Raw genomic sequence first — 57,367 nt, 5'->3', positions numbered from 1 at the left:
CCCGGAGACCGAGCTGAGCAAGCTGTGCGACTTCCTGGGCGAGGACTACGACCCGGCGATGGCCGAGCCGTACCACGTGGCCAAGGTGGCGATCCCGCAGCACAAGGTCTGGCACAGCAACACCCACGGTGACGTCACCACCGCTCGGGCCGGTTCGTGGAAGACCCGGCTGGAGCCCTGGGAGGTCTCGGTGTGCGAGACCGTCCTGGCCGAGCGGCTGACCGCCAACGGCTACGAGCTGACCGGTGCCCCCAAGGCGGAGCGGGCCCACGTGGAGGCGTGCGCGAAGGCGGCGTCCAAGCGGCTGTGGGCCCGCAGGCGCAAGGCGCTCCGCGACCGCGTCAACCGCCTCCGCGAGCAGGGGCCGGTCGCCGCGCAGCTCACCAGCAGGCAGCTCGGCGAACTGGCGAAGGTCTGACCATGAAGCCTGACCGCCCGATCTTCGTCCTGGGCTGCCCCCGGTCGGGGACCACCATGTTGCAGCTCATGCTGCACGCCCATCCTCGCATCGCGATTCCCCCGGAGACCCGCTTCATGGTCTCCGCCTACCAGCGGCGGCTCCAGTTCGGTGATCTCAACGACTCCGAGCGCAGGCGTGAGCTGGCCGAGTGGGTGGTCAACCGGAGCCAGACGCGCTTCCACGAGTTGAAGCTCGACCGTGAGGAGGTGGTCCGCCAGATCGTCGCCGGGCCGCCGACGCTCGGCTCGGCGCTGGGCATCGTGCTGCGCGCGTACGCGGCCAGGCACGGCAAGCCGCGCTGGGGGGACAAACGGCCCTCGTACTTCCAGTACACCGACGTGCTGCTGCGGCTCTTCCCGGACGCCCAGTTCGTGCACCTGATCCGGGACGGCCGCGACTGCGTGGCGTCGCTGAAGGAGATGCCCTGGTACACGGGCAGTGTCTACAGCGCTGTCTCCGCCTGGGCCGAGGCGATCGACTTCGCCCGGCACGGGGCACCGAAACTTCCCGAGGGCAGCTACCACGAGTTGCGCTACGAGGACCTGACGACCGATCCCGAGGCGCACCTGCGCAGGCTGTGCGAGTTCCTGGGCGAGGACTTCGACCCGGCGATGTGCGAGCCGAGCGCGGTGGCCGGCATCGCCGTCCCCGCGCACAAGACCTGGCACGCCCGCACCCACGGCGCGGTGACGTCCGAGCGGACCGGTTCCTGGCGGCAGCGGCTCGACGGCGGCGAGGTCTCGCTGTGCGAGAGCGTGCTCGGCGACCGGCTGGAGACCTACGGGTACGAGCTCAGCGGGGCGCCGAAGGTCGACACCTCGCGGATGGTCTCCTACGAGCGGACCGCCGCCAAACGGAAGCTGGCCAGGGTCAAGCGGGTCGCCTTCGACCGGCTGATCCGGTTGCGCGAGCCGAACCCGCTGGGTGCCCGGCTCACCTCGGCCCAGATCGTGCTGGCCGGGGTGCCGATGCCGCGCAACGCGCCGGTGGCCGTCAACGGGTGACCTGCTCGAACAGTTCCTCCCAGCGGTCCAGGACGCGGTCGGCACGGAACGCCTCGGCGTGCGCGCGGGCGGCGGCGCCCAGCCGCCGCCGCTCCGGGACGGAGGCCATCAGGCCGCCCAGCGCGCCGGCGAGGGCGGTCACGTCGGCCGGGGGCACCAGCAGCCCGGCCCGGCCGTGCGCGACCAGCGACCTGACCCCGCTCGACACGTCGAACGCCACCGAGGGCACCCCGTGGGACGCCGCCTCGGCGAGCGCCAGCGGCAGTCCCTCGTGCTCGCTGGACAGGCCGAGCACCGCCCCGGCCGAGTACTCGCGGCCCATCTCCGACGCGGGGACCGTGCCGCGGAACACCACCCGGCCGGCCACCCCGCACGCCGCGGCGTGCTCGCGCAGCCTGTCGCGCTCGGCGCCTTCGCCGATCAGGTGCAGTTCCCAGTCGTGGCCGGTGTCCCGGTGTGCACGGGCGAAGGCCGAGATCAGCCGGTCGAACCGCTTGACGCCCTCCAGCCTGCCGACGCCCAGCACCCGGTGGGCCTCCAGGTCGGCGGTCCGCTCCGGCCAGGAGGGCAGCGGGTTGGGGATGGACCAGGTGTTGGGCAGCAGGGCCTGCTCGGAGAAGCGCCACGCGTCGTCGTCGCTGAGGAACACCGCCTTCTCCAGGGTGCCGTAGTGGCGGCGCACCGAACGCAGGTGCCAGCAGCCGCGGGCGTGCTCGTAGGAGCCGTGGTACTGCCCGATGGGCAGCAGCCGCTCGGGCAGCAGGGACCTGACGCGGGTCACCACGCCGGGCGAGGTGAGCACCGCGAACCCCGGCCCCACCTCGCGGAGCAGCCTGCCGAGCGCGCGGTGCTCACGGCGTCCGGCCAGGCGGGAGAGGGCACCCACCGGCCTCCGGTGGATCACGTGATGGGCGTAGCGCGGCCGTTCCACGTAGCGGAACGGGCGCTCGGCCCGGTGCAGCCCGATCACGTGTACCTCGTGCCCCCGCTCGGCCAGGCCCTGGGCGACGGTGTGCGTGACCCGCTGGATCCCGCCGAGGGTGTCGGCGTCCATGCAGGCGAACACCACCGTCCGCCCGCCGCTCATCGCGACCCCTTTGTCCGCCTGCCGCTCACCGCAGCCACCCCGTCAGCGGCAGCGGTATCGTCCGCCGCCCCGCGTTCCGGCCGGGGGAGGCGGACGCCGCGGGCTGGACCGCCGCGGACGGGACCGCCGGGTGACCGGACGGGACGGGTGCGAGGTCCTTCCCGGCCGGTGACCGGGCGGGCGGCCCGGCCGGGTGGGGCGTCCGCGACGCGGCCCGCGCCGGGGCGGGCCCGAAGAAGGCGTCCACGACCTTCGCCGCGGCGTGGCCCCTCTCGTCGGCGCACCACAGCTCGCGGAAGGCGGCGTACTTCGCGGTGAACGACGCGCTCACCTCATCGAGGTGACGCAATGCCGCGATGAGTTCCCCGGTGGTGGTCAGGCACGGGCCGGGGGCGATGGCGGGCAGGTCGTGGTAGACCCCGCGTTCCGTCCTGCGGTATTCGTCCCAGTCGTCGGTCAGGAACAGCATCGGCCGCCCGGTGACCGCGTAGTCGCACATCAGCGAGGAGTAGTCGGTCAGCAGCGCGTCCGAGGCCAGGATCAGGTCGTTGACCTCCGGGTAGTCGCCCGCCTGGCGGACGAAGTGGCGCAGGCGCTCCGGGATCCGGTAGCGGTCGACCGGGTGGGTCCGCAGGATCACCACCCAGTCGCCGGCCAGGGCCTCGGCCATCGCGGTCAGGTCGGCGCGCACCGACTGCCCCGACCGCTTGGCCCGGTCCCGGTAGGTGGGTGCGTACAACAGCACCCTGCGTCCCGCGGGGAGCTCCAGCCGTTCCCGCACCCGGGCGACCGCCGTGTCGTCGCCGTGGACGAGCACGTCGCAGCGGGGCGAGCCGTGGCGCAGCACCGGTCCCCGGTAGCCGTTGGCGGGGACGAAGAGCCGCTCGAACTCGGCGCTCGGCGCGACCAGCGCGTCCCAGCGCGCCACCGCGTCCCGCCACTGCCGCCTCGGCCCGTCGAAGTCGGCCCGCAGGTCGGGTGCGTCGAAGCCGATCGTCTTGACGCCCTGGCCGTGCCAGGTCTGCAGGTAGCGGGTGCGCCGCGGCTTGGGGTAGGCCAGCGGCAGGCCGTGGCTGTCCACCCAGTAGCCGGCCCGGGCCATCGTCCAGACGTACCGCCAGCTCATCCGCCGTACCAGCCGCACACCGGCGGGGAAGTTGCGGCGGTTCGCGGCGACCGACCAGACGACCTCGATCGGTGTCCCGCGCCGGCTGAGCTCCTCGTAGACGTACCTGGGGCTGCCGGTGTACCCCGTGCCCACGTCCGACTCGAACAGCGCCAGGTCCCGGCGGGGCGGCAGGACCCTGATCAGCCCCTTGTAGACGCGGAGTTTCACCTCGGGCCCGCCCAGCCGCCGCAGCAGCCGGGTACGGAGCCGCAGCAGCCGGGGCACCCGCCGCAGCGGTCCCTCGCGCCGCCACCTGATCCGCAGCACCGCGGCGGCCCCCTCCGCGGTGACCGTGACCCGGTGGCCGGGCACGGCCACGGTGAACGGCTCGGCCGGGGCGACGAGCAGCCGGTCGGAGGTGACGCGGCCGTCGGCGCGGACGATCGACACGACCGGGTCGTGGTGGCCGTCGAAACCCAGGCGACCATGGTCGACCGCGGCCAGGTCGATCGTCACCGCACTCAGGTGGCTGCCGTCGGCCTGCGGGCGCGACGCCAGCGGCACCCGGTGGCCGCCCAGCCGCAGGAACGCCTTCCAGCCGGGGGCGGCGGCGAGCACCCCGAACGGGTCGTACGTCCTGATGGTGAGTGTGACCTCGGCTTCCCCGCCTGCGCACCGGCCACCGTTGTCCCCTCCGCTTCCGGACCGGCCATCGCCCCTTCCCCCTTTCCCGGGCCGACCACCGCCCCTTCCTCCGGTTCCGGGGCCCGTGGCGGTGACGACCGTCTCGTGGCGGAGCCGGCTGGCGGTGTACGGCAGTTCGGCCAGCCGGAGCTCGGTGATGTCCCGTCTCGGGTCGGGGGCGTCCCCCCAGTAGGTCCGCCCGTCACGGCGGGTGGCGACGCGCGGCGGCGCCTTCGGCCCGTTCAGCGACCGGGCGGCGACCAGCAGCTCGTCGGGACGGCCGTCGAGGATGTAGCTGCAGCAGACCCGGAGCAGCGGGTCCACCGGCTCGAACACCTCCGGGTCGAACTCCGTCAGGTAGGACCGGGTCAGGGCGACGAACTCCCCGATCCACGCCGGGTCGCGCGCGGGCAGCGGGTTGAGGTAGACCCGCAGGTCCTGGCGGACGAAACGGCGCTGCCGGTCGCGGACCAGGTGCCCCAGGCCGTTCCGCCGCAGGATGCCGTCGCTGAGCCGGGCGGCGGCGATCCGGGAGCGGACGTTGGCCATCTCGGTGATGCTCAGCGAGATCGACGGCCGCTCCGGGTTCCCCGCCGGGTTCCGGTGCCACAGGTAGACCACCCACGGCACCACGGCGAACCGCCGCGCGGCGCAGTACAGTTCCGTGCTGAAGACGTGGTCCTCGTAGTGCAGGTCCTCCCGGAACGGCAGCCGCCGCACCAGCTCGGTCCGGTAGAGCTTGTTGGTGCTGAAGGAGTCGAGGAACATCTCCGGTTCCCGTTCGATCCCCTCGACCGTCCTGCGCCGCGCGAACAGGGCCGGGTAGTAGCGGGCGGTCTTCCCGGTCCGCTCGTAGAGCCGCGAGATCTGCCCGGTGACGAAGTCGGCCCCGGTCCGTTCGATCTCCAGCAGCATGCTCTTGCAGGCGTGCCGGGTCAGCTCGTCGTCGCTGTCCAGGAACATCACGTACGGTGCGCGGGCCGCGGCCACCCCCCTGTTGCGCGGGGCCCCGCAGCCGCCGCTGTTGACCTCGCCGCGCAGGTACCGCACGCGCGGGTCCAGACGCTGGAGCTCGCGGACGACGTGCTCGGTGCCGTCGGTGCTGGCGTCGTCCGAGACGATCACTTCGAGGTTGCGCAGGGACTGGCCGAGTACGGAGCGCACGGCCCTCGGCAGCCGTGCCGCGTCGTTGTACGTGATGATGACGACGCTGCATTCCAGCACATTGATCACGATTTGAGGTATTCCCTGAGATAACAGGGATGTTGTCCTACTTGTTAACTGATGAAGGTGTTTTGAGCGTTACGTGAAGTGCCCCGGGAGGCCACGGGGAACTCCGCTCAGCGGCGCAGCACCCGGCGGGCGAACCAGGCGATCAGGATGAGACCCACCAGCGCCGCCAGCAGCGGGGCGGCCCGCTTCAGCAGGGGCATGCCCGCGACCTGGAGGAGGTCCAGGGCCTCCTCGTCGGGGGTGAGCGAGGTGCGGGAGGTGCCCGCCGGGCGGGCTTCCCGAGCCGCGGCCGTCTCCTCTCCCGGCGCGGCCGTCCCCGGAGCGGCGGGCCGGGAGACGGCGGCCTCCCCGGTGGCGCCCGGAGATGCGGTACGGGAAGCGGTGGCCTCCCCGGAGCGGGACGTGGCGGACGCCGGTTCCGCGGACGCCGGACGCACCGGACCCGGGCCGGTGGTGTCGGAGATCGCGGGGAACTCGTCGGCCTCGTCGGTCTCGTCGGTCTCGTCGGTCTCGTCGGTGGGCACCGGTCCGGAGATCGGAGCCGTACCCGTGACGGGCGGCGTACCGGAGACGGGCGTCGCCGGAGCGGAGGTGGCCTGTTCCGTCTCCGAGACGGCCATGGCGGTCGGGGTCGCGGGCTGGGCCGCGGCCGGGGCGGTGGCGGCGGGGGCGGTTCCGGTCGCCGGGGCGGCGGGGACGGGGGTGACCCCGGAAGCCGGGGCCGCGGACGCGGTGGCCGGTTCCGTGGCCGGTCCGGTGGCCGGTTCCGCGGCGGGGCTCTCGCCCAGTAGCCGGGCGAGGTTGGCCGCGAACCGCTCGATCAGCTTGGAGCCGACCTCGGCCATCACCCCGCGGCCGAACTGGGCAGGGCGGCCGGTCACGTTGAAGGTGGTGTCGACGGTCACGCGGGTGGCGGCGTCGGCGGGGTGGAGCCGGGCGACGACCATGGCCCCGGCGGTGCCCGAGCCCCGGGTCTCCTTGCCGGACGCCTTCAGGGTCATCGAGTGCGTGTCCTGGTCGACCTTCTCGAAGGTGGCCTCACCGTGGTAGACCACCGTGATCGGCCCGACCTTCACCTTCATCCGGCCGGTGAAGGAGTCGCCCTCCACCTTGTCCACCGCGGCCCCCGGCAGGCAGGGCGCCACCCGCTCGACGTCCAGCAGCACCGGCCACGCCTGCTCGACCGGCACCGGAACCGTGAACTCGTGCTCGAACCGCATCGCCATCGATCCGCTCCTTGTCGGTCGGTCGCCTGGCCGTCGCCGCGCCGGGGCGGCCACGCGGGGCGTACTACCAGTATGACGCCGCGCGTACCGGGGAACCCGGTAGAGGTTCGCGCAGGTCCGGGTGTGTCCCGGCCCCGTCCCCGGCCCGCGGGCGAGGTCACCCGCCGGCGGCCCGGACCGCTCGGGCGGTCAGCACCCGGGCCAGGTGGCGGCGGTAGTCGGGCTGGGCGTGCAGGTCCGCCGGGGGCGAGGTGCCATCGTCCGCCTCGGCGCACGCCTCCCTGACCGGGTCGGTCCCGCCGGTCGCCGGGGGAGCGAGGTCCACGCCGCGCAGCGCGGTCTCCACCGCCTCCGCGCGCACCGGCGTGGGCCCCATGTTGGTCAGCCCGATCCTGGCCTCCTCGACGGCCCCGTCCGTCTTCCGTACCGCCGCGGCCACACCGACGATCGCCCAGGACTGCGCGGTCCGGTGGAACTTCTCGTAGTGGAAGCCCCACCCGGCGCCGAGCACCGGCACCCGGACGCCGACCAGCACCTCCCCCGGTTCGAGCGCGGGCTCCAGGTAGTCGACGAAGAACTCCGCCGCGGGGATCTCCCGCTCGCCCTCGCCGGAGCGGACGACGAAGACGCAGTCCAGGGCCACGGCGACCGCGGGCAGGTCGCCGGCGGGGTCGGCGTGGGCCATGGAGCCGCCGAACGTGCCGCGGTGCCGTACGGCGGGGTCGGCCACCGTGGCCGTCGCCAGTGCGAACAGCGGGGCCTTCTCCCGCACCACGCGGGAGCGCACCACCTCGTCGTGCGTGGTGAGCGCGCCGATGAAGACGTGGTCACCGCGGTCCTCGACGCCGCGCAGCTCGGGCAGGCGCCCGAGGTCGACCAGCGCGGCCGGGTAGGCGAGCCGCAGGCGCAGCAGCGGCAGCAGTGACTGGCCTCCGGCCAGCGCCTTGACGTCGTCACCCGCCGAGGCGGCCTCGCCGAGCACGCGGCAGGCGTCCTGGAGCGACTCGGGCCTGATGTAGTCGAACGACGCGGGGATCATCGGGCGCCTCCTGTGATCTGCGTGGACCCGGCCTGGGCGGCTCCGGTCTGCGTGGATCCCGCCTGCGCCGAACCGGTCTGGGCTGATCCGGTCTGCGCTGATCCGGTCTGGGCGGCCCTCGCCTCGGTGACGGCACGCCAGAGCCGCTCCGGTGTGCAGGGCATGCGGACGTCGCGTACGCCGAGCGGACGCAGCGCGTCGACGACCGCGTTCACGACGGCCGGGGTGGAGGCGATCGTCCCCGCCTCACCGACGCCCTTGACCCCCAGCGGGTTGGTGGTCGCCGGGGTCTCGGTGCGGTCGGTGACGAAGTCGGGCAGGTCGGCGGCCGACGGGATGAGGTAGTCGGCCATCGTCGTGGTGAGCATGTTGCCCTCCCCGTCGTAGACCGCCTCCTCGAACAACGCCTGGCCCACACCCTGGGCGATCCCCCCGTGCACCTGGCCCTCGACGATCAGCGGGTTCACCACGGAGCCCACGTCGTCCACCGCCACGTACGACCGGATCCTCGCCTGACCGGTCTCGGTGTCCACCTCGATCGCGCACAGGTGGGTGCCGTGCGGGAAGGAGAAGTTGTCCGGGTCGAAGGTGGCGTCGGCGTCCAGCCCGGGTTCGAAGCCGTCGGGGAGGTCGTGCGCGGCGAAGGTGGCCAGCGCGAGCTCCTGAATGGTCCGGCCCGAGCCGGTGCCGCGCACCCGGAACGAGCCGTCGGCGAACTCGATGTCCTCCACCGACGCCTCCAGCATGTGCGCGGCGAGGTTCCTGGCCCGTTCCCTGACCTTCTCGCAGGCGGCCAGCACGGCGACGCCGCCCACCACCAGCGAGCGGGAGCCGTAGGTGTCCATGCCCTTGTGCGAGACGGACGTGTCGCCGTGCAGCACGGAGACGTCCGCGAACGGCACGCCCAGCGCGTCGGCGACGATCTGGCTCCAGGCCGTCTCGTGCCCCTGGCCGTGCGGGGAGGTGCCGGTGACGACCTCGACCTTCCCGGTGGGGAGCATGCGGACCGAGGCGTGCTCCCAGCCGCCCGCGCCGTAGCTGAGGCTGCCGAGCACGCGCGAGGGTGCCAGGCCGCACATCTCGGTGAAGGTCGACACGCCGATGCCGAGCTGCACCGGGTCGCGCCGCTCACGCCGGTCGGCCTGCTCGGCCCTGAGCTCCTCGTAGCCGAACAGGGCAAGTGCCCGGTCGGTGGCCGCCTCGTAGTTGCCGGAGTCGTAGGTCAGCCCGGCGATCGTGGTGTACGGGAACTCCCCGTGGGCGATCCAGTTGCGCCGGCGTAGCTCGACGGGGTCCATGCCCAGCTCGTGGGCCAGCTCGTCCATCGTGCGCTCGATCGCGAACGTGGCCTCCGGGCGTCCGGCACCCCGGTAGGCGTCGGTCGGCATCTTGGTGGTGAAGACGCCCGTGCAGCGGAAGTCGTAGGCGTCCATCTTGTAGATGCCGTTGTACATGAACGCGCCGAGCAGCGGCACACCCGGTGTGACCAGCATCAGGTAGGCACCCATGTCGGCGAGCAGGTCCGCCCTGACGCCCCGCAGGCGCCCGTCCCGGTCGGCGGCGACGGAGATCCGCTGAAGCTGGTCGCGGCCGTGGTGCACGGTCAGGTTGCCCTCGGAGCGCGACTCGGTCCACTTCACCGGCCTGCCCAGCCTGCGGGTCAGCAGCAGGGCGAGCACCTCCTCGGCGGTGACCTGGAGCTTGGAGCCGAAACCACCGCCCACGTCGGGGGCGACCACACGCAGCCGGTGCTCCGGGATGCCGGTCGTCAGCGCGAGCATGACGCGCAGCACGTGCGGGATCTGGGTGGCCGAGTAGAGGGTGAAGGTCTCGCCGTCGGTGGTGGCCACGACCGCGCGCGGCTCCATCGCGGTCGGGATGAGCCGCTGCTGCACGTACGTGCGTTCCACCACCACGGGCGCGTCGCGGAACGCCTCCTCGATGTCGCCGCCGGCGAACTTCCAGGTGAACGCCTGGTTCCCGGCCTCGTGGACCTTCGGACTGCCCTCGGTGAGCGCCTCGGTCATGTCGAGCACCGGTTCCAGCGGCTCGTAGTCGATCTCGATCGCGTCGAGGGCGTCGGCGGCCTTGTACCGGTCGGTGGCGACCACGCAGGCCACCGCCTCGCCGACGTAGCGGACCTCGTCGACGGCCATGGGCGGGTGGTCGGGGATGACGACGTCGTCGCTGACCGGCCAGGCGCAGGGCAGACTGCCCTGCTCGCCGGCGAAGTCCTGCCCGCTGTAGACGGCCACGACGCCGGGCTGGCTGCGCGCGGCCGAGGTGTCGACCCGGGTGATGCGGGCGTGGGCCATCGGGCTGCGCAGGAAGGCCACGTACATCATGCCCGGAAGCTGGATGTTGTCGGTCCACATGGTCCGGCCGGTGACCAGGCGGGCGTCCTCCTTGCGCGGGCGGGCCCGCCCGACCTCGTGTGCCGCGGACGGGCGGCCGAGCTGGTCGCTCTCGGCGATCCGCTCGCCGACCAGGCCGGCGTCGAGCTGCTCGGTCATGCCGTCCTCGCCTCCTGACGCGCCATCTCCCGGGCGCCGCGCCGCACCGCGCGGACGATGTTGCAGTAACCCGTGCACCGGCACAGGTTGCCTTCGAGCCCCTCCCGCACGGCCTGCTCGGACGGGTCGGGGTCGTCCCTGACCAGGTCGATCGCGGCCATGATCATGCCGGGGGTGCAGTAACCGCACTGGAGCGCGTGCTCCTCGTGGAACGCCCGCTGCATGGGGTGCCACTCCTCGCCGCGGGCCAGACCCTCGACGGTGACGACGTCGCTTCCGTCGGCCTGCACGGCGAGCACGGAACAGCTCTTCGCGCTCCGGCCGTCGAGCAGCACGGTGCAGGCGCCGCAGTTGCTGGTGTCACACCCGATCGGCGTGCCGGTCTTGCCGAGGCGGTCACGCAACAGGTGGACGAGAAGGAGACGCGGCTCCACCTCCTCCTCGTATTCGACTCCGTCGACGGTGACGGTGATTCGGGGCATATGTCCTCCAGATGCACCCAGAAGAGATGGAGAAGTGGAAGCCGACAAAAGCGAACGTACGCCCCTGTGGTTCCCGGTCAAGCCCTTCTTCAAGCTCCTGCGGGCCACCGCCCTGGCACTTCTTCGCAGGTGGGAGGCCCTGTCCCGCTCCGGGCGGCGGCCCCGCCGCCCGATGCGGGTCTAGCGGCGGCCGCGGAACGTCCGGCGCAGGTCGTCGACCCACTCGCCGGGGATCTCCCAGGGGATGAAGTGGCCGCCGCGGTCGTGCGCGGTGAGGTTGACGTGGTTGTACCACGCCGCGCGGTCGGTGCCGAGGAAGTGCCGGACGCGCTGGTCGGTGCGGACGCCCGGCGGGTTCTCGTAGCCGACGAACGTGATGCCGGTGGGCGCCTCGATCACCGGCTGCCGGTCGTGGGACGGCGTCCACGGGTACCGGTTGTTGTTGGCGTAGGTGCGGATCGACGTCCCGATCGAGTTCGTCACCCAGAAGATCATCGCGTGCGTGAGCAGGTCGTCCTTGCTGAAGACGGTCTCGACGTCGCCGTGGTTGTCGCTCCAGTTCACCCAGCGTTCGAGGATCCAGGCGAGCATGCCGGCCGGGGAGTCGGACAGCCCGTACGCGAGCGTGCTCGGCCCTAGCACGTGCGCGGCCAGGTGGACGGCGAACCGCTTCTCAAGGGCGACGACCCGCGCGTAGACGTCGGCGGGCAGGTTCTCCGGGATGGGCCGGCCACCGGAGAGGTCCCAGGCCCGGTCGCCGTTGAACAGGGTGAGCTTCTGACCGGATCCGATGTGGATGCCGTACAGCGCGTCGGCGTACTTGTGGCCGAGCTGGCCGGTGACGAGCGCGCCGACGTCGCAACCCGCGGCGGCGTACCTCGCGTGCCCCAGGGTGCGGGTCATCAGGCTGTGCCAGATGTCGGCGATCTTCCAGAAGTTCAGGTCGGGGTGGTCCGGCAGTGGGCCGGAGAACCCGAAGCCGGGCAGCGAGGGGACGATGACGTCGAACGCGTCCGCGGGGTCGCCGCCGTGCGCGGCCGGGTCGGCGAGCGGGTCGACGACCTTGGCCCAGTGCCAGAACGTCCACGGCCAGCCGTGGGTGAGGATCAGCGGGGTGGGAGCCGGTCCGCCCTCCGGGCCGACGCCGGGCCGGCGCATGAAGTGCACCGGGACGCCGTCGACGTCGACGAGGTGGTGCTCGTAGGCGTTGATCGCGGCTTCCGCCCTGCGCCAGTCGTAGCCGGTGCGCCAGTACTCGACGAGCTCCTGCAGGTAGGTGCGGTTCACGCCGTAGTACCAGTCCTGGTTGCCCGCGTCCTGCGGCCAGCGGGTGAGTGCCAGGCGCGCACGCAGGTCGGCGAGTACGTCGTCGGGGACGTGGATCGGGGCCGGGGACAGGTCGATCACGGGTGTTCTCCCGGTTCGTCCCCCGACCGGGCGACGCGGGCCAGGGCCGGGAGGGCGGCGGCGATCGCGTCGCGTTCGGCGGGGGTGAGTGCGGCGGTGAGGCGTTCGAGGCCGGCGACGCGTTCGGCCCGCCGGCTCCGCACGACCGCCGCACCGGCATCGGTGACGTGGACGAGGACCGCGCGGCCGTCGGAGGGGTCGGGCCGGCGTTCGACCAGCCCGTCGCGTTCCAGCTTGGCGACCAGCTGGGTGATCGCGGGCTGCGTGACCTGCTCGGCGGCGGTGAGCTCGGTCAGCCGCATCGGGCCGCGGCCTTCGAGCGTGTGCAGCACCGACAGCGTCGTGAAGCTCAGGCGCTGCTTCACGGGCAGGCGGATGTGCGTCCGGGTGAGGTCCTCCAGGACCGCGGTCAGTTCGGTGACATCGAGCACGGGGAAATTTATATCAGTAACTTATATAAGTTTCTAATGCACTTTCCGGTGCGCGCTCTCCCGGCCGCCATGGGGCACGCGCCGACCGGCATGCTTCCCGGAGCTGACCTAACGGCGGATCACCTTGGCCAGGATGGCGACCAGACCGGCCAGTCCCAGGCCGCTCACCACGGCCAGGAACATGGGCAGCGGCCTGACGGACGGCTCCGCGATGAAGACGATCCCGACGACGACGAACAGCATGCCGCTGAGAAAGGCCATCCAGTCGGTGCGGTGCAGCCTGCGGCCCCTGGGCCGCTCGGGGCCCGATCCCCGGACGCCGGGGGGATCCGCCTCAGGCCGCACGGCGCACCTCCACGTCACCGATGCCCGCCTTCACGTTCAGCACGATGGTCGCCACCTCGCCTTCCGGAGTCACCTCGGGGTTCAGGATCCTCCGGTGCCGGACGTCGGCCCCTCCCTCCACCACGTGATCGATCTTGACGTCGCCGAACTTGGTGAACCCGTCCACCTCGGCCCTGACCGTCGGCGGCAGGACCACGCTGATCTGCCCGACGGAGACCGCGGCGTACACGACCGTCCGCGAGCCCGGTGGCAGGGCCAGCTCGCTCAGGTCCAGGTGCCCGTCGCCCACGCCCACCGAGTAGCCGTCGGAGACCTCCGACACCTCCACGGGATGCCACTCGTAGGTGCCGAACTTCTTCGGCACGCCGCCCATCGCGGATCCCGCGACCAGCGCGATCGACAGCAGGGCACCCACCGCGACCAGGGCCGCGCCTCGGTCGAACCAGGTGGTGACCAGAAGGCCGGCGCCGATCACGACGAGCATCGCGCCACCGGCGATCGTCATGTTGACCGGCCCCGAGGCCGACTGGACCGCCATGATGATCCCTCCAACGATCATGGCCAGACAGATGGTCATCCCGCCGACGAGCGACCTGGGCGGTCGCGGCCGGGGTGCCGTACGCACCGGCGCCACCGGGGCGGCGGAGCCGTACGGCGGGCCGTAGGGCGGGCTGTAGGGCCGGTAGCCCTGCCGTCTGCGAGGGTCGAGCGGCTGGTAGGGCCCGTACGGCGAGAACGGCTCGCCGGAGGAGTCGTAGGCCGGTCCGGCGGCGCGGTACGGGTCCCCGTACGGCCTGCCGGGTCCGGCTCGGTGGCCGTACCCGGCCGCGGGGCCGGGGAGCACGGGAGGGCCGGGGGCCGGGAGGGGCGGAGAGGTGGGCTCCGGCCCGGCCTGCCGGTGGGCGGCGGGCCCGTACGACTCGGTGACCGTCGGCGGGCCGGGCTCGGTGACCGTCGGCGGGCCCGGTTCGACGAGCGTCGGCGGGTCGGTGTCCGGGAGGACCGGCGGATCGTACGAGACGGTGTCCTGCAGGGCGGTGGCGCTGAAGGCGTCGGCGGCGAACGGGCCCGGGGAGGCTCCCGGCGTCCGGCCGGGTGCGGGAGTCTCCCCCACCTCAGGTCCACCCGCCGGGCCGGGGGCCTCGGGGCGTTCTGGGGTGAGGGCTTCTCCCGCCTCGGGGCGTCCGGCAGTGAGGGCTTCTCCCGCCTCGGGGCGTCCCGGGGCGGCGGACGGGCCGGGTGCCGGGACGGAACCGGGCTCGGGGATCCCCGAGCCGGTGGCCCTGCCGGGGACGGGAGGCGCCGGGGACATGGGAGGCATGGGGGGTGCGGCGTGTGCGAAGGGCCCGGCGGGGTGTGCGAAGGGGGCCTGGACGGGCCCCGGGGCGGCGGACGGGCCGGGTGCCCGCTCGAAGGCGCGGGGCGCCGGGCGCCTGCGCAGCCGGTCGGGCAACGACCGGGCCAGCGCCAGTAGATCGACCCCGCGTGAGTGGGCGGCGAGCAGGGCGACGGCGAACATCGTGCCGACGACGACCGTGCCGGTGCCGATGCCGCCCGAGGAGATGTTGATGACCAGCCCGAGCGCGAACACCCCGGTCAGCAGGGCCAGCACGCTCTCGCTGTCGAAGTCGCGCCGGGTCCACTGCTCCAGGTGGCCGGGCCCCCCGTCGGTCTCGCGCATCAGCAGGAACGCCGCGATGTAGAGCATGATGCCGATTCCGGAGCCGAGCACCAGCACCGCGAAACCGACCCGGAACAGCACCGGGTCGACCCCGGTGTGCCGCCCGAGCCCGGCGCAGACCCCGGTGAGCATGCGTCCCTCGTCGCTGCGGCGCAGACCCCGCCCCTCGTCGGGGAGGGGAGTGGGTGGCGAGTCGGCGGCGGTGCTCGCCGGGTCCTGTGCGTGCCCGGTTTCGGTCATGCTCTCATCGTGGCCTTCTCCCGCCACCTGCGCATCCGGGAGACCCCTGAGTCGTCCCCGAGGCGTGGGGGCCCTCTCAGGGGCCTCTCAGGGGAACGCCTGATGCGCCGGGCGGCCGGTCCGTGTGACGATGCTGACGATATGGCTGACCGACAGACAATTCACGACACGGCGCCGGTGGCGTCCGAAACCGCCGCCTTCCCCCGCCTGATAAGGCCGGTGGAGGGCAGGCTCGTCGCGGGCGTGGCCCAGGGGGCGGCCGTGCAGCTCCGGCTCGACCCGGTCGTGCTGCGGCTGGCCTTCGTGCTGCTCACCGCCCTGGACGGGATCGGCGCGGTCGCGTACGCGGCCCTGTGGATGTTCACCCCGCGCGAACCCCATGAGGGCAGGGAGCCGGCCCGGGACTGGAGCCAGTTCGCCGCGTACGGCGCGATCGGGCTGGCGTTGATGGCCCTCGACTGGCTCGTCGGCCCCTCGGGAGGGGGGATCGGCGCGTGGCCGATCGCGCTGGGCGGCATCGGCTCGCTGATCCTGTGGCAGCAGGCCGACCCGGACCGGCGGCAGCGCTGGATGGACTCGACGGTCGGGCAGGTGCGCCGCAACCGGGTCCGCACCTTCCTCGGCCTGGCGCTCGTCGTGATCGGCGCCATCGGTTTCCTGGTGGCCACCGACGAACTGGGCAAGGCGCGTCCCGGCATCATGTTCACCCTGGTGGTCGTGGGCGGTGTGGCGCTGATCGCGGCCCCCTGGCTGGCCGCCCTGTGGAAGGAACTCCAGCGGGAGCGCCGTGAGCGCATCAGGCAGGAGGAACGCGCCGAGGTGGCCGCGCACGTGCACGACTCGGTGCTGCACACCTTGACGCTCATCCAGCGCAACGCCCACGACGCGCGCGAGGTGATGCGGCTGGCCCGCTCCCAGGAGCGTGAGCTGCGCAACTGGCTCTACCAGCCCAAGCAGGACGCCGACGCGTCGCTGGCCGCCGCCGTGCGCCGGGTCGCCGCCGAGGAGGAGGACGCCCACGGGGTTCCCATCGAGGTCGTCTGCGTGGGCGACTGCCCGCTGACGCCGGAGTTGTCGGCGATGATGCAGGCCGCCCGGCAGGCCATGGTGAACGCCGCGAAATACTCTGGTTCCGCGGTCGTCTCGGTCTACGCCGAGGCGGAGCCGGACGAGGTGACCGTCTTCGTCCGGGACCGCGGTGTCGGGTTCGACATGGACGAGGTGCCCGAGGACCGGATGGGCATCCGTCAGTCGATCATCGGCAGGATGGAACGACACGGCGGCAGCGCCAGGGTGCGGACCGAGCCCGGTGAGGGCACGGAAGTGATGTTGACCATGAAACTGGAGAAGGCGTGAGCGAACGAACCAGGCGGCGGCGGGCCGCGGACCGGCCGCCGGGGCGGCCCGCGGCGGTGCGGCATGCCGCGCGGCCCGCGGTGGTGTCGTGTGCGGCTCGGCCCGCGGCGATGTCGCGCGCCGAGTGGTACGGAACCCCGTGGAAGCCGCGCGCCACAGAAGCCGGAGGAGTCCGATGAGCCCCGTCAAGGTCCTGATCGTCGACGACCATCGCCTGTTCCGCTCCGGGGTCCGGGCGGAGCTCGGCGACTCCATCGAGGTGATCGGTGAGGCCGAGGACGTGGACTCGGCGGTCAAGGCGATCACCGAGCTCCGGCCCGACGTGGTCCTGCTCGACGTGCACATGCCCGGCGGCGGCGGTCAGGAGGTGCTGCGCCGCGTCCTGGGTGCGGGCATCCCGGTCCGCTTCCTGGCCCTGTCGGTCTCCGACGCGGCCGAGGACGTCATCGGCGTGATCCGCGGCGGGGCCCGGGGCTACGTCACCAAGAACATCAGCGGCCGTGAGCTCACCGACGCCGTCCGCCGGGTCGCCGACGGCGACGCGGTCTTCTCGCCCAGGCTGGCCGGGTTCGTGCTGGACGCCTTCGCCTCCAGCGAGGCCCCGCCGATCGACCCCGAGCTCGACTCGCTGACCCAGCGCGAGCGCGAGGTCCTGCGGCTGATCGCCCGCGGCTACGCCTACAAGGAGATCGCCAAGGAGCTGTTCATCTCGGTCAAGACCGTGGAGACCCATGTCTCGTCGGTGCTGCGCAAGCTCCAGCTCTCCAACCGGCACGAGCTCTCCCGGTGGGCCACGGCGCGGCGCCTGGTCTGACCTGCGCCGACCCTGTACGAGCACCTGTACGAGCAGAGGCTTATATGCGACTCTGCGAAGTATGGGACGTGACGTACCCGCCATGGTGTTCAGCCGGGACGACCGGCGGAGATACCGGGAGAAGGTCCGCCGGTGCCTCGACGTCTTCGCGATGATGCTGCGCGAGTCGAGGTTCGAGTTCGACCGGCCCAAGGCCGGACTGGAGATCGAGCTCAACCTCGTGGACGAGCGCGGCGAGCCCGCGATGAAGAACACCGAGGTTCTGGCGGCGATCGCGCAGCCCGACTGGGCCACCGAGCTCGGCCAGTTCAACGTGGAGATCAACGTCCTGCCGGAGGCCCTGGAGGAGGACGGCGCGGCGCGGCTGGAGAAGGTGATCCGCGACCGGCTCAACCACGCCGAGGAGCGGGCCCGCACGGTCGGCGGGCACATGGTGATGGTCGGCATCCTGCCGACGCTGCGCGAGAGCGACGTGCACGAGGGCACGCTGTCGGCCAACCCCCGCTACAAGCTCCTCAACGAGCAGATCTTCGCCGCCAGGGGCGAGGACCTGCACCTGTCGATCCGGGGACAGGAGATCCTCGACACGTACGCCGACAGCATCACCCCCGAGGCCGCCTGCACGAGCCTCCAGCTTCACCTGCAGGTCAGCCCGGCGGCGTTCCCCGCCCATTGGAACGCCGCCCAGGCCATCGCGGGCCCGCAGGTGGCGCTGGCGGCCAACTCGCCGTTCCTGTTCGGCCGCCGCCTCTGGCAGGAGACCAGGATCCCGCTGTTCGAGCAGGCCACCGACACCCGCCCGGCGGAGCTGAAGACCCAGGGCGTCCGGCCGAGGGTCTGGTTCGGTGAACGGTGGATCACCTCGGTCTTCGACCTGTTCGAGGAGAACGTCCGCTACTTCCCCGCGCTGCTGCCCCTGTGCGAGGAGACCGACCCGCGCGAGGAACTGGAGCGCGGGGTGACCCCCGAACTCAGCGAGCTGACCCTGCACAACGGCACCGTCTACCGGTGGAACCGGCCGGTCTACGCAGTCGTGGACGGCACCCCGCACCTGCGGGTGGAGAACCGGGTGCTGCCCGCCGGGCCCTCGGTGGCGGACGTCGCCGCCAACGCCGCGTTCTACTACGGCCTCATGCGCGTCCTCCCGCACGCCGGACGCCCGGTGTGGACGCGCATGTCGTTCGCCGCGGCCGAGGACAACCTGCACGCCGCCGCCCGGCACGGCCTGGAGGCCCGGCTCTACTGGCCAGGGATCGGCGAGGTGGCCGCCGCGGAGCTGATCCTGCGCCGCCTGCTCCCGCTCGCCCACCAGGGGCTCGACGAGTGGAGGGTGGCGCCGCAGGTCAGGGATCGGCTGCTGGGGATCGTCGAGCAGCGCTGCCTGACGGGCACGACCGGCGCGAGCTGGCAGATCGACACGGTGGAGGCCATGGGCGACCTCGACCGGCACGAGGCCCTGCGCCGGATGACCCTGCGCTACATCGACCACATGCACGCCAACCAGCCGGTGCACACCTGGCCGGCCCCCTGACCCGGCCGCGGTGCCCTCGTGGTGCCCGTACGGGACGTCGTCCTCCGGTATACACCGCGGTGAGCGGTACCGGATCCCTCGGAAGGCTGCCCCGAATCCCTCGGAAGGCTGATGTCCCCGGTGTAGCCGTCCGCCTAGTCTGAGGGCCGGTGATCCACCAAGGGGGGTGATGTCATGCGGAAAAAGGTCCGGGAGATCGGCTGGGCCACACGGGGTGCCTGCCGGACGAGCGACCCTGACCTGTTCTTCCCGCTGACGCCGTCGGTCGAGCACGAGGCGCGGGCGAAGGCGGTCTGCGCCGGGTGCGCGGTGCTCAAGGAGTGCCGCGCGTACGCGCTGCGCGCCGGTGAGCCCGAGGGCATCTGGGGCGGGCTCACCGTCGAGGAGCGCCGCGGCATGCGCTTCCCCGCCGGCTGGCGCCGGCCCGCCGCGAGCTGATCTCTTTTCACATAGCCTCGAACCTGCGGGTGGCGGTGTCGCGGGCGGTGAGGAGGACACTCGTGGGTTCGACGGCAGGCTCGGCGACAAGGTCGGCGATAAGGTCGGCGGCGGGGTCGACGACGGGTTCGGCGACGGGTTCCGGCGCAGGGGAGCACGGTGCGCTGGCCGGGGCGGTGGCCGTGCTGGTGGCGGCCAACGTGCTCAACAACCGCCTGGCTCCCCGCCTGGCCCCGCTGACCTCGGCCGCGGCCACCGGCGTGTTGCTCGCCCTGGCCCGCCGTTCCGGGCTCTCCTGGTCCGAGCTGGGCTTCCACCGCTGTTCGCGCGGTGTGCGGATCGGCGGCGCGCTCGCCGCCGCCGTCGCCGGGGTCTACGCGGCCGGCATCTCGGTTCCGGCCACCCGCCGGTTCTTCCGCGACGAACGGGCGCTGTCCCTGTCGCGGGCCCGCGTCCTTGAGGAGGCGCTGCTCCAGGTGCCGCTCGGTACGGTCCTGCTGGAGGAGGTCGGGTTCCGCGGGGTGTTCCACGCCCTCGTCGCCCGCTCGTACGGGACCGGCCCGGCCACCGCCGCCGGTTCGGTCCTGTTCGGCCTCTGGCACGTGCTCCCGGCGATCGACATGATGACCGCCAACCCCGCGCTGAGCCGTCTCGCCTCCGGAGACCCCGCCCCGGGGAGGCCCGGGTGGGGGGTGACGCGAGCCGTGACCGGCGCGGTGGTCTCCACCGGGCTGGCCGGGGTGGTCTTCACCGAGCTGCGCAGGAGGGGCGGCCTGGCCGCGCCGTCGATGTTCCATCTCGCGACCAACTCCCTGGGCTACCTGTTCGCCCGGCTCGCCCCGCCCGACCCGTCCGATCCGTCCGCCCCGTCCGAGACCGGCGGTCCGTCTGGGACCGGCGGTCCGTGACGGGTCAGCGGGCACCGGGACGGGTGCCGAAACGGCCCCGGGCGGCCAGTTCGATCGTGACGACCACGGCCACCGCCTCCGCGGCCAGCAGCGCGATCAGCACCACCAGTTGCACCACCCCGGCGTGGAGCGGGCCGGCCCCGCCCAGGAGCATCCCCACGAACGCCCCCGGGAGCGTGACCAGGCCCACGGTCCCCGTCTGGTCCAGCGCGGGCACCAGCGCCTGGGAGGCCGGCGGACGGCAGACCTCCAGCGCCGCGTCCCGGTCGGAGAAGCCGAGCGCGAGCGCCGCCTCGACCTCGCCGCGCCGCTGGGCGAGCTCGTCCAGCGCCCGCCGTCCCGCGAGCGCGGTGGCCGTCAGGCACCCGCCGAGCAGGATGCCCGTGACCGGGATCAGCGTGATGCCCCGCAGCGGGACGGTCCCGGTGCCGAACAGCAGCGCCAGCACCGGCACGGCCCCCGCGGCGACGGGCACCGCGGCCCACCGGCCGGCCGGGCCCGGGGTGATCCTGCGGCCCGCCGTCACGCTCGCCACCCCGTACATGACCAGTATGAACAGCGCGACCGCGAACGGCCGGTCGACCGCCCACACGATGATCAGTGACACCACCCCGAGCTGGACGGCGGCGCGCAGGGAGGCGGTGAGCACGGCGGGCGCGTGCCCGAGCCGGCCGGACCGGGCGACGGCGGCGGCCCCGAGGGCCAGCAACACGACGACGACGGCGGTGGCGGGTGACAGGTCGATGTCGCTCAACGGGACGGCGCCTCCCCGGCCGGCGCTCCGACTGCTCCCACGGGGTCAGGCGGTCGGAACCCGCTGGAACGCCTCGGCGTAGCGGCCCTCTCCGAGGCCCGCCTCGACGGCGAAGGCGGAGAAACGGATCCGGAGGAAGTCCTCGAAGCCGTCCTGGTGGCCGGTCTGGCTCACATGGGCACGCAGCGCGGCGAGCTTGCGGTCGAAGGTGTCGGTGACGTCGACGTGGTGGTCGGGGGTGGGGCCGCCGAACAGCCAGACCTCGCGGACCGTCCACGCCTCCAGCCCCTCGTCGAGGAGCAAGGGCGGGAAGGCGTACGGGTTGCGCGCGTCGGGGTAGACGGCGTCCAGCGCCGAGGCGCCGACCGCGCGGTGGTCGGGGTGACTGGGCGAGATGAACCGGTAGTTGCGCTCAGGGCTGTGGGTGATCACCAGGTCGGGCCTGACCTGGCGGATGACCCGGGTGATGTCACGCCGCAGGTCGAGGCCGGGCACCATGGTGCCGTCGCCGTATCCCAGGAAGCGGACGTCGGTCACGCCGACGATCTTGGCGGCGGCGGTCTGCTCGGCGCGGCGGAGCCCGGCCATGCCGCCGTTGTCCAGCTCGCGGTCGAAGCCGCCCGCGTCGCCGTCGGTGACGACGCAGTACGTCACCTCGGCGCCGCGGTCGGTGAACCGCGCGACCGAGCCCGCCGCGCCGAAGTCGACGTCGTCGGGATGGGCGGTCACCACGAGCACACGATGGATGTCGTTATCGGAGAGCATGGGGCACCCTTTCCGTATCATCGGATAATCGTCGGTTCCGCTCGATCACCACAACCGTCGCCAACTCTGTCCGCATTCCTTGACGGTGCTGGACCCGGTTGTCGGCGGGCCGCTCTAACCTAGGGGACGTGTCGATCCCAGCCTCTTCCGTGACCCACCCGTTGCTCGACGGGCTCAACCCCCAGCAGCGCGAGGCCGTCGTGCACCACGGCAGCCCGCTGCTCATCGTCGCGGGCGCCGGTTCCGGCAAGACCCGGGTGCTGACCCACCGCATCGCCTACCTGCTGGGTGAGCGAGGCGTGCAGCCGCAGGAGATCCTGGCGATCACCTTCACCAACAAGGCCGCCCGGGAGATGAAGGACCGGGTCGACCGGCTCGTCGGCCCGCGCTCGGCGGCGATGTGGGTGATGACCTTCCACAGCGCGTGCGTGCGGATCCTGCGCCGCGAGGCCAGGCGCCTGGGCTTCCCCACGAGCTTCTCCATCTACGACCAGGCCGACTCGCAGCGGCTGATGGCGATGGTCTGCCGCGAGATGAACCTCGACCCCAAGCGCTACCCGCCGCGGTCGTTCTCCGCCCAGGTCAGCAACTTCAAGAACGAGCTGATCGACTACGAGACGGCGGCGGCGCAGGCGTCCACCCACCTGGAGCGCAAGCTCGCCGAGGCCTACCGCGCGTACCAGCAGCGGCTCACCGAGGCCGGCGCGATGGACTTCGATGACCTCATCATGCTCACGGTGACGTTGTTCCAGCTCTTCCCCGAGGTGGCCGAGCACTACCGGCGCCGGTGGCGGCACGTCATGGTCGACGAGTACCAGGACACCAACCACGCGCAGTACATCCTGATCCGGGAGATCGTCGGCCGTCCCGAGCTCCGCACCGCCGACGGCGACCTGGTCCGGGGCGGCGGTGTCGCCCCGGCCGAGCTGTGCGTGGTGGGCGACGCCGACCAGTCGATCTACGCGTTCCGGGGTGCGACGATCCGCAACATCCTGGAGTTCGAACGCGACTACCCGGACGCCAGGACGATCCTGCTGGAGCAGAACTACCGCTCCACCCAGACGATCCTGTCCGCCGCCAACGCGGTCATCTCCCGCAACGAGAGCCGCAAGCCGAAGAACCTCTGGTCCGACCAGGGTGCCGGGCCGAAGATCATCGGCTATGTCGCCGACAACGAGCACGACGAGGCCATGTTCGTCGCCCAGGAGGTCGACCGGCTCGCCGACGACGAGGGCGTCCAGCCCGGCCAGGTGGCCGTGTTCTACCGGACGAACGCCGCCTCCCGCGTCTTCGAGGAGATCTTCATCCGCACCGGCCTGCCGTACAAGGTCGTGGGCGGGGTGCGCTTCTACGAGCGCAAGGAGGTCCGCGACCTGCTGGCCTACCTGCGCTTCCTGTCCAATCCCAACGACGTGGTGTCGCTGCGCCGCATCCTCAACGTGCCCAAGCGCGGCATCGGCGAGCGCGCCGAGGCGATGGTGGAGGCGTTCGCCTCCCGGGAACGGATCCCGTACTGGGAGGGGCTGCGCCGGGCCGACGAGGCACCGGGCATGGCCAGCCGGTCGATCAACGCCATCAGGGAGTTCGTCACGCTGATGGACGAGCTGATGGTGCGGGCCGACGACCTGTCGCCCTCCGAGCTGGCCCAGGAGGTGCTGGCCGTCACCGGTTACCGCGCCGAGCTGTCGGCCTCCGACGACCCGCAGGACGAAAGCCGCCTGGAGAACCTGGACGAGCTGATCTCGGTCGCCTCCGAGTTCGAGGAGGCCAACCCCGAGGGCACGCTGGTGGAGTTCCTGGAGCAGGTGTCGCTGGTCGCCGACGCCGACCAGATCCCGGCGGCCGACGGCGGGCAGGGCGTGGTCACCCTGATGACGCTGCACACGGCCAAGGGCCTGGAGTTCCCGGTGGTGTTCCTCACCGGGATGGAAGACGGCGTCTTCCCGCACACGCGTTCGCTCGGCGAGCCCAAGGAACTGGAGGAAGAGCGCCGCCTGGCCTACGTGGGCATCACCCGGGCCGAGAAGCGGCTGTACCTCTCGCGGGCGGCCGTCCGCAGCTCGTGGGGCTCGCCCGCGTTCAACCCGGCCTCCCGGTTCGTCGCCGAGATCCCAGGTGACCTGGTCGACTGGCGCAGCGACCCGCGGAAGACCGCGTGGGGCGCCGCCACCCGGCGTGACTCCGCTGCCGCGCCGGCCAGGAAGCCCGGCGGGGCCGGCGGCCGGAAGGTCCCCAACCTCGCCCCGGGCGACCGCGTCACCCACGACTCCTTCGGCCTCGGCACGGTCGTCTCCGTCGACGGCGTCGCGGAGAAGACCAAGGTCAAGATCGATTTCGGCAGTGGGGGGGAGAAGACCCTGCTGCTGGCCTACGCGCCGGTGGAGAAGCTCTGACGGTCCGAAGGCCCGCGGGGCCGTCGACGGAGCACGGCGGTCGCGGCGGGCGTGGCGCGGGGCCGGCGGCGGCTGGGGCGATCGGGGCGACTGGGGGGCTGCGACGGCCGGGGCGGCTGGGGCTGTGACGGCGAGGGCCGGGGCGACGGGGGGTGCGACGGTCGCGGCGGCTGGGGCGATGCCCGGGAACCGGCCGGTTCCCGGGCATCGCCCCAGCCGGATGGTCAGTTCTCGAAGAGCTCCCTGACCGGGTTCTGCGCCTGCGCCGCCTGGTCGGCGCCGATGTTCAGCTCGTCGAAGTCGGCCACCTGGTCGGCCGGCGGTGCCGTGAGGGCCGATCGCATGCCCCAGCCGGTGTAGCGGGTGTCGTTGACGTAGGTCAGCTCGGTGCTGTTCAGGCCCCGGGTCGACTCGGTGTACGACGACACGACCCGGCGGACCAGCCGGTCGGAGCCGAGGTAGATCTTCCAGGTGACCGGGAGCGTCGCGGAGGGGCCGGTGGGCTTGCGGCCCAGCATCGTGCGGATCGCGGGGGAGGCCCGGTAGAGCTCGGCCAGCGTGATCGTGCCCGAGTGGACCGTGGTCCGGGTGTCGTCCCAGGTTCCGCCGGGGCGTTTGGCGGCGGTGCGCGCCAGCGTCGCCTTCAGCGTCGCGGGCTCGACGATGCTGATGATCTGCTGGACGGGGCCGACCAGGGTGACGGACTCACCCCGGGTGCGCAGCCACTTCTTGCCCTCGGGCATGGCGTCGGCGTAGGCGCCGCCCGAGGTGTAGGTGACGCCCTTGAGCGAGATCGTCCTGGAGGGGGCGAACAGGCCCTTGAGCTCACCGTTCTCCGTGGGCATGGTGAACTTGGTGGTCAGGTCCGATGCCACCGGGCCAAAGGTGCCGAACTCCAGCACGCCGTCGCGTCGGGTCAGGATCGTCCGCTGCTTGCCGCCCCGGCCGATGATCTTCGTGTTCTCGGAGATCCGCACGCCGCGGTGGGGCCTGAAGTGGCGCTTCAGCGCCGACACCGGGTCGGTCGCCGCTCCGGCGGTGCCCCGGGCGTCCTGAGTGTTCTGAGTGTTCTGCGTGCCCCGGGCGTTCCCGGCGCTCCGCGCGCTCGCCGGGCCCGCGGCCACCAGCACGGGAACGACCAGGGCCGCCGCGGTGGCGCCGGTCAGGATGGCGATCGTTCGCCTCATCGAGGGGTCCTCCCGTAGGTGTCCTCGCGTCGTCTGGAGGAGGGAAGAAGATTCTTGCCTACATCCCGGCACACCGGATCAAGAATCCCCCGAAACCGGGAGCGACGCCGCCCGGGGCGGTCGCCGGCGCGGAGGGCCGCCCCGGGAGGCCCTCCGCGAAGAGGCTGGTTCCCCGTGAAAGGCGCAGACCTCCATCAAAGGGACAGATCTCCGTGAAGGGGTGGCCTCCGCGAAGAGGGCGGTACCCGTTGAAGGGGAGGGCGGTACCCGTTAGAGGGGGACGGACCGCCGTGAAAGCGACGGCTCACCGTGAAGGGGGCGGCGCGGAGGGCCGCCCCCCGGGAGACCGCGGGGCGAAACCCCCGCGGGAGGGTCATTTCACGGTGACCAGGGGGATGGGGTTGTCGGAGAGGAAGCGGTCCTCCAGCTCCTTCATCGTGGCGATCTGGTCGTCGGCCGGGGCGGTGATGGAGACCTCGGAACCCCAGCCGGTGTAGCGGGTGTCGACGGTCAAGCCCACCGTCTTGCCCGAGGAGTCGGTCTCCGTGGTCGTCAGCCTCGCGGGGAGCCGGTCGGTGCCCAGGAACAGCTTCCAGTTCAGCGTGTCCTTGGCCATGTCGCCGTAGAGCTTCCTGCCCATGGCGGCCCGGAACCACGGCGAGACCTTGTGGAGCTCGCCGAAGGTGATCTTTCCGGCGTAGGAGGTGGGACGCTTGACCGTGGCGTTCGCGAGGAGGGCCTTGAGGGTCGCGGGCTCGGCGGGGTTGATGTGCTGGCCGATCGACCCGGTCACGCCGAGCGTGTCCTCGGGGATGTGGAGCCAGGGCTTGCCGACCGGCAGGAACGGGCCGAAGACGCCGCCGGAGAGGTAGGCCGCCTTCTTGACGCGGACGACCCGCTCGGGGTCGGCCAGGCCCTTGAGGAGCTTGTCGAGCTGCTCCTCGGCCTGTACGGCCTCCGGGCTCCTGTCGTCCTCGGCGTCGCCGAAACCGCTCTCGGGGCTGCTCAGGTCGAACTCCAGGTCGCTCTCCTTGACGCGCGGCCGGGAGGTGTGGTCCGACGCGCTGATCCCGGCCGCGTCGAACTGCAACTCTCCCTCACGCTTGCTGATGACCTCGGTCCTACCGGCCTTGCGCGTCTTGACGGTGTCGACGAACTGCACGCCGTGGCCGGCGGTGAGCTGCTTCTTCAGTGCGGTGAGCGGGTCGGGCGCCTGCGCGGAGGCGTGCGCGGCGACCGGGAGGGAGGCCGTCAGCGCCACCGCGGTGGCGCTGGTCAGAACGGCGATCATTCGCTTCATCGGGGTTCCTTGCCTGTCGTCATATGTGCATGTCGCGGTGCACGGCGGAGGTCTGCCGCCCGTACGGCGACGTGTCGGGGGAAGCGTCGTGACGGACCGTGCCCGGCGGGCGGACTCGCCGGGCACGGGGTGGTACGGATGGCACGGGTGGTACGGGTGGTACGGGTGCTGCGGTCCGCGGTGCCCGCGGAGGGGTGCGTCGGACGCTCTCCGGCACCCGCGGGCGGTGTGGGTCAGGCGGTCTCGTTGCCCATGGACCGCTCCCGGGGACCGGGCGTGAAGATCACCTGGATGATCTATATCAGGCGGTCACTTGGCGCCGAGGAGCGGGATGGGGTTCTCGGTGTCGACGCCGTCACCCAGTTCGCCCGGCTTGGCGATCTGGTCGGCCGGGGGAGCCGTGATCGTGACCTTGGAGCCCCAGCCGCTGTAGCGGGTGTCGACGGTCAGGGTCTCACTGCCCGGCATGCCGAGGCCGGCCGCCGGGTAGCTGGTCACCAGCCGCGTGGAGAGCTGGTCCGCGCCGACGGACAGCTTCCAGTTCACCGAGGTCTTGGCGGCCTTGCCGGACGGCTTCTGCATGAGCGAGGCCCGGAACCACGGCGAGACCCTGTACAGCTCACCGAAGGTGATCTTCCCGGCATAGGAGGTGGGACGCTTGACCGTCGCGCGCGCCAGCAGTGCCCTGAGCGTCGCCGGCTCGGCGACGTTGACCAGCTGGCCTACCTGGCCGTTGACGCCGAGCGTCACGCCGGGGTACTGCAACCAGGTCTTGCCCTCCGGCATGAACTCGCCGAACAGGCCCCCGGAGATGTAGGACGTGTTCCGGACGCGGATGACCCGTTCCGGCTTGGCCAGCCCGGCGATCATTTTGTCGGCCTCCTCGTCCCCCGTCCCGAGAGGCGCGAGGTCGCTCGCCTTGATGCGCAGTTTGGTGGTCTGGTCGGACGCGCTGATTCCGGAGGCGCCGAACTGGAAGGTGCCGGTGCGCTTGGCGAGGACCATGCCGCCCTGGGTGCCCTGCATTTTCGTGGTGTCGACGAACCGCACGCCGTGGCCGGCGGTGAGCTGCTTGTTCAGCGCCGTGATCGGATCGGCGGCCTGTGCGGAGGCGTGCGCGGCCGGTGCGAATGCCGTGGCGCTCAGCACGGCCGTCGCGGCGCATGCCAGACCGGCGATGTGTCGCTTCAAAGGAAAATCCTCCTGACGGTTCCCTCCGCGCTGTATGGGAGGGACCGTCGCATTATTGCGGATCAAGATCCGATCGGAATCCGATATTTCATTTTTTGTGGTGAATTAGTTGTGCATAATCCGTGCAGACGTCTTCCATGTCCGGATCAGGACGTTCGTCCGGCATGAACGAGCCGACAGTGTTCCCGTGCCATCACGGATTGTCATATCTCGGGGATGGGGGCGGGAAAGGAGCTGATCCGTTGTTTGTGGGGGAGAAATGACGGAAACGTCACATGTGAACGAGGTGGAAGAAAATACCTTGATGTCTATCTTGTCTCTCTTGTCCTTGATGTCCATGTGAGGGAGGTGATGTCAGTGAAAGGGAGTGTCGCCTCCCCGACGGGTTCCCATCGGCCGCGAACAACATTCGGGGAGGCGATCCGGGACCCGGTTACCTGGTCATGCCGCCAGGCGGGCTAGGCTTCATTGGCGCGAAAACCGCCGGGCTCCCCCTTGGATCGTGGAGCCGGCTCGCTGACATCTATCCACCAGCCGGACAAGCAAGGACGGACCCTCGTGGACCTGTTCGAACATCAGGCGAAGGAGCTCTTCGCGGAGTACGGCATCCCGGTGCCGCGCGGAATCGTCGCGCACACCGTGGAGGAGGCGCGGGCGGCAGCCGAGCAGCTGACCGGCCGCGTCGTCGTCAAGGCCCAGGTCAAGACCGGTGGTCGCGGCAAGGCCGGCGGCGTGAAGGTCGCCGACGACGCGGCCGACGCCGAGCAGAAGGCCACCCAGATCCTCGGTATGGACATCAAGGGCCACACGGTCCACAAGGTTCTGATCGAGGAGGCCAGCGCGATCGCGGAGGAGTACTACTTCTCCTTCCTGCTCGACCGCGCCAACCGTACGTTCCTCGCCATCTGCTCCGCCGCGGGCGGCATGGACATCGAAGAGGTCGCGCACAGCGCCCCGGAGAAGGTCGCGAAGATCCCGGTCTCCCCGCTGGACGGCGTCGACCGTGCCCGGGCCTACGAGATCGCCAAGGCCGGCGGCCTGCCGGAGACCGCGCTCGAGGGTGCCGCGGAGCTCATCGAGAAGCTCTGGGCCGTCTTCGTCGACGAGGACGCCTCCCTGGTCGAGGTCAACCCGATGATCCTGTCCGCCGACGGCCAGGTGAAGGCCCTCGACGGCAAGGTCACCCTCGACGACAACGCCTCCTTCCGCCAGACCGAGCACGAGACCTACGCGGACAAGGCCAGCGAGGACCCCCTGGAGGCCGCGGCCAAGGCCAAGGACCTCAACTACGTCAAGCTCGACGGTTCCGTGGGCATCATCGGCAACGGCGCGGGCCTGGTCATGTCGACCCTCGACGTCGTCGCCTACGCCGGTGAGGCGTTCCCCGGCCGGCCCAAGCCCGCCAACTTCCTCGACATCGGCGGCGGCGCCTCGGCCGAGGTCATGGCGGCCGGTCTGGAGATCATCATCTCCGACCCGTCGGTGAGGTCGATCTTCGTGAACGTCTTCGGCGGCATCACCGCCTGTGACGCGGTCGCCAACGGCATCGTCTCCGCCTTCCAGCTGTTGGAGGCGCGCGGTGAGGCCGTGACCCGCCCGCTCGTCGTCCGGCTGGACGGCAACAACGCCGAACTCGGGCGGCAGATTCTCGCCGACGCCAAGCTTTCCGGCGTCGAACTGGTGGACACGATGGACGATGCGGCCAAGCGCGCCGCCGAACTCGCCGCGGTAGGTGCGTAATGGCTATCTGGCTGACCGAGAACAGCAAGATCATCGTTCAGGGCATGACCGGCGGTGAGGGCACCAAGCACACCCGCCGCATGCTCGCCTCCGGCGCCAAGGTCGTCGGCGGCGTCAACGCCCGCAAGGCCGGTACGGTCCACGAGGGCCTGCCCGTCTTCGGCACCGTCGCCGAGGCCATCGAGAAGACCGGCGCCGACGTCTCGGTCGTCTTCGTGCCCCCGGCGTTCACCAAGGACGCCGTCAAGGAGGCCATCGACGCCGAGATCCCGCTCTGCGTGGTCATCACCGAGGGTGTGCCGATCCACGACACCACCGAGTTCTGGGCCTACGCGGTGGCCAAGGGCAACAAGACCCGCATCATCGGCCCGAACTGCCCCGGCATCGCCTCGCCCGGCGCGTCCAACGCGGGCATCATCCCGGCCGACATCACCACCGCCGGCCGCATCGGCCTGGTCTCCAAGTCCGGCACGCTGACCTACCAGCTCATGTACGAGCTGCGTGACTTCGGTTTCTCCACCGCGGTCGGCATCGGCGGCGACCCGGTCATCGGCACCACCCACATCGATGCGCTCCAGGCGTTCCAGGACGACCCCGGTACGGACGCGATCGTGATGATCGGTGAGATCGGCGGCGACGCCGAGGAGCGCGCCGCGGCCTACATCGAGCAGCACGTGACCAAGCCGGTCGTGGCCTACGTGGCGGGCTTCACCGCCCCCGAGGGCAAGACCATGGGCCACGCGGGCGCCATCGTGTCCGGCTCGGCGGGCACCGCCCAGGCCAAGAAGGAAGCCCTGGAGAAGGTCGGCGTCCGCGTCGGCAAGACCCCCAGCGAGACCGCCCGCCTGATGCGCGAGATCATGCAGGCCCGCTGACCCGCGACCGCGGTCCCGGCGTGAGCCGGGGCCGGCGACGCGTTCACGACGCATCCGCGACGCGAGGGGCGTCCGGCACCCGCCGGGCGCCCCTCGCGCGTCTCCGCCCTCCATCACCGAGCATCCCTCCCGCCTCGCGGACCGCCTCGCGGACCCGCCCTCTCGCCGGCCCCCTCCCACGCACCCGCCGGTCGTCCCGCAGCTCGCCGCACCCGCCGGTCGTCCCGCAGCTCGCCGTCCTCGCTGGCCGTCCCGTGCCTCGCCGTCCTCGCCGGTCGCCCGGTGCCCGTAACGGCGCATCTCCGCGTACGGCGCTCGCACTAGCACATGTGGCGCCCGGGGTGCGGTCCGCGACACGCGGGGCGAAGGAGTCCCTTCCGCACCGAAGATCCTGAGACCATCGACTGTTGTGACGGCCCTTTTCGATCAGCTCCGGACGGCCCCCCGCAACGTCCTCAGCCGCATCCCCCTGCCCGGCCTCACGGGTGACGACGACGACGTCCGCCGGCCGCTTCCCGTCTCCGGGATGCTCGCCGCCGCCTGGACGCTCGGCGTGGGGCTCGCGGTGCTCACCACGCTCACGCTGGTCGGCTGGATGGCCGCTCCCCGCGGCGCGCTCGGCGCCGGGCCGCCGGCGGTCTTCCGCACCGCGGCGCAGCTCTGGCTGGCCGCCCACCACGCGGGGTTCGCGATCCCGGGCGGTTCGGTGGGGCTGCTCCCGCTCGGCCTGACGGTTCTGCCCGCCTTCCTGCTGTACCGCGCCGCGATCTGGATGGCCCGCGACGCCGACCTGCGGCTCCGGCTCCCCGCCCGGCTGCCCAAGAACACCCCGAAAGAGGTGGCCAACGCCCGGCGCCGGGCACAGCTGGTGCTGATCGCGCAGGCGGGCATCTCGCTGGCGGCACCGTACGCGCTGCTGGCCGGCGGGATCGCGCTGGTCGCCCAGAACGAGATCACCCAGCCCTTCCTCGGCGACGTGCTGGTCAGCCACCTGGTGTTGGCCTTCATCGCGGGCTCCCTGGCCGTCGCCAGGACGATCGGGCCGTGGCGGTCGATGATGCGCCTGCTGCCCGAACGGTTCCGCTCGGTCGTGGTGGGCACGTCGGCGGCGCTGGCGATCATGCTGGTGGCGGGTGCGCTGATCGTGCTCGGGGCGATCGCGGTCAACTTCGGCCAGGTCAGGGAGCTGTCCGGGGTTCTGTCGCCCGGGTTCGTCGGTGGCCTGCTCCTGCTGCTCGTCCAGGGCCTCTACCTGCTGAACGCGGTGATCTGGGGGGTGGCCTTCATCGCGGGCCCCGGCTTCGCCGTCGGCACCGGGACTCTGGTCGCGCCGACGGGGGTCCAGCTGAGCACCGTGCCGAGCCTGCCGATCCTGGGTGCGCTCCCGGAGGCGGGCCCCACCCCGGTCTGGGTGATGGCGGTGATCGCGGTGCCGTTCGTGGCCGGGGCGGTGGCGGGAGTGCTGGTCGTCCGGGTCGCGCCGTCGCCCTCGTACGAGGGTGCCCCGCTGTGGGGGTTCGTCTGCGGTGCGATGACCGGGGTGACCGCCGGCCTGCTGGCGGCGCTGTCCGGTGGCTCGCTCGGCGGTGCCCGGCTGACCGCGGTGGGCCCCTCGGGCTGGGAGGTGATGCTCTCGGTGACGCTGGAGGTGGGGGTGGCCGCGGGTATCTCCGCGGGGCTGGCCAACTGGTGGCTGATCTTCCGGGGGCAGAACACGGCCGTCACCAAGGCGGCGGCCAAGGTCGGCACGGCCACCGCCCCGGTCCGCAAGGCGGGCGTCAAGCTCGCCAGGGCCGCCGGGTCGATGGCCAGCCGGGTCGGGTTCGCCGAGCCGGAGGAGCTGAGCAAGCTGCCCGGCCACTGGCTGGACGCCACCGAGTGCGAGACCCAGCCGATCCCGGTGATCCGGGACGACTGGGAGGACGAGCACGCCTCGGCGGTCGCGGAGAACCCGCCGAAGCCCCGCCCCGAGCCGCCCCGCCCGCCCCGCCGCGACATCGTCGACGAGACCGACGACAAGGGCGGTCACGTCATCTACCTCGACCCCTACGCCTGGGACCGCGACTGACGGGTGCACGCCTGAGGACCGCGACTGACGGGTGCGGCTCCGGCCGCCCGCGGCGAGACGACGGGACCGGCCGGGCCGGCGGGGAGCCGCGCCGGTTACGGGGGAGACGGGGGTACGGGGGATTACGGGGGGAAGGGGAACTGCAACTGGCCCGGCTGGACGAAGGGCATCTTCTTCTCCATCGCCCGTTCGAGCTGCTCCACGCAGTCGTTCTGCGAGGCGACCGTGCCCGCACCCCTGCTGCACTCGGTGTAGGCCGTCAGCTCCTCACCGAAGTAGAACTGCATGGCCGTCACCCCCGCCGACACCAGCAGCGCCGCCGCCGACAGCACGACGCCCGCCACGGCGGTGCCGATGGGCTTGGGGACGGAACGCAGCGCCGGGATCGCGCGGATCGACGAGACGAGGGCGAAAACCGACAGCACGAGTCCGGCGAGCGGGAACATGAGTGTCATCACCGCCGCCGCGAACGCGAGCCAGAGCGCCCTCCGGCCCGCACCGTCCGCCGGCCGCACCTGGACGGGTAGTGTCACCTGACCTCCTTGCATCGTTCGTACGGACAGGCCGATACCCTTGCAGCGGCGTGAGTCCCCTTCCGAATGGAGTGCGTCGGTGTCATCCCAGGCCGTTCGGCTTGTGGTCCTCGTGTCCGGTTCTGGAACCAACCTACAGGCCCTGTTGGACGCCGTGGCCGACGAAACCTACGGTGCCCGGGTCGTCGCCGTGGGCGCCGACCGCGAGGGGATCGAAGGGCTGGCGCGGGCGGAGCGGGCCGGTGTGCCGACCTTCGTGGAAAGGCTCGCCGACCATCCCACCCGCGAGGCGTGGGACCGGGCGCTGGCCGCCCGCATCGCCGGGCACCGGCCGGACCTGGTGGTCTGCGCGGGCTTCATGAAGATCCTCGGCGCTCCGACGCTGGGGGCGTTCCCGGTGGTCAACACCCACCCCGCGCTGCTGCCCTCCTTCCCCGGCGCGCACGGCGTCCGCGACGCCCTCGCGTACGGGGTGCGCGTCACCGGCTGCACCGTGATGCTCGCCGACGCCGGGGTCGACACCGGGCCGATCATCGCCCAGGAGAGCGTGCCCGTGCTGGACGGCGATGACGAGGAGAGCCTGCACGAGCGCATCAAGACCGTCGAGCGCACCCTGCTCGTCGACACCGTCGGCCGGATGGCCCGCGAGGGCTGGACCGTCACCGGCAGGATTGTTCGTTTCGGACGACCCGGTGGATGAGCCGGGCGCCCCGGAGAAAACCGGAACCACCCAGGAGGAGCACGAAGTGACCCGCATCGCCATCCGGCGCGCTTTGATCGCGGTGTACGACAAGAGCGGGCTGGAGGAGCTGGCCCGTGGGCTCGACGCCGCGGGCGTGGAGATCGTCTCCACCGGGGGCACCGCCACGAGGATCGCCTCCTTCGGTGTTCCCGTCACTCCCGTCGAGTCGCTGACCGGCTTCCCCGAGTGCCTCGACGGCCGGGTCAAGACCCTGCACCCGCGCGTGCACGCGGGGCTGCTCGCCGACACCGGCAACCCGGGTCACGTCAAGCAGCTCGAAGAGCTGGAGATCGAGCCGTTCGAGCTGGTGGTGGTCAACCTCTACCCGTTCCAGGAGACCGTCGCCTCCGGCGCGTCCGACGCCGAGTGCGTGGAGCAGATCGACATCGGCGGGCCGGCGATGATCCGCGCCGCGGCCAAGAACCACGGCACCGCCGCGATCGTGGTCGACCCGGCCTCCTACGGCGACGTGCTCGCCGCGGTGGCCGAGGGGGGCTTCACCCTCACCGAGCGCCGCCGGCTGGCCGCCGCCGCGTACGCCCACACCGCCGCCTACGACACCGCGGTGGCCTCCTGGTTCGCGGAGGTCTACGCCGCGGAGGAGGGCTCCTGGCCGCGCTACATGGGCGCCGCCTGGGAGCTCCGCTCGCCGCTGCGCTACGGCGAGAACCCGCACCAGCGTGCGGCCCTGTACTCCGGGCAGAAGGACGGCCTGGCCAATGCCGAGCAGCTGCACGGCAAGGAGATGTCCTACAACAACTACCTGGACGCCGACGCCGCCTGGCGGGCCGCGTGGGACTTCGCCGAGCCCGCCGTGGCGATCATCAAGCACCAGAACCCGTGCGGCGTCGCGGTCGGCGCCGACGTCGCCGAGGCGCACCGCAAGGCCCACGCCTGCGACCCGGTCTCCGCGTACGGCGGTGTGATCGCGGTCAACGGCGCGGTGACCGGGGAGCTGGCCCGGCAGATCGCCGAGGTGTTCACCGAGGTCGTGGTGGCCCCCTCCTTCACCGAGGAGGCGCTGGCGGTGCTCACCGCGAAGAAGAACATCCGGCTGCTCGCCTGCCCGCAGGGCCCGGCGAACCCGGCCGAGTTCCGCCGGATCGACGGCGGCCTGCTGGTGCAGACCGCCGACCGGGTGGACGCCCCCGGCGACGACCCGTCCACCTGGGAGCTGAAGGCCGGTCCCGCGGCCTCGGCGGAGGTCCTCGCCGACCTGGCCTTCGCCTGGAAGGCGTGCCGCTCGGTGAAGTCCAACGCGATCCTGCTCGCCGCGGACGGCGCGAGCGTGGGCGTCGGCATGGGCCAGGTCAACCGGGTCGACTCGGCGCGGCTGGCGGTCTCCCGCGCGGGCGACCGCGCCCGGGGGTCGGTGGCGGCCTCCGACGCGTTCTTCCCCTTCGCCGACGGCCCGAAGATCCTCATCGACGCCGGGGTGAAGGCGATCGTGGAGCCGGGCGGCTCCATCCGGGACGAGGAGGTCGTCGCCGCCGCGGAGGCCGCCGGGATCACCCTCTACTTCACCGGGACCCGTCACTTCTTCCACTGATCCGCCGCCGGTCCCTCCCCTCGTGCGGCTGCCGGATACGGATGGGGCAGCCGCACACGGGAGACAGGAAAGTGGCGAAACAGACAGGACTAACTGGGCGAAAAAGGTTTGACCTGCGGTTAGCCTGAAGCATTCCTTCCCTTCCGCGCCGTGGAGATTCCTCATGCCCCTGCTCGACCACGCCCTGTACGCCCTCGTGATCATGCATGGTTTCTGGGCCGGCCCCTGGATGCTGATCATCATCGCGCTCGGTGCGGCCTATCTGGGAGGACGGGCCGTGGAGTGGATCCCCTTCACCCGCCGCATCATCGAGCGGCGGGAGGCGGAGGAGCGCGGGTGATCTCATGAGAGGGTTGACCGTATGAGTGCGCAGATTCTCGACGGCAAGGCCACGGCGGCGAAGATCAAGGCAGACCTCGCGACACGGGTGGCCGCGCTGCGTGAGCGGGGTGTCGTGCCGGGGCTCGGCACCGTCCTGGTGGGCGACGACCCGGGCAGCCAGATCTACGTCGCCGGCAAGCACCGCGACTGCGCCGAGGTCGGCATCGCGTCCATCCGCAGGGATCTGCCGGCCACGGCCACCCAGGCAGAGGTGGAGGCGGTCGTCGACGAGCTCAACGCCGACGCCGGGTGCACCGGATACATCGTCCAGTTGCCGCTGCCCCGTCACCTCGACACGCTCGCGCTGATCGAACGGATGGACCCGGAGAAGGACGCCGACGGCCTCCACCCGGTCAACCTGGGCCGTCTGGTCCACATGGTCGACGCGCCGCTGCCCTGCACCCCGCACGGCATCGTCAAGCTGCTGCAGGCCTACGGTGTGCCGCTCAAGGGGGCCGAGGTCGTCGTGGTGGGCCGCGGCATCACCGTGGGCCGCTCGCTCGGCCTGCTGCTGACCCGCCGCTCGGAGAACGCCACGGTCACCCTCTGCCACACCGGCACCCAGGACCTGGCGGCCCACACCCGGCGCGCCGACGTCGTCGTCGCCGCCGCGGGGGTGCCCCACCTGATCACCGCCGACATGGTGAAGCCCGGTGCCGCCGTGCTCGACGTCGGCGTCTCCCGGGTCGAGGGGAAGATCGCCGGTGACGTCGCCCCCGACGTCAAGGAGGTCGCGGGCTTCCTCACCCCCAACCCCGGTGGCGTGGGCCCGATGACCCGGGCCCTGCTGCTCGCCAACGTGGTCGAGGCCGCGGAGCGGCGCCTGCTCGCGCAGAGCTGACAGCAGGGCCGACAGCAGAGCCGCCGGTGGGCTGACAGCAGGGCCACCGGCACGGCTGACGGCCGGCCCGACACCGGGCCGGCCCTCCGCCCGAGCCCGGCCGGGCGGAGCCGGAGCCCGGCAGAGCCGCCCGCCGGGCCCGCTAGGACGCCCTGCGGTTCGCTCCCGCGGCCGCCGCCTGCGACTCCGGGGCCGCGCCGCGCTGCGGCGGCACCACGGGGGTGGGCCGGACCAGCCCCAGGGCGACGACCTCGTTGGCCAGCCTGGTGCGCCGGTTGGTCCCCTCCGGGATCCGGAACTTCTGGTACAGGCGCAGGAGGTGCTGCTTGACCGCCGCCTCCGTCACCACCAGGTCGTCGGCGATCTCCCGCGCGGTGGCCGGGGCGACGAACGCCTCGTCCGACAGCGCGGGACGGCACAGTGACGTCAGGACGTCCACCTCCCGCCTGGTCAGCTCCGGCGCCGCGGCGCGGCGGAGCTCGACCTCGGGAACGAAGTCCTCGCGTGGCAACCCGCCGATCCTAGCCCGTGCCGCGCCGAAGGAGACCACGTCGCCGTCGTCCAGCACCCTCCGGGCGATCGGCCGGCCGTTGACCCGGGTGCCGTTGCGCGACAGGCCCAGGTCGACGACGTACAGGTAGGGTCCGCGCCGCACGAATTCCGCATGCAGCCGGGACACGCTCGGATCACTGAGCCGGATGTCCACTCCGCGACCACGTCCGACCGTCGTGATCTCGGGACGCAACGGGATCACCTCGCCGGTGTCCTCGATGCGTATGAACGGCCCCTCCACGGCAGTTCCTCCCCAGGTAGCCCGCCGTAACTATTCCTACAGCTCCGGCTTACCCAAACGCGGTGATGGGGAATCGCCTTTGCCGGAAGGAGAATCCCACGTGAAATTGGCCTGAGTCTGCTGAAGGGGTTTCCGCTGCTCACAGGTAGACTTCGTTCACAGATAAGCGGAGGAAACACTCATGGCGGACAAGAGCACCAAAGGTCTCGCCGATGTCGTAGCCGCCTCCACGGCGCTGAGTGACATCGACGGTCAGGCCGGTCGCCTCTTCTATCGTGGCTATGACATCCACGATCTGGCCGGCCGCACCACCTTCGAAGAGACCGCGCACCTGCTGCAGTACGGAACCCTCCCGACGCGGGACCAGCTGGCCGCCTACGGGGCCGAGCTGGTGGGGGGACGCGCGCTCGGCGCTCTCGTCGAGACGAACATCCCGGAGGTCGCCGAGAAGCAGGCCCCCATGGAGGCCCTGCGCACGCTGGTCTCCCTGGCCGGCGGCGACGACCCGGACAAGGACTCCAACAGCCCCGAGGCCAACCTGCGCAAGGCCGCCCGGCTGACCGCGCAGCAGCCGATCCTGGTCGCCCGCTACCACGCCGCCCGGACCGGGACCGCGATCCCCGCCCCCGACCCCGCGCTGAGCATCGCGGCGAACTTCCTCCTGCAGATCACCGGCCGCGTCCCCGGTGAGCGCGAGGTCGAGATCTTCGACACCTGCCTGGTGCTGCACGCCGACCACACGATGAACGCCTCCACGTTCGCCGCCCGGGTCTGCGCCGCCACCCTCTCCGACATGCACTCGGCCATCGTGGCCGCCATCGGCACGCTCAAGGGCCCCCTGCACGGCGGCGCCAACGAGCAGGTCATGCGTACCCTGGAGACGCTCGACCCGAGCGTCGTCGCCCGGTCCGTGCGGGACAGACTCGCCGCGGGCGAGAAGATCATGGGCTTCGGGCACCGCGTCTACAAGACCGAGGACCCGCGCGCCACGCACCTGCGCCGGATGTCGCAGGAACTGGCCGAGGCGTCCGGCGACGACAGGTACTACCGGATGTCGAAGGAGATGGAGGAGGTCGTCTTCGAGACGAAGGGCCTCTATCCGAACGTCGACTTCTACGCGGCCACCGTCTACCACTACCTCGGCATCCCGACCGACCTGTTCACTCCGGTCTTCTCGGTCAGCCGCATGTCAGGATGGACCGCACACGTCATCGAACAGCACGCCGACAACCGCCTGATCCGTCCGGACAGCGAGTACATCGGAGAACGGGACCAGAAGTGGAAGCCGATTGCCGAGCGGTGAACCCGACGCCGGTCCGGGCGGGGAACCCGGGCCGGGAACGCCCGCGGGGCCGGACACGGACGGGGGTGGAGGAGCGATGAACGCGCCGGCGACCGGTCCGGTCGACGGCCGCTGGGGGCCGTACCCGCTGGTGCTGGCGGGTGCGGTCCTCGCCGTGGCCTACGCGGTCCTGCTGGATCCGTACTGGGGCGCCTTCGCCCTCGGCGCGGTCCTGACGCTGGGAGCGCTGGCGCGGCTGACAGGGGGAGGACGGCTCGCCGTGCGCCGCACCGCGACCGACACGATCACCCTCGCGGTTCTGGGGATCGCGTTGATGGCCGCGGCGATCGTCCTGGAGTATCCGGACCTCATGCCACGTCCATAAGCGGGGCGAACGGGTGCATTACAAGCCGATTACCCCCGTCCGATAGCCTCAACGGCCAGTGAGCCTCAAAAAGGACCGCCTGGCCATTGTTCGTGCAGAAGGGGAACCACACGCATGCCCAAGATCAAGGTAGCGGGGCCCGTCGTCGAGCTTGACGGCGACGAGATGACCCGGATCATCTGGCAGTTCATCAAGGACCAGCTGATCCTTCCCTACCTCGACGTCGACCTGAAGTACTACGACCTGGGGATCGAGCACCGCGACGCCACCGACGACCAGGTGACGATCGACGCCGCCAACGCCATCAAGCAGTACGGCGTCGGCGTCAAGTGCGCCACCATCACCCCGGACGAGGCCCGGGTCGAGGAGTTCGGCCTCAAGAAGATGTGGAAGTCCCCGAACGGGACCATCCGTAACATCCTCGGCGGTGTCATCTTCCGTGAGCCGATCATCATGTCGAACGTGCCGAGGCTCGTCCCCGGCTGGACCAAGCCGATCGTCGTCGGCCGTCACGCCTTCGGCGACCAGTACCGCGCCACCGACCTGAAGGTCCCGGGCGAGGGCACGCTGACGCTCACCTTCACGCCCAAGGACGGCTCGGAGCCGATCGAGCTCGACGTCTACGACTTCCCGGGCGCCGGTGTCGCGCTGGCCATGTACAACCTCGACGAGTCGATCCGCGACTTCGCCCGGGCCTCCATGCGCTACGGCCTGGCCCGCAACTACCCGGTCTACCTCTCCACGAAGAACACGATCCTGAAGGCCTACGACGGCCGCTTCAAGGACATCTTCGCCGAGGTCTACGAGACCGAGTTCAAGGGCGACTTCGAGGCCGCCGGCATCACCTACGAGCACCGGCTGATCGACGACATGGTCGCCGCGGCGCTCAAGTGGGAGGGCGGCTACGTCTGGGCCTGCAAGAACTACGACGGCGACGTCCAGTCGGACACCGTCGCGCAGGGCTTCGGCTCGCTCGGCCTGATGACCTCGGTGCTCATGACGCCCGACGGACGCACCGTCGAGGCCGAGGCCGCCCACGGCACGGTGACCCGTCACTACCGCCAGCACCAGCAGGGCAAGCCGACGTCCACGAACCCGATCGCCTCGATCTTCGCGTGGACCCGTGGCCTCGCGCACCGCGGCAAGCTCGACAACACCCCCGAGGTGATCGACTTCGCCGACAGGCTGGAGCAGGTCTGCATCGAGACCGTCGAGGGCGGCCAGATGACCAAGGACCTCGCCCTGCTCGTCGGGGGCGACGCCGAGTGGCTGACCACCCAGGACTTCCTGGCGGCCCTGGACGAGAACCTCAGGAAGAAGATGAGCTGACCGGCCCGGTCCGCACCCGTCGGAGGGCCGCCTCCGGGCGGCCCTCCGACGGGTGGTCCACCGACGGGTGGTCCACCGCCCGCCTCCCGCTCCCGCGTACGAGCCGGGGCGGTCACAGGGCCGTCGAGGCGCCCAGCACGATCGGGTCGCCCTCGGGGAGGCCGGGTACGGGCTCGGCCCGGCCGGTGACGGCGTCCATCCGGAAGTAACCCAGCAGCCCGCCCCCGGAGGCGGCGTTCATCCTGACGACCACTTCGCGCGTGCCGGGCCAGCCCACGACCTCGGCCCTGGCGGGCCGCTCGACCTCGGGCAGCGAGAGGGTCTTGAAGACCCGCCGGGAGCCGGCGTCGACGACGTGGAGGCTCTCCCGCCCGCCCTCGCCGGGTGTGACCGCGGCGGCGTACTTGCCGCTGGGGGAGTCCTTCCAGGTGCCGTACTTCTCGCGGAGCCAGCCGGCGGCCTTCTCCGTCGCCGGCATCTGTTCCGCCGGTACGGACGTGAGGGTCCCGGTCGCGAAGTCGGTCCGCAACCGCCGCTCGCCCAGCGTGACGGTGAAGCGGCGGCCGTCGGAGGAGACGCTCACCAGCGTGCCGTCCTCGGTGTCCTCGGGGGTGAGGACCGGCGACAGGTAACGCTTCACGCCGCTCTTCAGGTCGTGTGCGACGTAACGGCCCTCGGCGGCGCTGAGATAGGCGATGCGGCGCCCGTCGGGGCTGATGGCGGGGTAGAGGCGGGGGAGCCTGCGGTCGTCGCCGTGTGCGAGCCGCTGGGCGGCGTCGGGGATGCTCAGGGTCGACTCGCACCGGTCGCGGCCCTCGCACTCGGCAGAGCCGTCGCGGCCGTCGCGGCCCTCACGGCCGTCGGAGACCAGCTTGAGCGTCCAGCCCGTGCAGCTCACCTGGCCGGACCGGGGCGGGGCCGCCGTGCCGCCGTCCGGGCAGCGCTCGGGGGCCGCGTAGCGGATCACCGAGGACGTCCGCGGGGGTTGCCACGGCTTCGCGGCGGCGCCCGGTGCGGGCGTGGTCCCCACCTCGGGCGTGCCGGCCGGCGTGGGCGTCGTACCCGGCTCGGAGAGGGTGCCCCGCCGGGGGGTGGAGACGGCACCCACCGGCTCCTGCTCCTGCGCACGGGCCTGCGGGGAGCGGGCGTGACCGCCCTCGCCCAGCGCCGAGTTCCACACCTCGCCCTGCTGCACCAGGGCGAAGCCGGCGATCAGGCCGACGGGGACGAGCACCGCGGCCGCGCCGAGGAGCACCCCCCGGGTGCGCCGCCGCCGGAGCGTGCGCATGGAAAGGCCGGTGAGGTCGGGAACCGAGGCCTCGCCCGCCGCGTTGGCCATTCGGGTGACCAGACGACTCTCGTTGCCGTTGGTCAGGGTCTTCACCGCCTCGGTGATCTCCTGCTCCACGGTCTCCTCGGGCAGTCCGAGGAGACCGGCCATATCGGCCCGGGTTCTGCCGTCGTGCAGGCAGGCGACGACGAGGAGCCGCTGCCGGGGTGGGAGCCGTACCAGGGCGGTGGACCCCGCCGCGCTCGGCCGCTGGAGGAAACGGCGGTAGAGCGCGATCTGGGCGTGCGTCGTCGGGTTCTCCCACAGCGGCGGCGGCCAGGTCTGGGCCACCGTGTGGAAGGAGCGCAGGGCGAGGCGTATGGCCTGGTCGTGGCTGCCGGTGAGAAGGAGGGCGGTGCCGACGAGGGAACGCTGATCGCGCTGCACGAATTCGCGATAACCGGTATATCGGCGCATGGACGTTATTGCTCCGGCTTGCCTGAGGGGCGTTCCACGGTAGCGATCTCAGCGACCGGAACGCCAGATTGGGGTGGTTGACGGGATATTCGGGGACTGGGGGTTCTGCCGCATCCGCGGTGAAGGCGGCGGGCGGCAGAGTGCTGATCGGCGGAAATGTGGAGTCACGTAGGAGTAACGGGGGCAGCGGGTGGGCCAGGTAGACGTAAAGTTTGGCAGGTTGAAGATTACGAGAACGTGGGGACGATGATGCCGGAGATCGCGCCGCTGGAAGCGGGGGAGCCGCAGCGGCTCGGCCCGTTCCGCATCGTCGGGCGGATCGGTGAGGGCGGCCAGGGCGTCGTCTACCTGGGCATGAACACCGTCGAGGAGCGTGTGGCGATCAAGCTGCTGCACGTGAAGTTCTCCGGCGACGCGAGTGCAAGATCACGCTTCGCCCGGGAGGCGCGGGCCGCGCAGCGGGTCGCCTCCTTCTGCACGGCGGCCGTCCTGGGGGCCGACCTCGAAGGCGACACCCCCTACATCGCGAGCGAGTACATCGAGGGCAGGTCCCTGCGGGCCGTCGTGGAGGACGACGGGCCGCTGCGCGGCGCCGCCCTGCAGCGGCTGGCGATCGGCACGGCCACCGCCCTCACCGCGATCCACCAGGCCGCCATCGCCCACCTCGACTTCAAGCCCGACAACGTGCTCATGGCGGCCGACGGTCCGCGGGTGGTCGACTTCGGCATCGCCCGCATCCTCGACTCCACCGGCACCATCACCAGCCGGGCGATCGGCACCCCGGCCTACATGGCGCCTGAGCAGATCTCCGGCTCCTACGTCGGGCCGGAGACCGACATCTTCGCCTGGGGGGCGACGATCGTCTTCGCGGCGACCGGCGAGACCGCCTTCTCGGGGACCTCCATCGCGGTGGTGCTCAACCGCATCCTCAACCACGATCCCGACCTCAGCTCCATGCCCGAGCCGCTGCGCGGGGTGGTCCGCTCGGCGCTGGCCAAGAAGCATCAGGACCGGCCCTCGGCCGACCGGCTTCTGCTCAGGCTGCTGGGTCATCCTGACGCGGCGAACGCCTCACCCGCGATCCTCACCCAGGGAGTCCGGATCGCCACGCCCAAGAGCAGGCGGGACGACGACCGTGACGACGCACGCGACAGGGGGGGTGACTCCGCGCCTGCCCGGGGTGACGACGGCCGCGACCGGATCCGTGAAGGGGGCCAGGAGGCTACCCGGCCCCGGGAGGACGAGGGTGAGGCCACCAGCCCCATTCGGGCCCCCAAGACCAGGCAGGTCAAGCCGCGGACGGGAGCAGGCACGGGGGTGTCCCCGCAGGAGGCGCCTGCGTCGTCCGCCGGCTCCAGCCCTCAGCAGCCCTCCTACGACCAGCCGATCAGGCTGGATCGGCCCATCGCGTCCAACCGGCCCGTCCCGCCCGCCCAGCCGGCCTGGCCCCCCGCGCCGGCGCAGAGCGCGCAGCCGGCCCAGCCCGCGCAGCCGGCCGCCCGGCCTCCCCAGCCCGCGCAGCCCGCCCGGCCGCCCCAGCCCGCCCAGTCCGCCCAGTCCGCTCCGCCGGTCCGGGAGAACCCGACGGGTCAGGACGCGCGGCGACCCTCCGCGTACGAGGAGTCCGCTTCCGGCCGCGGTCCTGCGGCGGGGACAGGCGACCCGGTGGAGACCTTCCGGATCGTCGGGAAGCCGTCCCGCGGTCCCGCGGTTCCCTCTCGCGGTCCCGCGGAGCACTCCCCCGAGTCCACCGAGCTCGTCCGCGGCCCCGCGGACCGGCCGCGTTCCACCGGGCGTGCGGACCGGCCCGGGGTGCCGGGATACCTGGAACACCCCGTTCCCCCCGGCTACCAGACCCCGGCGGGCTATCCGAGCCAGGCGGACGTACCGCCGCCGAGCTGGCAGGCGGGAGTGCAGCCGCCGAGCTGGCAGGCGGAGCCGGTCGGGTACGGCGTCCCCGCCGCCCCCACCCGGCGGCGCCGCGGGCGCTGGATCGCCGCCGGGGTGGCCGTGGTGCTGGTCGCGGTGGCGGCCGTGGCGGCCGTACGGTGGTGGCCGAGAGCCGAGCCGGGTGTCAACACGACGGGGCCGGACGCGTCCACCTCGATGCTCGACAGGGCGGCCAAGACGCGCAAGCTCACCGTCGGCCTGCGCGACGGCCTGCCCGGTATCGCGCTGAGGAACACCGACGGCACGTGGAGCGGTTTCGAGGTCGACCTCGCCCTGGAGATCGCCAAGGCGCTGGGAGTGCCGGAGAGCGGTGTGACCTTCCAGGCCACGACCCTCCCCGACCGGCCCAAGCTGCTCGCGGACGGCGACGTCGACATGGTCCTGGCGACGTACTCGATCAACGACACCGACGACGTCACCTTCGCCGGGCCGTACTATCTCGCCCACGTCGACGTCCTCGTCAAGGACGGCTCGCGGATCCTGGCCGTCAACGGGCTGAAGGGCAAGCGGCTCTGCCAGCCGGCCTCCAGTGCCTCGGTGGCCGTGGTGCAGCGGAAGGCGGCGCCGCTCACGCTGGTCCCGGCCCAGCACTACACCGACTGCATCAACAAGCTGCAGGCGGACCAGGTCGACGCGATTCCCGGTGACGACCTGCTGCTGGCCGGGTTCGCCAACCGGGAGAGCACCCGTTACAAGGTGCTCGGCGCCAAGCTCACCGACGAGCGCTACGCGGTGGCGCTGAAGCAGGGCGACACACGCGGCTGCGAGACCGTCTCGGACGTGATCGCCGACCTCTACCGGAACGGCACGATGGGCAGGCTGCTCGACAGGCACTTCTCCAAGGTCAAGTTCGCCGGCCGGGAGAACACGCTTCCTCCCATGGCCCCCTGCGCGTGACCGTCCGGGGCGGTCTCCGGCGAGGTGGCCGCCCCGGACGCCAGGCGCGGGGGGCCGCCGCGGGCCGGTCGGACGCCGTGCCCGGCGCGCCGGGCGCTGGGCGGGGCCTCGCCGGAAGGCCGCCGGCCCCGGACGGGTAGCATCCGAGCGTCACTGTTCATCCTTCGAGTGGGGGAAGGTCATGGCCCAGACTCCCGTAAAGGTCACCGTCACCGGCGCTGCCGGCCAGATCGGCTACGCGCTGCTGTTCCGCATCGCCTCGGGCCATTTGCTGGGCGCCGACGTCCCGGTCAAGCTGAGCCTGCTGGAGATCCCGCAGGCCGTGAAGGCGGCCGAGGGCACCGCGATGGAGCTCGACGACTGCGCGTTCCCGCTGCTGAGCGGCATCGAGATCACCGACGACGCGAACAAGGCGTTCGACGGTGCCAACATCGCGCTGCTGGTCGGCGCCCGCCCGCGCACCGCGGGCATGGAGCGCGGCGACCTCCTCCAGGCCAACGGCGGCATCTTCGGCCCGCAGGGCAAGGCGATCAACGACCACGCCGCCGATGACATCCGCGTGCTGGTGGTCGGCAACCCGGCCAACACCAACGCGCTCATCGCCCAGCACAGCGCCCCGGACGTCCCGGCCGAGCGTTTCACCGCGATGACCCGTCTCGACCACAACCGCGCGCTGTCCCAGCTCGCCGCCAAGCTCCAGGTCCCGGTCACCGAGATCAAGAAGATGACCATCTGGGGCAACCACTCCGCCACGCAGTACCCCGACCTGTTCCACGCCGAGGTCGGTGGCAAGATCGCCGCCGAGCTGGTGGACGATGCCTGGTTGCGTGACACCTTCATCCCGACCGTCGCCAAGCGCGGTGCCGCGATCATCGAGGCGCGTGGCGCGTCCTCGGCCGCCTCCGCCGCCAACGCCGCGATCGACCATGTCTTCGACTGGGTCAACGGCACCGAGTGGACCTCGGCCGCGATCCCGTCCGACGGGTCGTACGGCGTTCCCGAGGGCCTCATCTCCTCCTTCCCGGTGGCCTCCCGGAACGGCAAGTGGGAGATCATCCAGGGCCTGGAGATCGACGCCTTCTCGCGCGAGCGGATCGACGCCTCGGTGCGTGAGCTTGAGGAGGAGCGCACCGCCGTGCGCGAGCTCGGCCTCATCTGAGACCTCCCGCCCGAGGCCCGGATCAGGGCCCGGTGCCTGAGGTCCGACCGGTCGCCGAAAGGGGGCCCCGGCATGCCGGGGCCCCTTCGCGTTCTCCGGGCGGGCGGCCTGCGTTTTCCCCGGCACGGGCCCCTTCGCGTTCTCCGGGCGGGCGGCCTGCGTTTTCCCCGGCGCGGGTGGCCCGCCCGCGCCGTACTCGTCGGCGCGGTGGGTGTGAACTGCGACGACGCGGCGTGTCGATCATCGCGAACCGGGCCGTACCGGCGTTCAATGATCGTTGATGGTCGGGGGATCGGTGGGCAAGGGGCATGGTGTGGTGCGGGTCGTCGCCGGGGTGGTCAGTCTCGTTCTCGCCGCGGTTCCGGGGCCGGTGCTCGCCGGGCAGGCGCTCGGCGTACCGCTGTCCGCCGGGCAGACGCTCGCCGGACCACTGCCCGCCGGTCGGGGAGGAGAGGATCGGGGGGCGGCCGATCTGTCGGTCCGGTTGTCGGCCTCACCGCCGGTCGCCCAGCCGGGACAGCCGCTGATCTACCGGGCACAGGTGCGCAACGCCGGGCCCGGCGACGCGGTACTGCCCACGCTGACCGTCCGGTTGCCGGACGGGGTGCGGGTGCTCGGTGTCGACGTGGCCGAGTGCGGCCCGGGAGAAGCGGCCAACGAGGTGGTCTGCGCCTCGACCAAGGACGTACTGGCCGGGGAGACCGGCGGGGTGACGATCAACGGCCTGGTCGGGCCGGAGGCGCACGGTCCGCTCAGGGCGACCGCGACGCTCTCCTCCGAGGTCGTGGACGGCAACGAGGCCGACAACTCCGCTCAGGTCTCCACCAGGCTGGACGAGGGCACCGATCTGGCGGTGAGGCTCTCCCGCCGGGCACGTGCCGGCCGCATGGTCACGATGGCGGCGGTGGTGCGCAACCGCGGGCCGAAGCGGGTGCGTGACGCCCTGCTCTTCTTCGACACCGGCGGCGCGCGTTTCCTGCGGGCGGAGGGTGCGCGGTGCGATCCGCTGCCGGGCTCCCTCGGTTGCGAGCTGCGCGCGGTCGGCCCGGGTGAGCGGGTGAGCCTCCGGCTCGCCTTCGTCACCCGCAAGCGCGGTCCGCGGGCCGAGGCGACCGTCTACTCCGCCCGGCTCGGCGACCGCCACCCGGCCAACAACACGGCCAGGTTGCGGCTGGGGTAGAGGGTCGGCCGGCCGCCCTCTTCCCGTGTGGCGCGTTCCCGGCGCGAGGCGGGGGACCGGCCGGCCGGATCGGGCCCCGCCGGTGGCACGGGCCGGTGGAACCCGATCCGGTGGCACGGGCCGGTGGTGCGGGTCAGCGGGGCAGGGCGGCCCAGGCGTCGGCGACGATGTCGCGGACGGACGGGTGTTCGGGCTTCCAGCCCAGCTCGTGCCGGATCTTCTCGGAGGACGCCACCAGCACGGCCGGGTCACCGGCCCGGCGCTCGCACACGACCGCCGGGATCTCGTGCCCGGTCACCTCGCGGCAGACCGACAGCACCTCCTGGACCGAGAAGCCGGTGCCGTTGCCCAGGTTGTAGATCTTGTGCTCACCGGGCGCGCAGGCGTCCAGCGCCAGCAGGTGCGCCACCGCGAGGTCGGTCACGTGGATGTAGTCGCGCACGCATGTGCCGTCGGGGGTGGGGTAGTCCGTGCCGAAGACGTTGACCGATTCGCGCCGGCCGAGCGCGACGGCGAGGATGTTAGGGATCAGGTGGGTCTCCACGGTGTGACGCTCGCGGTAGACCCGCCCGTCCCCCGCGGTGTGGGCGCCGCCCACGTTGAAGTAGCGCAGGCTCACCGCCGCCAGGCCGTACATCTGCGCGAACGCGGTCAGCGCGGTGTCGACCGCGAGCTTGGACGCGCCGTAGGGGTTGGTCGGCCGGGTCGGGTCGGTCTCCAGGATGGGGGAGCGCTCCGGCTCGCCGTAGGTGGCCGCGGTGGAGGAGAAGACGATCCGTCCCACGCCGGCGCCGCGCATCGCGTCCAGCAGGGCCAGGGTGCCGCCGAGGTTGTGCGACCAGTACAGCCCCGGCCGCTCCACCGACTCGCCGACCAGCGACTTGGCCGCGAAGTGCAGCACGCCGTCCATACCGGTCAGCACGTCGGCCGCGTCGGCGATCGAGCCCTCGACGAAGCGGGCACCCGGCGGCACGGCGTCGGCGTGCCCGGTGGACAGGTCGTCCAGCACGGTGACCCGGTGACCGGCCTCGACGAGCTGCGCCGCCACGACGCTTCCTATGTAGCCGGCGCCTCCGGTGACCAGCAGCTTCACAGGGACTCCTGTTCGATGATGTTGATACTTGTTTACTTTTGTAAGCCTACCGCCAGAATATGCTGGCACATCAAATATCGGCCACCACCAGAACCGGCGGTGGCCATGACGGAGACGATCGCGTGAACAGCGTCCTGGCGAACATCGCCTTGGTCATGCTCTTCGTACTGATCGGAGGGTTCTTCGCCGCGGCCGAGATGGCCATGGTCTCCCTCCGCGAGAGCCAGGTGCGGAGGCTCGCCGCCCGGGGACGCCGGGGTGCGCGGGCGGCCAAGCTCGCCCGTGACCCGAACCGCTTCCTGTCGGCCGTGCAGATCGGCGTCACGGTGGCGACCATGCTGTCGGCCGCCTTCGGCGCCGACACCCTCGCCCAGGACCTCGTCCCGGTGGTGACCGGCTGGGGGGTGCCGCAGGCCGTGACGGCCCCGCTCTCCCTGGTGCTGGTCACACTGGCCATCTCCTACCTGTCGCTGGTGCTGGGCGAGCTGGCGCCCAAGCGGATCGCCCGGCAGCGCGCCGAGGGCATCTCCCTGCTGGTCGCGCCGTTCCTCGACCGGATGGCCGCGTTGTCCCGCCCGATCATCTGGGCGTTGTCCAAGTCGACCGACGGGGTGGTCAGGCTGCTCGGCGGCAACCCGGAGGCGGACCGGGAGGAGATCTCCACCGAGGAACTGCGCGACATGGTGGTCGGCCACCACGAGCTCACCGCCGACGAGCGCCACCTGATCGGGGAGGTGTTCGCGGCGGGCAAGCGGCAGGTGCGCGAGGTCATGCTGCCGCGTACCGAGGTGGAGTTCATGTCCCTCGACACCCGGCTGGCCGAGGCGGCGGTGCTGGCCGCGGCGATGCCGCACTCCCGCTTCCCCGTCTACCGCGACTCCTACGACGACATCGTGGGCTTCGTGCACATCCGCGACCTGCTCGACCCGGTGCGGACCGGGTCCATCGAGCCGATCGGCGAGCTGGTGCCGATCCGTCCCGTCAAGCTGGTCCCGGCCAGCAAGCGCGTCATGGCCACGTTGTCGGAGATGCGGGACGAGGGGCACCACCTGGCGATCGTGGTCGACGAGTACGGCGGCACCGCGGGCATCGTCACCCTGGAGGACCTGGTCGAGGAGCTGATCGGCGACATCCGTGACGAGCACGACGTGGCCGACGAGCACGTCGTGCTGCCCGCGGGGGAGATCGAGCTCGACGGGCTGGCCAACCTCGACGACGTGACGGCTCGGATCGGGGTCCGCCCGCCCGACGGCCCGTACGAGACCCTCGGCGGCTTCGTCATGTCCGCCCTGGGCCACCTGCCCACGCTGGGAGAGCGGGTGGAGATCCCCGGGTTCGAGATGGCGGTCACCGAGATGGACGGCCGTCGCGTCTCCCGGGTCAGGATCAAGCGGCGTGCCCCCCGGCCGGAGGCGCCGAGCACTCCGGAAAACTGACACAATTACCTGCTATGGCCAGTCCTCGTGTCCTGTCGGGTATCCAGCCCACCGCCGACTCCTTCCACCTGGGCAACTACCTCGGCGCCGTGCGCCAGTACGTGGCTCTCCAGGAGGGTCACGACGCCTTCTACTGCGTCGTCGACCTGCACGCGATCACGGTGGACTACCAGCCCGAGGCGCTGCGCAGGCGCTCCAGGGTCGCCGCGGCCCAGCTTTTTGCGGTCGGCCTCGACCCCGAGCGCGCCACGGTGTTCATCCAGAGCCACGTCCGCGAGCACACCGAGCTGGCCTGGGTCCTGATCTGCCTGACCGGCATGGGCGAGGCCGGCCGGATGACCCAGTTCAAGGACAAGGCGGCCAAGTTCGGCGAGAGCTCGGCCAGCGTCGGGCTGTTCACCTACCCGATCCTGCAGGCCGCCGACATCCTGCTCTACCAGGCCAACCGGGTGCCGGTCGGGGCCGACCAGAAGCAGCACCTGGAGCTGACCCGCGACCTCGCGCAGCGCTTCAACCACCGCTTCGGCGAGACCTTCACGCTGCCCGAGCCGTACATCGTCAAGGGCGTCGAGAAGATCACCGACCTGCAGGACCCGACGTCGAAGATGTCCAAGTCCTCCTCCTCGCCGGCCGGCATCCTCGACCTGCTGGAGCAGCCGGGGCCGCTGCGCAAGAAGATCATGCGGGCGGTCACCGACACCGGTTCCGAGGTCCTCGCCGACGACGAGAACAAGCCGGGTGTCACCAACCTGCTGCGCATCCAGTCCGCGCTCAGCGGCACGCCGATCCCGGAGCTGGAGGCCCGCTACGCCGGGCAGGGGTACGGCACCTTCAAGAAGGACGTCGCCGAGCTCGTCGTCGACACCTTCACGCCGATCCGGGAGCGGACCGAGAAGCTGCTGGCCGACGAGGCCGAGCTCGACCGCATGCTCGCCGCCGGCGCCGCGCGGGCCCGCGCGGTGGCCGCCGAGACCATGGCCAAGGTGCGTGACCGGGTGGGGTTCCTGCCCGTCCCGTGACGTGCCGCGCACGCACAGCCACATTCGCCGCCGTCCGGCGATCGAGACGGCGGTGAATGGGTAGGGGACGCGCGTGGCAAATGTGCAGGAACGCGTCCAAATAGTCCGCGAGTGGGGCAGAACGACCATCGAGTCGGCCCGGCTGCGCCGGCTCTGGTTCGACCACCTGGTCCGCACCTTCCAGCGTTACCAGCTCCAGTCCGGCGACCGGCTGGCCGGGGCCGTGACCTACTTCGCCTTCCTGTCGTTCTTCCCGATCATCGCGCTGGCCTTCGCGGTCTTCGGGTACTTCCTGTCCGTCAGGCCCGACGCGGTCGCCACCCTGCAGAAGGCGATCGACCAGTACCTGCCGGGCCTCGCCGACCGGCTGCCGATCCAGCAGATCGCCGACTCGCGGACCGGCGCGGGAGTGATCGGTCTGCTCGGTCTGCTCTACGCCGGGCTCGGCGCGATCGACGCCCTGCGTGGCGCGCTCCGCGAGATGTCCATGACCACCGACGCGCCGCTCGGGTTCGCCCTGGCCAAGCTCCGCGACCTGGCCGCGCTGATCCTGGTCGGCGCCACGATGGTCCTGTCGGTGGTGGTCGGCGGCTTCGCCACCCAGGCCAGCGGGATCGTGGCCGGGTGGCTGGGGCTGTCGGAGTCCGGGGTCGGCGCCGTCGCGGTCTGGTTGGCCGGTCTCGCGGTCAGCGTGCTGGCCGACGTGGTCGTCTTCCTCATCCTGCTGGGCTGGCTGGGTCGCGTCCGGCAACCGTTCCGGACGCTCCTGCGCGGTGCCCTGCTGGGTGCGGTCGGGTTCGCCCTGCTCAAGCAGCTCGCCGTGCTGATCCTGTCGGGCACGCTGAACAACCCCGTCTACGGGGTCTTCGCCGTCGTGGTCGGCCTGCTGGTCTGGATCAACCTCTCGGCCCGGGTGATCATGTACACGGCCGCCTGGACCTCGACCGCCTCCCTGGGGCCGCCGCCCGCCCCGACCCCGGTCCCGGCCGGCGTGATGCCGCCCGAGGCCGGCGCCGCGACGGGGTGAGGTCCGGGTCCGCCCCGGAGATGTGCCCGGCCCGGGGCGGCGAATCCGCTGCCCGGCCGCCCCCCGGAGCCATCCATGACGCACCTGCCCAATATCATGCCTCCCGATATATGCTGTGAGGCATGAGTGAAAGGGCGATGACCGAACCGGCGTTCCTCGTCCTCACCGCGTTGGTCGACGAGCCGCGGCACGGCTACGGGATCGTGCGGGAGGTCGAGGAGCTGTCCGGCGGGCGGGTGCGACTCAAGGTGGGCACGCTCTACGGCGTGCTCGACCGGCTGGCCGCCGAGGAACTGGTGGCGTTCGACCGCGAGGAGGTGCAGCAGGGGAGGCTGCGCCGCTACTACCGGCTCACCGACGAGGGGACGCGGGCACTGGAGGCCGAGGCCGTCCGGCTCGCGGAGAACGCCAGAGCCGCCACGGACCGCCTTCGTGCCCGTCGTACGGGCCCGTCCGTCGTGGGCGGGACCGCATGAGCCGCCACCCGGCCGCCCAGCGGCCGGGGGAGGACCCCGGAGAGGACGGCGTGCCGATGAGCCTGCTGGAGAAGCGTTACCGCGCCTGGTTGCGCCTGCTGCCCGCCTCCTACCGCGCCGAGCGCGAGGAGGAGATGGTCTCCGCCTTCCTGGAGGGGTCGCCGGGCGCCTCCGACGAGCACAACCCCCGGCCCCGCTGGGCGGAGGTCGCCAGCGTCGCCGCGCTGGCGGTCCGGGTCCGGCTCGGCGGCGCCGGGGCGGCGCCGAGGTTCCGCTCGTGGGGGGAGGCGGTCCGCCTGGCGGCCCTCCTGGGGCTGTTCTTCCAGGCCGCTCTCAGCGTGCAGGCCGTCGAGACGCTGCTGCGCGTGTACGGGGTGATCGGCGTCCCCGATCCCGCCCTGGCGCAGGTACTCGGGGCACCGGGGTCGTTCGACAGGCTCGTGGACGTCCTGGGAGACCTGTCCGGCACCCTGTGGACGCTTCCCTTCGCGGCGCTCGTCCTGGGCCGCGTGCGCGCCGCCAGAGGGCTGTCCCTGCTCGCCTTCGCACCCGACGTGTACGTCCTGGCTGACGCGCTTCGGTGGGGCGGGGTCACCGCCGGCCTGGTGACGCGGATGGCGATGCCCGCCCTCGTGCTGCTCGCCCTGTGGGCCGGTTTCCACCGCGACGCGCCCGCGGTCCGCCGTTCCCCGTGGATGCTCGCGTGGCCCCTCGCCGCCGGCGCCGGGATCGTCGCGCTCCTCCGGCTGGCGAGCCCCTCACCGGACACCTCCGCCTGGTGGTGGCCGTGGCTGCACGTCTCCGGGCTGGCGAGCGCGCTGATCCTGAGCGTCGGCGCCGCCTGCCTCTACGTGCACGCCCGGGTCCCCGCCCGGCGCACCCCCTCGTGGCCGCTGGCGTTGGCGATCCTCGCGGTGCCGGTGCTGGGCGACCGGCTCTCCGCGGTCCAGTTCGACGTCGCCGACGAGACCGGCCGGATCATCACGACCGTCGCGCTCGTCCAGGCCGCGGCCCTCCTGGCCCTCGCCGTGGCCCTCGCCGTCGTGGGGGTCCGGACGCTGCCCGCCGCCCCGCCGGTGACATCGACCCCCCGGGAGAGCGGAGCCTGACCGGGGCCCGCGCGCCGTGGCCGGGATGTGCGACGGCGCGTGTCGTGGCCGGGGTGCGCGACGGGAGACCCGCCGGTCACCCGCCGAAGCGCCGGCGCAGGCCGAGGACCAGCCAGACCAGGCCGCCGACCAGGCCCCCGCCGAGCGCGTAGTAGCCGATCGGGAGGCCGTCGTCGCGGGCCGGGCGGCGCGCGCCGGCCGCCGGGCGGGGGGTGGCCGGGACCGTGGAGGCGGTGGGAACGGGCGTCGGCGAGGCGGCGGTCGCGGGGAGGGGGTCGACCAGCCGGCCGACCGGGGTGACCCGGCCGCGGTTGGCGAAGCCCCAGTCGAGCAGGTCGGCGACCTCGTCCCAGAAGTAGCCGTTGTGGCGCATGATCGACACGATGACCGTGCGTCCGTTGCGCTTGGCGGCGCCGACGAAGGTGCCCTGGGCCTTGGACGTCCAGCCGTTCTTGACGCCGATCATGCCCTTGTAGCGCCAGAGCAGCTTGTTGTGGTTGCCGATCTCGTAGTAGCCCTTGGGCGCCGGAAACTTATCCGTCTTTATGCTGATATATCGGCGGAAATCGGGGTTGGCCAGCCCGGCTCGGGCGATCAGCGCCAGGTCGTAGGCCGAACTGCGCTGTCCCGGCTTGTCCAGCCCGCTCGGGGTCTTGGCCACCGTGTCGAACGCCTGCAGGCGTCTGGCCTCGGCGTTCATGTCGGCCAGGGTCGTGGCCAGGCCACCGTTGGCCTCGGCGAGCGCCATCGCGCAGTCGTTGCCGGAGACCAGCATCAGCGCCTTGAACAGGTCCTCGACGGTGTAGAGGGGCTTGGTGACGAGGCCGACGGCGCTGCCCTCCTGGTTCACCGCGTTCCTGCTCGGCCTGATCTTCTGCTTCTTGTCGAGCTTCGGGATGAGGGTGAGGGCGGTGAGGGCCTTCATGGTGCTGGCCGGCAGGTAACGCCCGTGGGCGTCCTTGGCGGCCAGCACCTCGCCGGTGTCGGCGTCGGCGATCACGTACGATCTCGCGGCCGTCCTGGGCGGCGCCTTCACCCCGGGGGAGACGACGATGCCGCGTCTGCCGAGAAGCGAACCGCCGACCGGCTCGGCCTCGCGCGGGTTCAGCGTTCCGGCGCCCGCCCGCCCGCCGGAGGTCTCCGCGTACGCGGGGGTACCGAGAAAGGCGGTCGTCGCGAGCAGCACCCCGACGGGCGCCAGATGTTTCGTCCCCATGATGATCTCAGGGTAGCTTCGTACCGGTTCGCATGAGGTTACTGATGCCCTGACCAGGGCGAGGCCACTCGACGGAATACTGACACCATGCACATGTCACGGAAGACAGCCGGATTCCTGGTCGGCCTTGCCGCTTTCATGATCTTTGAATGGATCAACCTTGGTTTCAACCTCGCGGACGGTCACCCGACCTCCTTCTACGTGGTGCACGGCATCCTGATCGCCGTCAACATCGTGCTGGCGGTCGTGCTGGGCGTGATCGGGCTACGCGGGTGGGCACAGCGTTCGCAGCGTCCGCCGGTGTAGCTCGGCCGCCTCCTCCGCGGAGTTCCCGATGCTGGTGAACCCGAGCTTGCCGAACTCCGGGATCGCGCCGAGCAGGTGCAGCACGTTGCCGGTGCGCCGGTCGCGGTCGAAGCCGAGGCCCTCGTCGTGGAACATCTTGACGACCTCGCCCGGGGTCCGGCCCCGCAGGAAGGGGGCGGCGCAGTTGTCCGTCGCCACGTAGTACTTGGGCTGGTCGCCGCACATCAGGGTGCCGCTCGCCGGGTCGTAGGAGCCGCCGGTGGTCAGCAGGGCGGCGCCGAAGGGATGGGTGGTGCCGCCGATGCGCAGGTTGATCTCACACAGCAGCGCCCGGTAGCCGCCGTCGGTCCTGACGACGAAGAAGTCCACCCCGAACAGGCCGACCACGCCGCGCTCCGCCAGGGTGCGGGCGATGCGCTCGGCGCACGCGCTCAGCTCGGCGCGGTAGTCCGGGTGGGCGGGGAAGACGCAGCCCTGGTAGACGTCGCCGTTGGGCCCGCCGAGGACCTGCTCGTGGGTGGCGACCACATCGCAGACGCCGCCGGGGGTGATCCTGGCCAGGGCACTGGGGGAGCGCAGGGGCCGGTCCTCGATGAACTCCTCGACCACCGCCCCGCGCTCGGCGATCTTCTCGGCGAAGGTCGTCCAGGTCTCCCCGGCCGCGGAGAAGCTCGTGGGGGAGGAGACCAGCGACCGGCCGTCCGGGGTCACGACGGCGTTGCCGAGGCCCGAGTAGCTGTTGTTGAGCTTCACCATCAACCGGCCCGCCGGACGCATGGCGCGGGCGGCGTGCTCCACCTCGGTCAGCGAGCGCAGGTGGGAGAAGCCCCGGACCACGGGCACCCCGGCCTCCTCGCCGACCGCGCGGCCGCCGCTCTTGGACCCCAGGTGGGCCAGGGAGGTGGCCGGGCCGTAGATCGGCAGGCAGAGGACCTCGGCGAGGCGCTCCTCGTGCTCGCTCACCACGAACGGCACCATCCAGGCGTCCCGGCCGCCCTCCGCGCCGCCTCCGATGCCGCCGTGCGTGCCGTCGCCGTGCGTGCCGTCGCCGTGCGCGCCGCCTCCCGTGCTGGCTTCCGCGTCGCCGTCCGCATGGCCGCAGGCGCCGCCGGTCCCGGCCTCGGTTCCGGAGCGGCGGCCGAGCGCGGCGCGGACACGCGCGATCACGTCCGGGCGGCGGAGCAGGGCCTCGCTCAGCGGGTGCGTGTGCGGATCGTCCAAACTGATCATTTGCAGCCGCGTGCGCGCCTCGTCGGGGTCGTCGAGGAAACCCAGGTAGTAGTCCACGATCGCGTCGTCCACCGGGGTCGAGGTCAGGTAGACGACGTCGACGGCGGGGCTTCTCAGGGTGAGGAGGAGGAACAGCAGCCGTTCCTCGTAGCAGAGCGCCCCAGTGATCTTTCGCAGCTCATCCTGGGGGAGGGACAGCGACGGGACGACCACCAGGGTGCCCGCATCCGGTTCGAAGATGCTCAGTCGCGACTGCCTCTCCCCAAACGGGATTTTCGTGATCATATGCGGAGTGAAACATGCATTTATCCGGTTTGCATCACTCCGCCGGGTTCGATGAACGGCACCTGAGGTCACGGAACCTGCCAGGTCCGCGATGTTTGGAAGGGGCCGCGAACCGCCATCCTCATGGGCTCGCCCCCCCCGGAGCGGTCACCTCGTCGTAGTCAATCCGAGTCATGCCCTCTGGTACTTCCGGGCCATCTGATGCAGAAGAGGGGCATGGGGCGCTAAAACATTTGGCGGAGATGTCGGCGAGGTGCCGCGCGGGAGAGATAAAGTCGATGTCATCGCCGACGTGACGGCGGCCCCGGACAAACGGCCTGCCGCTCCCACATCGGCGGCTCATGATCCGCGCCGACACGGCCCGTGAGACCCACTCCGGCTCATCTGCGCGGCGATCGCTTTTTGACGAGCTGTCTCATGGATTCCGAGATCCTGGGCAGGGGCACGGTGCGGTGCGTCGAGGATCGAGGCCGCCGGCGCGGATAGGACGGTGAAGCAATGCGGGGGCGTAACTTGCGGGGAGAACTCGACACGTTCCTCGCCGGTCACGAGCGGGAATTGATCGACTTCCGCAAAGACCTGCACATGCATCCCGAGCTCGCGTTCGCCGAATACCGCACGACGCAGCACGTCGTCGACCGTCTGACCGCCGCCGGTCTGTCGCCCTCGGTGCTTCCGCGCGGTACCGGCGTCATCTGCGACGTCGGCAGCGGTGACGGGCCGACCGTGGCGTTGCGCGCCGATCTCGACGCGCTGCCCGTGCCGGACGAGAAGGACGTGCCGCACAGCTCGACGGTTCCGGGTGTCTGCCACGCCTGCGGTCACGACGTGCACACCGCCGTCGTGCTCGGCACCGGGCTCTTCCTCGCCCAGCAGGCCGAGGCCGGGTCGCTGCCCGGCCGGGTCCGGCTGATCTTCCAGCCCGCCGAGGAACTGCCCGGCGGTGCGCTGGAGGTCATGTCCGCCGGTGGCATCACCGGCGTCGACCGCATCTTCGGCCTGCACTGCGACCCACGGCTCGACGTCGGCAGGGTCGGTCTCAAGGCCGGTCCCATCACCTCCGCCTGCGACAGGGTCTCCATCCGGGTGAGCGGGCCCGGCGGGCACACCGCCCGGCCGCATCTCACCGCCGACCTGGTCTT

The 57,367-nt window shown here is 71.7% G+C and carries 50 protein-coding genes (2 of these 50 only partly in view); 29 read left to right on the top strand and 21 right to left on the bottom strand.

The window, feature by feature from the left end; all coding sequences use genetic code 11:
* Both F4562_RS12705 and F4562_RS12700 read left to right on the top strand, forming a co-directional pair.
* Positions 1-418, top strand: the final stretch of a protein-coding gene (locus F4562_RS12705; RefSeq protein ID WP_184538404.1) for a sulfotransferase family protein. Its footprint begins 593 nt before the window's first position; only the last 418 of its 1,011 coding nucleotides appear in the window; its start codon lies beyond the left edge, outside the window; its stop codon occupies positions 416-418.
* Between the two features lie 2 nt (positions 419-420).
* Positions 421-1,464, top strand: coding sequence for a sulfotransferase family protein (locus tag F4562_RS12700; RefSeq protein ID WP_184538406.1), 1,044 nt, complete (start codon positions 421-423; stop codon positions 1,462-1,464).
* Here F4562_RS12700 and F4562_RS12695 read toward each other — a convergent pair.
* The 6 genes from F4562_RS12695 to F4562_RS12670 all read right to left on the bottom strand — a co-directional run bounded on the left by F4562_RS12695 (position 1,454) and on the right by F4562_RS12670 (position 10,836).
* Positions 1,454-2,551, bottom strand: a complete 1,098-nt coding sequence (locus F4562_RS12695) for a glycosyltransferase (protein WP_184538408.1) — start codon at positions 2,549-2,551, stop codon at positions 1,454-1,456. The genes F4562_RS12700 and F4562_RS12695 overlap by 11 nt on opposite strands.
* Positions 2,552-2,576: 25 nt before the next feature.
* Positions 2,577-5,576 carry a bifunctional glycosyltransferase/CDP-glycerol:glycerophosphate glycerophosphotransferase gene (locus F4562_RS35805; RefSeq protein WP_184538410.1) on the bottom strand — a complete coding sequence of 1,000 codons (3,000 nt, stop codon included), beginning with the start codon at positions 5,574-5,576 and terminating at the stop codon, positions 2,577-2,579.
* Between the two features lie 107 nt (positions 5,577-5,683).
* Positions 5,684-6,802 (bottom strand): SRPBCC family protein, encoded by a 1,119-nt coding sequence (locus tag F4562_RS34205; RefSeq protein WP_221206125.1) that lies wholly within the window; start codon positions 6,800-6,802, stop codon positions 5,684-5,686.
* Positions 6,803-6,959: 157 nt separating this feature from the next.
* Complete coding sequence (locus F4562_RS12680; protein ID WP_184538412.1) at positions 6,960-7,841, bottom strand: FAD binding domain-containing protein; 882 nt, start codon at positions 7,839-7,841, stop codon at positions 6,960-6,962.
* Positions 7,838-10,354, bottom strand: coding sequence for a xanthine dehydrogenase family protein molybdopterin-binding subunit (locus F4562_RS12675; protein ID WP_184538414.1), 2,517 nt, complete (start codon positions 10,352-10,354; stop codon positions 7,838-7,840). Before F4562_RS12675 ends, F4562_RS12680 begins: the two co-directional genes overlap by 4 nt.
* Entirely contained in the window at positions 10,351-10,836 is a 486-nt protein-coding gene (locus tag F4562_RS12670) for a (2Fe-2S)-binding protein (protein ID WP_184538416.1), read from the bottom strand. Before F4562_RS12670 ends, F4562_RS12675 begins: the two co-directional genes overlap by 4 nt.
* Positions 10,837-10,870: 34 nt before the next feature.
* On the opposite strand from F4562_RS12670, the gene F4562_RS12665 reads away from it, so the two are divergent.
* Positions 10,871-11,020: a hypothetical protein gene (locus tag F4562_RS12665; RefSeq protein ID WP_184538418.1), complete on the top strand. Its 150-nt coding sequence runs from the start codon at positions 10,871-10,873 to the stop codon at positions 11,018-11,020.
* Here the strand turns inward: F4562_RS12665 and F4562_RS12660 are convergent.
* The 4 genes from F4562_RS12660 to F4562_RS12645 all read right to left on the bottom strand — a co-directional run bounded on the left by F4562_RS12660 (position 11,017) and on the right by F4562_RS12645 (position 14,940).
* Positions 11,017-12,243, bottom strand: coding sequence for an epoxide hydrolase family protein (locus F4562_RS12660; protein WP_184538420.1), 1,227 nt, complete (start codon positions 12,241-12,243; stop codon positions 11,017-11,019). The genes F4562_RS12665 and F4562_RS12660 overlap by 4 nt on opposite strands.
* Positions 12,240-12,674, bottom strand: a complete 435-nt coding sequence (locus F4562_RS12655) for a MarR family winged helix-turn-helix transcriptional regulator (RefSeq protein WP_311733827.1) — start codon at positions 12,672-12,674, stop codon at positions 12,240-12,242. The genes F4562_RS12660 and F4562_RS12655 overlap by 4 nt, the downstream gene beginning before the upstream one ends.
* A 108-nt stretch (positions 12,675-12,782) precedes the next feature.
* The gene (locus F4562_RS12650) at positions 12,783-13,019 is read right to left on the bottom strand and encodes a hypothetical protein (protein ID WP_184539648.1); all 237 of its coding nucleotides are present in this window, start codon (positions 13,017-13,019) and stop codon (positions 12,783-12,785) included.
* Complete coding sequence (locus F4562_RS12645; RefSeq protein ID WP_184538422.1) at positions 13,009-14,940, bottom strand: PspC domain-containing protein; 1,932 nt, start codon at positions 14,938-14,940, stop codon at positions 13,009-13,011. Before F4562_RS12645 ends, F4562_RS12650 begins: the two co-directional genes overlap by 11 nt.
* A gap of 141 nt (positions 14,941-15,081) precedes the next feature.
* Between F4562_RS12645 and F4562_RS12640 the strand changes: the two genes are divergently transcribed.
* The 5 genes from F4562_RS12640 (at position 15,082) to F4562_RS12620 (ending at position 19,987) form a co-directional block, all read left to right on the top strand.
* On the top strand, positions 15,082-16,296 hold the full coding sequence (locus F4562_RS12640) for an ATP-binding protein (protein WP_184538424.1): 1,215 nt from the start codon (positions 15,082-15,084) through the stop codon (positions 16,294-16,296).
* 175 nt (positions 16,297-16,471) lie between these two features.
* Complete coding sequence (locus tag F4562_RS12635; protein ID WP_184538426.1) at positions 16,472-17,110, top strand: response regulator; 639 nt, start codon at positions 16,472-16,474, stop codon at positions 17,108-17,110.
* Between the two features lie 61 nt (positions 17,111-17,171).
* Positions 17,172-18,641 carry a glutamate-cysteine ligase family protein gene (locus F4562_RS12630; protein ID WP_184538428.1) on the top strand — a complete coding sequence of 490 codons (1,470 nt, stop codon included), beginning with the start codon at positions 17,172-17,174 and terminating at the stop codon, positions 18,639-18,641.
* Between the two features lie 174 nt (positions 18,642-18,815).
* Complete coding sequence (locus F4562_RS12625; protein WP_184538430.1) at positions 18,816-19,079, top strand: WhiB family transcriptional regulator; 264 nt, start codon at positions 18,816-18,818, stop codon at positions 19,077-19,079.
* 62 nt (positions 19,080-19,141) lie between these two features.
* Positions 19,142-19,987, top strand: coding sequence for a CPBP family intramembrane glutamic endopeptidase (locus tag F4562_RS12620; protein ID WP_312872116.1), 846 nt, complete (start codon positions 19,142-19,144; stop codon positions 19,985-19,987).
* A 4-nt stretch (positions 19,988-19,991) separates the two neighbouring features.
* Here the strand turns inward: F4562_RS12620 and F4562_RS12615 are convergent, their stop codons facing one another.
* Together F4562_RS12615 and F4562_RS12610 are read right to left on the bottom strand one after the other, a co-directional pair.
* On the bottom strand, positions 19,992-20,741 hold the full coding sequence (locus F4562_RS12615; RefSeq protein ID WP_184538432.1) for an ABC transporter permease: 750 nt from the start codon (positions 20,739-20,741) through the stop codon (positions 19,992-19,994).
* A 45-nt stretch (positions 20,742-20,786) separates the two neighbouring features.
* Positions 20,787-21,506, bottom strand: coding sequence for a PIG-L deacetylase family protein (locus F4562_RS12610; RefSeq protein WP_184538434.1), 720 nt, complete (start codon positions 21,504-21,506; stop codon positions 20,787-20,789).
* Between the two features lie 128 nt (positions 21,507-21,634).
* Between F4562_RS12610 and pcrA the strand changes: the two genes are divergently transcribed.
* Complete coding sequence (pcrA, locus tag F4562_RS12605) at positions 21,635-23,899, top strand: DNA helicase PcrA (protein WP_375782454.1); 2,265 nt, start codon at positions 21,635-21,637, stop codon at positions 23,897-23,899.
* A 224-nt stretch (positions 23,900-24,123) separates the two neighbouring features.
* On the opposite strand, the gene F4562_RS12600 is transcribed toward pcrA, so the two are convergent.
* The 3 genes from F4562_RS12600 to F4562_RS12590 form a co-directional block, all read right to left on the bottom strand.
* Entirely contained in the window at positions 24,124-25,086 is a 963-nt protein-coding gene (locus F4562_RS12600) for a hypothetical protein (protein WP_184538435.1), read from the bottom strand.
* Positions 25,087-25,459: 373 nt separating this feature from the next.
* Positions 25,460-26,386: a hypothetical protein gene (locus tag F4562_RS12595; protein ID WP_184538437.1), complete on the bottom strand. Its 927-nt coding sequence runs from the start codon at positions 26,384-26,386 to the stop codon at positions 25,460-25,462.
* Between the two features lie 309 nt (positions 26,387-26,695).
* Positions 26,696-27,577 carry a hypothetical protein gene (locus F4562_RS12590; RefSeq protein ID WP_184538439.1) on the bottom strand — a complete coding sequence of 294 codons (882 nt, stop codon included), beginning with the start codon at positions 27,575-27,577 and terminating at the stop codon, positions 26,696-26,698.
* A 558-nt stretch (positions 27,578-28,135) separates the two neighbouring features.
* Here F4562_RS12590 and sucC point away from each other — a divergent pair.
* The 3 genes from sucC to F4562_RS12575 all read left to right on the top strand — a co-directional run bounded on the left by sucC (position 28,136) and on the right by F4562_RS12575 (position 32,260).
* Positions 28,136-29,317, top strand: coding sequence for an ADP-forming succinate--CoA ligase subunit beta (sucC, locus tag F4562_RS12585; protein ID WP_184538441.1), 1,182 nt, complete (start codon positions 28,136-28,138; stop codon positions 29,315-29,317).
* The gene (sucD, locus tag F4562_RS12580) at positions 29,317-30,192 is read left to right on the top strand and encodes a succinate--CoA ligase subunit alpha (protein ID WP_184538443.1); all 876 of its coding nucleotides are present in this window, start codon (positions 29,317-29,319) and stop codon (positions 30,190-30,192) included. The genes sucC and sucD overlap by 1 nt, the downstream gene beginning before the upstream one ends.
* Before the next feature lie 409 nt (positions 30,193-30,601).
* Positions 30,602-32,260, top strand: a complete 1,659-nt coding sequence (locus F4562_RS12575) for a cell division protein PerM (RefSeq protein WP_184538445.1) — start codon at positions 30,602-30,604, stop codon at positions 32,258-32,260.
* 122 nt (positions 32,261-32,382) lie between these two features.
* Here F4562_RS12575 and F4562_RS12570 read toward each other — a convergent pair whose 3' ends face one another.
* Complete coding sequence (locus F4562_RS12570; protein ID WP_184538447.1) at positions 32,383-32,793, bottom strand: hypothetical protein; 411 nt, start codon at positions 32,791-32,793, stop codon at positions 32,383-32,385.
* A gap of 79 nt (positions 32,794-32,872) precedes the next feature.
* Between F4562_RS12570 and purN the strand changes: the two genes are divergently transcribed.
* The 4 genes from purN (at position 32,873) to F4562_RS12550 (ending at position 36,306) form a co-directional block, all read left to right on the top strand.
* Positions 32,873-33,493 (top strand): phosphoribosylglycinamide formyltransferase, encoded by a 621-nt coding sequence (gene purN, locus F4562_RS12565; RefSeq protein ID WP_184538449.1) that lies wholly within the window; start codon positions 32,873-32,875, stop codon positions 33,491-33,493.
* 46 nt (positions 33,494-33,539) lie between these two features.
* Positions 33,540-35,084 carry a bifunctional phosphoribosylaminoimidazolecarboxamide formyltransferase/IMP cyclohydrolase gene (purH, locus tag F4562_RS12560; protein ID WP_184538451.1) on the top strand — a complete coding sequence of 515 codons (1,545 nt, stop codon included), beginning with the start codon at positions 33,540-33,542 and terminating at the stop codon, positions 35,082-35,084.
* A gap of 163 nt (positions 35,085-35,247) precedes the next feature.
* Positions 35,248-35,424 carry a hypothetical protein gene (locus F4562_RS12555; RefSeq protein ID WP_184538453.1) on the top strand — a complete coding sequence of 59 codons (177 nt, stop codon included), beginning with the start codon at positions 35,248-35,250 and terminating at the stop codon, positions 35,422-35,424.
* Positions 35,425-35,445: 21 nt separating this feature from the next.
* Entirely contained in the window at positions 35,446-36,306 is an 861-nt protein-coding gene (locus F4562_RS12550; RefSeq protein WP_184538455.1) for a bifunctional methylenetetrahydrofolate dehydrogenase/methenyltetrahydrofolate cyclohydrolase, read from the top strand.
* Between the two features lie 142 nt (positions 36,307-36,448).
* Here the strand turns inward: F4562_RS12550 and F4562_RS12545 are convergent, their stop codons facing one another.
* The gene (locus tag F4562_RS12545) at positions 36,449-37,099 is read right to left on the bottom strand and encodes an FHA domain-containing protein (RefSeq protein ID WP_184538457.1); all 651 of its coding nucleotides are present in this window, start codon (positions 37,097-37,099) and stop codon (positions 36,449-36,451) included.
* Between the two features lie 181 nt (positions 37,100-37,280).
* On the opposite strand from F4562_RS12545, the gene F4562_RS12540 reads away from it, so the two are divergent.
* The 3 genes from F4562_RS12540 (at position 37,281) to F4562_RS12530 (ending at position 40,095) form a co-directional block, all read left to right on the top strand.
* Positions 37,281-38,402 (top strand): citrate/2-methylcitrate synthase, encoded by a 1,122-nt coding sequence (locus F4562_RS12540; protein ID WP_184538459.1) that lies wholly within the window; start codon positions 37,281-37,283, stop codon positions 38,400-38,402.
* Positions 38,403-38,478: 76 nt separating this feature from the next.
* On the top strand, positions 38,479-38,766 hold the full coding sequence (locus F4562_RS12535; protein ID WP_184538461.1) for a DUF3017 domain-containing protein: 288 nt from the start codon (positions 38,479-38,481) through the stop codon (positions 38,764-38,766).
* A gap of 114 nt (positions 38,767-38,880) precedes the next feature.
* Positions 38,881-40,095 carry an NADP-dependent isocitrate dehydrogenase gene (locus tag F4562_RS12530; protein WP_184538463.1) on the top strand — a complete coding sequence of 405 codons (1,215 nt, stop codon included), beginning with the start codon at positions 38,881-38,883 and terminating at the stop codon, positions 40,093-40,095.
* Positions 40,096-40,207: 112 nt separating this feature from the next.
* Here F4562_RS12530 and F4562_RS12525 read toward each other — a convergent pair whose 3' ends face one another.
* Positions 40,208-41,812 carry an RNA polymerase sigma factor gene (locus tag F4562_RS12525; protein ID WP_184538465.1) on the bottom strand — a complete coding sequence of 535 codons (1,605 nt, stop codon included), beginning with the start codon at positions 41,810-41,812 and terminating at the stop codon, positions 40,208-40,210.
* Positions 41,813-42,088: 276 nt separating this feature from the next.
* Between F4562_RS12525 and F4562_RS12520 the strand changes: the two genes are divergently transcribed.
* From F4562_RS12520 to F4562_RS12510, 3 genes are all read left to right on the top strand, one after another.
* Complete coding sequence (locus F4562_RS12520; protein ID WP_184538467.1) at positions 42,089-44,689, top strand: bifunctional serine/threonine-protein kinase/glutamate ABC transporter substrate-binding protein; 2,601 nt, start codon at positions 42,089-42,091, stop codon at positions 44,687-44,689.
* 181 nt (positions 44,690-44,870) lie between these two features.
* The gene (locus tag F4562_RS12515; RefSeq protein WP_184538469.1) at positions 44,871-45,848 is read left to right on the top strand and encodes a malate dehydrogenase; all 978 of its coding nucleotides are present in this window, start codon (positions 44,871-44,873) and stop codon (positions 45,846-45,848) included.
* A 280-nt stretch (positions 45,849-46,128) separates the two neighbouring features.
* A complete protein-coding gene (locus F4562_RS12510) occupies positions 46,129-47,028 on the top strand; it encodes a DUF11 domain-containing protein (protein ID WP_184538470.1) in 900 nt (299 codons plus the stop codon).
* A gap of 133 nt (positions 47,029-47,161) precedes the next feature.
* Here the strand turns inward: F4562_RS12510 and galE are convergent, their stop codons facing one another.
* Positions 47,162-48,121: a UDP-glucose 4-epimerase GalE gene (galE, locus tag F4562_RS12505; RefSeq protein ID WP_184538472.1), complete on the bottom strand. Its 960-nt coding sequence runs from the start codon at positions 48,119-48,121 to the stop codon at positions 47,162-47,164.
* Between the two features lie 122 nt (positions 48,122-48,243).
* Between galE and F4562_RS12500 the strand changes: the two genes are divergently transcribed.
* The 5 genes from F4562_RS12500 (at position 48,244) to F4562_RS12480 (ending at position 53,188) form a co-directional block, all read left to right on the top strand.
* A complete protein-coding gene (locus F4562_RS12500; protein ID WP_311733829.1) occupies positions 48,244-49,557 on the top strand; it encodes a hemolysin family protein in 1,314 nt (437 codons plus the stop codon).
* A 14-nt stretch (positions 49,558-49,571) separates the two neighbouring features.
* Positions 49,572-50,576, top strand: coding sequence for a tryptophan--tRNA ligase (gene trpS / locus F4562_RS12495; protein ID WP_184538477.1), 1,005 nt, complete (start codon positions 49,572-49,574; stop codon positions 50,574-50,576).
* Between the two features lie 73 nt (positions 50,577-50,649).
* The gene (locus tag F4562_RS12490; protein ID WP_184538478.1) at positions 50,650-51,603 is read left to right on the top strand and encodes a YihY/virulence factor BrkB family protein; all 954 of its coding nucleotides are present in this window, start codon (positions 50,650-50,652) and stop codon (positions 51,601-51,603) included.
* Between the two features lie 122 nt (positions 51,604-51,725).
* The gene (locus F4562_RS12485; protein WP_246473418.1) at positions 51,726-52,079 is read left to right on the top strand and encodes a PadR family transcriptional regulator; all 354 of its coding nucleotides are present in this window, start codon (positions 51,726-51,728) and stop codon (positions 52,077-52,079) included.
* Positions 52,076-53,188 carry a hypothetical protein gene (locus F4562_RS12480; RefSeq protein ID WP_184538481.1) on the top strand — a complete coding sequence of 371 codons (1,113 nt, stop codon included), beginning with the start codon at positions 52,076-52,078 and terminating at the stop codon, positions 53,186-53,188. Before F4562_RS12485 ends, F4562_RS12480 begins: the two co-directional genes overlap by 4 nt.
* A gap of 76 nt (positions 53,189-53,264) precedes the next feature.
* On the opposite strand, the gene F4562_RS12475 is transcribed toward F4562_RS12480, so the two are convergent.
* Positions 53,265-54,404, bottom strand: coding sequence for a D-alanyl-D-alanine carboxypeptidase family protein (locus tag F4562_RS12475; protein WP_184538483.1), 1,140 nt, complete (start codon positions 54,402-54,404; stop codon positions 53,265-53,267).
* Positions 54,405-54,497: 93 nt separating this feature from the next.
* Here F4562_RS12475 and F4562_RS12470 point away from each other — a divergent pair, with 93 nt between their 5' ends.
* Positions 54,498-54,710 carry an SCO4848 family membrane protein gene (locus F4562_RS12470; RefSeq protein ID WP_246473417.1) on the top strand — a complete coding sequence of 71 codons (213 nt, stop codon included), beginning with the start codon at positions 54,498-54,500 and terminating at the stop codon, positions 54,708-54,710.
* Here F4562_RS12470 and F4562_RS12465 read toward each other — a convergent pair.
* A complete protein-coding gene (locus F4562_RS12465; protein ID WP_246473416.1) occupies positions 54,669-56,225 on the bottom strand; it encodes a peptide ligase PGM1-related protein in 1,557 nt (518 codons plus the stop codon). The two genes, F4562_RS12470 and F4562_RS12465, sit on opposite strands and share 42 nt — an antisense overlap.
* A 498-nt stretch (positions 56,226-56,723) precedes the next feature.
* Between F4562_RS12465 and F4562_RS12460 the strand changes: the two genes are divergently transcribed.
* Positions 56,724-57,367, top strand: partial view of an amidohydrolase gene (locus tag F4562_RS12460; protein WP_184538486.1) — the 5' portion only. 595 nt of this gene lie beyond the right edge of the window; the window shows 644 of its 1,239 coding nt (coding positions 1-644); the start codon lies at positions 56,724-56,726; its stop codon lies off the right edge, out of view.

The sequence above is a fragment of the Streptosporangium becharense genome, from assembly GCF_014204985.1.
In the GTDB taxonomy this organism is placed as follows: domain Bacteria; phylum Actinomycetota; class Actinomycetes; order Streptosporangiales; family Streptosporangiaceae; genus Streptosporangium; species Streptosporangium becharense.
The sequence above is the reverse complement of the archived record's forward strand: the minus strand, read 5'-3'. Positions and strand labels throughout refer to the sequence as shown.

Coding starts and splice junctions, on each gene's coding strand:
- F4562_RS12700 (WP_184538406.1), top strand. CDS start 421: ATGAAGCCTGACCGCCCGATCTTCGTCCTGGGCTGCCCCCGGTCGGGG.
- F4562_RS12695 (WP_184538408.1), bottom strand. CDS start 2,551: ATGAGCGGCGGGCGGACGGTGGTGTTCGCCTGCATGGACGCCGACACC.
- F4562_RS34205 (WP_221206125.1), bottom strand. CDS start 6,802: ATGGCGATGCGGTTCGAGCACGAGTTCACGGTTCCGGTGCCGGTCGAG.
- F4562_RS12680 (WP_184538412.1), bottom strand. CDS start 7,841: ATGATCCCCGCGTCGTTCGACTACATCAGGCCCGAGTCGCTCCAGGAC.
- F4562_RS12675 (WP_184538414.1), bottom strand. CDS start 10,354: ATGACCGAGCAGCTCGACGCCGGCCTGGTCGGCGAGCGGATCGCCGAG.
- F4562_RS12670 (WP_184538416.1), bottom strand. CDS start 10,836: ATGCCCCGAATCACCGTCACCGTCGACGGAGTCGAATACGAGGAGGAG.
- F4562_RS12645 (WP_184538422.1), bottom strand. CDS start 14,940: ATGACCGAAACCGGGCACGCACAGGACCCGGCGAGCACCGCCGCCGAC.
- F4562_RS12640 (WP_184538424.1), top strand. CDS start 15,082: ATGGCTGACCGACAGACAATTCACGACACGGCGCCGGTGGCGTCCGAA.
- F4562_RS12635 (WP_184538426.1), top strand. CDS start 16,472: ATGAGCCCCGTCAAGGTCCTGATCGTCGACGACCATCGCCTGTTCCGC.
- F4562_RS12630 (WP_184538428.1), top strand. CDS start 17,172: ATGGGACGTGACGTACCCGCCATGGTGTTCAGCCGGGACGACCGGCGG.
- F4562_RS12625 (WP_184538430.1), top strand. CDS start 18,816: ATGCGGAAAAAGGTCCGGGAGATCGGCTGGGCCACACGGGGTGCCTGC.
- F4562_RS12610 (WP_184538434.1), bottom strand. CDS start 21,506: ATGCTCTCCGATAACGACATCCATCGTGTGCTCGTGGTGACCGCCCAT.
- F4562_RS12600 (WP_184538435.1), bottom strand. CDS start 25,086: ATGAGGCGAACGATCGCCATCCTGACCGGCGCCACCGCGGCGGCCCTG.
- F4562_RS12595 (WP_184538437.1), bottom strand. CDS start 26,386: ATGAAGCGAATGATCGCCGTTCTGACCAGCGCCACCGCGGTGGCGCTG.
- sucD (WP_184538443.1), top strand. CDS start 29,317: ATGGCTATCTGGCTGACCGAGAACAGCAAGATCATCGTTCAGGGCATG.
- F4562_RS12555 (WP_184538453.1), top strand. CDS start 35,248: ATGCCCCTGCTCGACCACGCCCTGTACGCCCTCGTGATCATGCATGGT.
- F4562_RS12550 (WP_184538455.1), top strand. CDS start 35,446: ATGAGTGCGCAGATTCTCGACGGCAAGGCCACGGCGGCGAAGATCAAG.
- F4562_RS12540 (WP_184538459.1), top strand. CDS start 37,281: ATGGCGGACAAGAGCACCAAAGGTCTCGCCGATGTCGTAGCCGCCTCC.
- F4562_RS12535 (WP_184538461.1), top strand. CDS start 38,479: ATGAACGCGCCGGCGACCGGTCCGGTCGACGGCCGCTGGGGGCCGTAC.
- F4562_RS12530 (WP_184538463.1), top strand. CDS start 38,881: ATGCCCAAGATCAAGGTAGCGGGGCCCGTCGTCGAGCTTGACGGCGAC.
- F4562_RS12520 (WP_184538467.1), top strand. CDS start 42,089: ATGATGCCGGAGATCGCGCCGCTGGAAGCGGGGGAGCCGCAGCGGCTC.
- F4562_RS12515 (WP_184538469.1), top strand. CDS start 44,871: ATGGCCCAGACTCCCGTAAAGGTCACCGTCACCGGCGCTGCCGGCCAG.
- F4562_RS12510 (WP_184538470.1), top strand. CDS start 46,129: ATGGTCGGGGGATCGGTGGGCAAGGGGCATGGTGTGGTGCGGGTCGTC.
- trpS (WP_184538477.1), top strand. CDS start 49,572: ATGGCCAGTCCTCGTGTCCTGTCGGGTATCCAGCCCACCGCCGACTCC.
- F4562_RS12485 (WP_246473418.1), top strand. CDS start 51,726: ATGAGTGAAAGGGCGATGACCGAACCGGCGTTCCTCGTCCTCACCGCG.
- F4562_RS12480 (WP_184538481.1), top strand. CDS start 52,076: ATGAGCCGCCACCCGGCCGCCCAGCGGCCGGGGGAGGACCCCGGAGAG.
- F4562_RS12475 (WP_184538483.1), bottom strand. CDS start 54,404: ATGGGGACGAAACATCTGGCGCCCGTCGGGGTGCTGCTCGCGACGACC.
- F4562_RS12470 (WP_246473417.1), top strand. CDS start 54,498: ATGTCACGGAAGACAGCCGGATTCCTGGTCGGCCTTGCCGCTTTCATG.
- F4562_RS12465 (WP_246473416.1), bottom strand. CDS start 56,225: ATGATCACGAAAATCCCGTTTGGGGAGAGGCAGTCGCGACTGAGCATC.